The following is a 56,712-nucleotide window of genomic DNA, read 5'->3' on the forward strand; positions in this document are numbered from 1 at the left end:
GCCCGTGGGCCCGAACGGCGCGGGTGAGGGCGCCGAGGGCGCCGAGTTCCTCCTCGCGGAGGACCTGCTCGCCGGGTACGCGAAGGACCTCGGCTACGAGGACGCGGCCGCCGCACGCGAGGCCGTGCGCCTCCGCGTCACGGGCGAGGAGCTGCGCGATGTGACCTTCGAGCGCCTGTGGGACTACTTCGCCGACACCGAGAAGTGGGGCACCGGAAACGCCTGGCGCATCCTCGTCGACGAGTACGTCACCACCGGCGATGGCACCGGCATCGTGCACCAGGCGCCCGCCTACGGTGAGGACGACAAGCGCCTGAATGACGCCGCCGGCATCCCGACCATCGTGTCGCTGGGCGACGACGGCCGCTTCCTCGACATGGTGCCCGATGTCGCGGGCGAGCTGTGGCTCGACGCCAACACGCCCCTCGTGCGGCTCCTCCGCCAGAACGGGCGCCTGCTGCGCCTGCAGTCGTACGAGCACTCGTACCCGCACTGCTGGCGCTGCCGGAACCCCCTCATCTACAAGGCGGTCTCGAGCTGGTTCATCCGCGTCACCGACGTGAAGGACCGTCTCGTCGAGCTCAACGAGCAGATCACCTGGGCGCCCGAGAACGTCAAGCACGGCCAGTTCGGCAAGTGGGTCGAGGGCGCGCGCGACTGGTCGATCAGCCGCAACCGCTTCTGGGGATCGCCGATCCCGGTGTGGAAGTCGGATGACCCGAACCACCCGCGCGTGGACGCCTACGGTTCGCTCGAAGAGCTCGAGCGCGACTTCGGCACGCTGCCCCGCAACGAGCAGGGCGAGGTCGACCTCCACCGCCCGTACATCGACGAGCTCACGCGCCCGAACCCCGACGACCCCACCGGGCAGAGCACGATGCGCCGCATCGAGGACGTGTTCGACGTCTGGTTCGACTCCGGCTCGATGCCGTTCGCACAGGTGCACTACCCGTTCGAGAACAAGGACTGGTTCGAGACGCACTCGCCGGCGGACTTCATCGTCGAGTACATCGGCCAGACCCGTGGCTGGTTCTACGTCATGCACGTGCTCTCCGGCGCGCTGTTCGACCGGCCGGCGTTCACGGGCGTCTCATGCCACGGCATCGTGCTCGGCAGCGACGGCCAGAAGATGTCGAAGTCGCTGCGCAACTACCCCGACGTGTCCGAGGTGCTCGAGCGCGACGGCTCCGACGCGATGCGCTGGTTCCTCATGTCGTCGAGCGTGCTGCGCGGCGGCAACCTCATCGTCACGGAGGAGGGCATCCGCTCGGGCGTGCGGGAGTTCCTCCTGCCCCTGTGGAACTCGTGGTACTTCTTCGCCACCTACGCGAACGCGGCGGGCGGTCCGGATGGCCGGGGTTACGAGGCCACGTGGCGCACGGATTCGACGGATGTGCTCGACCGCTACATCCTCGCGCTCACGGGCGACCTCGTGCGCGATGTCGCCGCCGACCTCGACGACCTCGACTCCACCACGGCCGCCGCGCGCCTGCGCGACTTCGCCGAAGTGCTGACGAACTGGTACATCCGCCGCTCGCGCGACCGCTTCTGGCAGGGCGTCGACGACGACCCGCGCAGCCGCGAGGCGTTCGACACCCTCTACACGGTGCTTGAGACGCTCGCGCGCGTCGCGGCGCCGCTCATCCCGCTCGTGGCGGAGCGGGTGTGGCAGGGCCTCACCGGCGGCCGCAGCGTGCACCTGGAGGACTGGCCCGACGCCGCCGCGTTCGCCGGCGCCGCCGACATCCGCGCCGCCATGGACGCCGTCCGCGAGGCGTCGAGCGTCGCGAACGCGCTGCGGAAGAAGGAGGGGCTCCGCGTGCGCCTGCCGCTGGCGAAGCTCACGGTGGTCACGGGCGGGGCGGAAGGCCTCGCGCAGTTCGACGACATCCTGCGGGAGGAGCTCAACGTCAAGTCCGTCGAGCTCGTCGAGCTCGGCGACGACACCGCCGCTCAGTACGGCATCTCGCACCGCCTCACCGTGAACGCCCGCGCGGCCGGTCCGCGCCTCGGCAAGCAGGTGCAGCAGGTCATCAAGGCGTCGAAGTCCGGCGACTGGTCCGAGCAGGATGGCGTCGTCACCGCGGGCGGAATCGCGCTCGAGGCGGGGGAGTACGAGCTCGCGCTCGACACCTCCGGGCGCCCGGAGGGCGAGGCCATCGCGACCCTGCCGTCGGGTGGCTTCGTGCTGCTGGAGACGACGACCACCCCGGAGCTCGAGGCCGAGGGGCTCGCCCGCGACATCGTGCGCGCCGTGCAGGACACGCGGAAGGCCGCCGGCTTCGAGGTCAGCGACCGCATCCGCCTGCAGCTCGCGTTCGCGTCCGACGCGGACGCCGAAGCGGTCCGCCTCGCCTGGGACGTCGCCGACGTCGCGGGGGAGACCCTGGCCGTCGAGCACAGCGTGACCGATGCGACCGACGAGGCGGAGCACACCGCGCAGGTGCCGGCCGGCACCTACGCCAACGCCGGCGACTTCACCGTCGCCGTCTCTCGAGTGGGGAGCGCCGCATGAGCGCGCAGGACACCGCCCGCGCCGATGCCGTCTACGACGCGCTGCTCGCGCGCGCCGGGGAGCAGTGGGTGCAGCCGCGCGTGGAGCGCACGGCGCGCATCCTCGAGCTGCTCGACGACCCGCAGCGCACGTTCCGGGTGGTGCACATCACGGGCACCAACGGCAAGACGTCGACCGCGCGCATCATCGAGAGCCTCGTGCGCGCGCACGGACTGCGGACGGGGCTCTTCACGAGCCCGCACCTCACGCGATTCACCGAGCGGATCCTCATCGACGGCGAGCCCATCGCCGACGCCGCCGTCGCCGACGCCTGGGACGAGATCGAGCCGTTCGTCGCCCTCGTCGACGCCGAGCTCGAGGCGAAGGGCGACGCGCCGCTGACGTTCTTCGAGCTGCTCACCGTGCTCGCGTTCGTCGCCTGCGCCGACGCGCCGGTCGACGTGCTCGTCCTCGAGGTGGGGATGGGCGGCGCCTGGGACTCGACGAACACCGCGGATGGCGATGTGGCGGTTCTCACGCCGATCGACATCGACCACGTGAACCGCCTCGGCTCCACCGTCGCCGAGATCGCGGAGGTCAAGGCCGGCATCATCAAGGACGGCGCGGTCGTCGTCTCCGCCGCCCAGCAGCCGGAGGCCGCGGCGGTCATCCGTCGCGCGGCAGCCGCCCGCGGTGCGACCGTCGTCACCGAGGGCGAGGAGTTCGCGCTCGTCGACGACCGACTCGCGGTGGGCGGCCAGCTCATAACCGTGAAGGGGCTCGCGGCGTCGTACACGGAGGAGTACCTGCCGCTCTACGGCCGCCACCAGGGTCAGAACGCCGCGGTCGCGATCGCCGCCGTCGAGGCGCTGATCGGCGCGGGATCGCAGGCCATCGCGCCCGAGATCATCACCGAGGGCCTCCAGCAGGCGACCTCGCCCGGGCGCCTGCAGCTCGTCGGCATCGAGCCGACCGTGCTCGTCGACGCCGCCCACAACCCGCACGGCGCGCGAGCGCTGGCGAGCGCCCTCACGGAGTCGTTCGACTTCGCCGAGTGGGGCATCGTCCTCGGCGTGCTCGACGACAAGGACGCCGCCGGCATCATCGCCGCGCTCGCCCCGGTCGCCGCGCACGTCTTCGCCACCGCGCCCTCGTCCGAGCGTGCCGGCGACGTCGAGCGCCTGGCCGACATCGTCGAGGCCGCCGGGTTGCGCGTGACCGTCCATCCGGGCGTCTACGACGCGACGGAGGCCGCGCGGGCCTGGGCGCAGCAGGGGGAGAAGCGCGCGGTCGCGATCGCGGGCTCCGTCGTGCTGGCGGGCGAGGCCATCCTGCTCGCACAGGAGGAGGAGTGGAAGCCGGTGACGGGCGAATGAGCGACGCGCAGCCGCGGCAGCCGCGCTACCGCACCCTCCCCGAGAAGGTCGGCTCGATCGTCCTCGCGTTCGAGGCGATCGTGGTGTTCCTCGCCGGCCTGTCGATCTTCGGTCTCAAGGCGCTGCCGGATGGCGTCCCGCAGTGGTGGGGCATCGTCGCGGGGGCCGTGATGGCCGTGCTCATGATCCTCACGAGCGGCCTGCTGCGGCACCGCTGGGGCCTCGCCCTCGGCTGGGTGCTGCAGATCATCACCGCCCTCGGCGCGTTCTTCGTCCCGGCCATCCTGTTCGTCACGCTCGTCTTCGGCGGCATGTGGGTGTATGCGACCATCGGAGGGGCGCGGATCGAACGGCGCATCTCCGCGCAGCGCGCCGCGGCGGCCGCGGAGACCGACTGACCGGACCATCCGTCCCTCCCCGTCCTGACAGAAAGGCACCCCCATGGCCACCGAAGAGACCCTCGTCCTCGTCAAGCCCGACGGCGTCGCCCGCGGCCTCACCGGCGCGATCCTCGCCCGCATCGAGGCGAAGGGCTACTCGCTCGTCGACCTCAAGCTCGTCGAGCCCAGCCGCGACCTGCTCGCCCGCCACTACGCCGAGCACGAGGGCAAGCCCTTCTACGAGCCCCTCCTGGAGTTCATGCTCTCCGGCCCGGTCGTCGCCATCCGCGTCGCCGGCAACCGCGTGATCGAGGGCTTCCGCTCGCTCGCCGGCACCACCGACCCGACGACCGCCGCGCCCGGCACCATCCGCGGCGACCTCGGTCGCGACTGGGGCGTCGCCGTGCAGCAGAACCTCGTGCACGGCTCCGACAGCCCGGAGTCCGCAGCGCGTGAGCTCGAGATCTGGTTCTAAGACTCAGCGAGCGAAGCGAGTCCAAACGCAGTGAGCCGCCCTCGGGAACTGTTCCCGGGGCGGCTCTCCGCATGTGACGGGGGTGTCAGAAGAGCATTCCCAGCACGTCCAGGCGCAGCTGCGCGAGCACCGCGATGATCGCGTAGCTGACCACTGCGAACACCGGCAGCCAGCCCATCAGGGTGTCGGCCGCGCGGCGCGCCCCGGCGGGCAGGGGGATGGCTCCGATCCGGATGGCGTGGAGCAGCACGGCGTAGAACGACGGGATGGTCACCGACCACGTCACCATGCACCAGGGGCAGAGCGTTCCGATGATGAAGATGCTCTGGAAGATGAGCCAGCACACGAAGGCGAACCCGAACGCCATCCCGAGGGTGAACAGCGCCCAGAACCAGCGGGCGAAGCGCGCGCCGGCGAGCACGGCCATCCCGACCACGATCGGGGCGATCCAGGCGCCGAGGCCGATGATCGGGTTGGGGAAGCCGAAGACGGCGCCCTGCCACGAGTCGAGGTTCTTCGCGCACTGCACGAGCGGGTTGAAGTCGCAGCCGAGCGCCGCGCCCGGATTCTGCAGGAGGTGGAACTTCTCCACCGTGAGCGAGAACGCCGCCCACCATCCGACGACGCCCGCGAGGACGAGCCAGATGGCCAGAGCGGTGGGGCGCGTGCGAGTCTCGGGCATGCCCGGATTATCGCATCGCGGCCTGAGTCGACCGCCGCGCCCGACGTCGCCGGGACCCCGAGCGTCACCTGGGTGCGGGTGAACGGCCGGTAGTGAGATAATGGTCGCGACGTGAACCCCGGCACGACCGGGGAGGCGTCGGACGATGAAGACTTCGGGGCGACGACTGCCCCGCGCGACCAGAGCGATGTGCCGGTCGCATGCCGATGGAGTTCGCGGCCGCGCAACGCGGGGCCGCACGAGATTCTCGGGCGGATTTCCGCCCCGCAGGGAGAACGCCAGCGATGGCTGAAGTGAACAACGACACAGACGGAACCTTCGACGTGAACGGAGGCGCCGCAGACGCCCCCGAGCCCACGGTCGACCAGACGAGCGAGACGCCCGTGGAGGGTGCCGAGGCGGCTGCCCAGGAGCAGCCCGCCGAGCAGGCGATCGAGGAGCAGCCCGCCGAGGAGGCGCCCGCCGAGCAGGCTGCTGACGAGCATCCCGCCGACGAGCAGCTGACGGATGGTGGTGCGTCTGCCCCCGAGCAGGTCGCGGATGGCGCTGCCTCGGCTCCCGAGGAGCAGCCCGCCGAGCAGGCGCCCGCCGAGGACGCCTCTCCGGACCAGCAGCAGCAGGTCGCTCAGGAGACTCCCGCGGCGGAGCAGCCCGCCGCTCCGGAGTCGGGCACCGAGGATGCTCCCGCGGCTGAGGAGCCCGCAGCGGCGGAGACCCCCGCCGAGGAGGCTGCTCCCGCCGAGCAGCAGCCCGCGACGGAGCAGGCTCAGCCCGAGCCCGAGCCCGAGCCGGTGACCGCCGTGAGCCTCGGCCTGCTGCCCGCCGAGTTCGTCTCGCGCGTGACGACCGACCTGCACTTCTACGCGCCGCAGGTCGCGCCGCTGCCCGCCCTTCCCGAGCCGGAGCCGGAGGACTCCTCCAACGGGCGCTCTTCGTCTTCGCGCCGGCGTCGCCGTCGCGGCGGACCCGAGGAGCCCGCGGAGCCCGTGGAGGAGCCGCGTCGTCGCCAGCGCGTCGTCGAGGTCATCACCGAGCCGCAGCGCATCAAGGGCTCTACGCGCCTGGAGGCGAAGAAGCAGCGTCGTCGCGACGGCCGTGAGGCCGGACGCCGTCGCCCCGTCGTCACCGAGGCGGAGTTCCTCGCGCGCCGCGAGGCCGTCGACCGTCAGATGATCGTGCGTTCGAAGAACGGCCGCATCCAGCTCGCCGTCCTCGAGGACAACGTGCTCGTCGAGCACTACGTCGCCCGCAACCAGGACGCGTCGCTCATCGGCAACGTGTACCTCGGCCGCGTGCAGAACGTGCTCCCCAGCATGGAGGCCGCGTTCGTCGACATCGGTCGTGGGCGCAACGCCGTGCTGTACTCCGGCGAGGTCGACTGGGACGCCGTGGAGACCGGCAACCAGCCTCGCCGCATCGAGCTCGCGCTCAAGCAGGGCGACCGCGTCCTCGTGCAGGTCACGAAGGACCCGGTCGGCCACAAGGGCGCGCGTCTGACGAGCCAGATCTCGCTCCCCGGCCGCTACCTCGTGTACGTGCCCGGCGGCGCCATGAACGGCATCTCGCGGAAGCTCCCCGACACCGAGCGCGCGCGCCTGAAGAAGATCCTCAAGGAGGTGCTCCCCGAGTCGTCGGGCGTCATCGTGCGCACCGCGGCCGAGGGTGCCACCGAGGACCAGCTGACGCGCGATGTGAACCGCCTCACCTCGCAGTGGGCGCACATCAACGAGCTCGTCCAGAAGGGCAGCGCTCCCGCGCTTCTGCACAGCGAGCCCGACCTGCTGGTGAAGATCATCCGCGACGTCTTCAACGAGGACTTCACGAAGCTCCTCATCCAGGGCGCCGAGGCGCAGCGCACGATCGTCGACTACCTCACGGGCGTCGCGCCCGACCTGCTCGACCGCGTCGAGCACTACGAGGGTGAGGGTGACCCCTTCGACGACTTCCGGATCACCGAGCAGATCGAGAAGGCGCTCGACCGCAAGGTCTGGCTGCCGTCCGGCGGCTCGCTCGTGATCGACCGCACCGAGGCGATGACCGTCGTCGACGTCAACACGGGCAAGTTCGTCGGCTCGGGCGGCAACCTCGAGGAGACGGTCACGAAGAACAACCTCGAGGCCGCCGAGGAGATCGTCCGTCAGCTGCGGCTGCGCGACATCGGCGGGATCATCGTCGTCGACTTCATCGACATGGTGCTCGAGTCGAACCGCGATCTCGTCCTCCGACGGCTCATCGAATGCCTGAGCCGCGACCGGACCAAGCACCAGGTCGCCGAGGTCACCTCGCTCGGCCTCGTGCAGATGACGCGCAAGAAGCTCGGGCTCGGCCTGCTCGAGACCTTCAGCGAGCCCTGCGAGGTTTGCGCCGGCCGCGGTGTCGTCGTCCACCACGACCCGGTGGTCAAGCACCGCTCGAGCGGCAGCGGCTCCACCGGATCCAACGGCTCGAACGGCGGCTCCAGCGGCCGTCGCTCGCGCGGCGGACAGGCGCCCGCCAGCTCGCCGGTGGCGCAGCAGGCGTCGACGGCCGCGCACGTCATCACGGATGGCGTGAAGTCGGCTCTCGCGCAGATCGCCGCGTCGACGATCGCGAAACCCGAGCACGCCGAGCACGACGAGCACGCTCCCGCGGAGAGCACGTCGGAGCTGCCCTCGCTGGGCATCGAGCTGCCCGAGGGCCCGCGCGGGGGAGCGCAGAGCGAGGAGCGGGAGCGTCCGCGCCGGCCGCGCAAGAAGCGTCAGGTCGAGAAGCCCGCGTCGGTCGCCCCCGCGTCGGAGGCCGCGCAGCTGCTCGACTCCGTGCTGGAGGCTCTTCCCGAGCCGAAGGCGCCGGGTCAGGGCCGCGCGCGTCGCCGCGTGACGACGGCGGCGCTCCTCGGCACCGCCGTGGACGTCAAGCGCAACCCCGAAGGGGAGTGAGCGGGCGCGCTCGAGACCTCAGCGTCGGTCTCGAGCGCGCACCCGCAGTCCCGAGGCGATCAGTGCGCGCGTGAGCTCATGCGCCGATACCGCCACCGCTCCGGCGGCGACGAGGCGCGGCAGCGCGTCCTCGGGGACGTCGTAGTGGTCGAGGTCGAAGGCTCGGCGGGGGATGGCGTTGGCCGAGGCGAACGCATGCAGCTCCGCCAGGCTCTCGTCGCTCACCAGGTGGGCCCAGAGGCGTCCGTGTGCGGGCCAGAGGGCCTGATCGACGAGAACGGTCATGACCGTCCAGCCTACGGACATCCGCCCTCAACGCGCCGATTCCGCCGCTTTTGGCGGACCGGCCTCGATGGGGTAAAGTATTCCTTTGGTGCGTCCCCTGTCGCGCGCTCTCCCACTGGCGGCGCGACGAAAGTCTTGCCCGAGACGCACCTCGCACACCCCGTGCGATACGCAAGCGAAGTCTTCCCGTGAGATTCGGAAGCCGCACGGCTTCCCCAATGAAACAGGTATGAACGTGGTCTACGCAGTTGTTCGCGCCGGTGGTCGGCAGGAGAAGGTCGAGGTCGGGACCATCGTGACTCTCGACCGGCTCAAGGCTGCCGAGGGTGAGACGATCGAGCTGCCCGCCGTCCTCTTCGTCGACGGCGACGCCGTGACGACCGACGCCGCCAAGCTGGCCGAGGTCAAGGTCACCGCCGAGGTCCTCAACGACCTCCGCGGCCCGAAGATCGTCATCCAGAAGTACAAGAACAAGACCGGCTACAAGAAGCGCCAGGGCCACCGTCAGGACCTCACGCGCGTCAAGATCACCGGCATCAAGTAAGCGGAAGAGGCTCCAGAGATGGCACATAAGAAGGGCGCAAGCTCCACCCGCAACGGCCGCGACTCGAACGCGCAGCGCCTCGGCGTCAAGCGCTTCGGCGGCCAGACCGTCAACGCCGGCGAGATCCTCGTCCGTCAGCGCGGAACGCACTTCCACCCGGGCGCCAACGTCGGCCGCGGTGGCGACGACACGCTGTTCGCCCTCGCTTCGGGCGCCGTGGAGTTCGGCACCAAGGGCGGCCGCAAGGTCGTCAACATCGTCGCGGGCGAGTAATCACCGCAGACGCATATGCATCTGGACGGGGCGGGCTTCGGCCCGCCCCGTCTTCTTTATCCCCGGGTCGCACCGGGATCTCCGAGAGGCTGGAACCGACATGGTCACGTTCGTCGATGAGGTGACGCTGCACCTGCGCGCGGGCAAGGGCGGGAACGGCTGCGTGTCGGTGCACCGCGAGAAGTTCAAGCCGCTGGGCGGTCCGGATGGCGGCAACGGCGGTGACGGCGGCGACATCGTGCTCGTCGCCGATCCGCAGACCACCACGCTGCTGAGCTACCACCACTCGCCCCACCGCTCGGCCGGCAACGGCGGGTTCGGGATGGGCGACCACCGCTCCGGCGCGCAGGGCGAGGACCTCGAGCTGGCGGTGCCCGTCGGCACCGTCGTGAAGGCGCCCGACGGCGAGGTGCTCGTCGACCTCATCGAGCCCGGCATGCGCTTCATCGCCGCGCCCGGCGGCCGCGGCGGCCTCGGAAACGCCGCTCTCGCCTCGCCCAAGCGCAAGGCTCCCGGCTTCGCGCTGCTCGGCACGCCCGGCTGGGAGGGCGACGTCGTCCTCGAGCTGAAGACCGTCGCCGACGTCGCGCTGGTCGGGTTCCCGTCGGCCGGCAAGTCCAGCCTCATCGCGGCGATCTCCGCCGCGCGCCCGAAGATCGCCGACTACCCGTTCACCACGCTGCACCCGAACCTCGGCGTCGTGCAGGCCGGCGACATCCGCTACACCGTCGCCGACGTCCCCGGCCTCATCGAGGGGGCGAGCGAGGGGCGCGGCCTCGGACTCGAGTTCCTCCGCCACGTCGAGCGCTGCACCGCGCTCGTCCACGTACTCGACTGCGCCACCCTCGAGCCCGGCCGCGACCCGCTCAGCGACCTCGAGACCATCCGTCACGAGCTCGAGAACTACCCGGTGGCGGATGGCCAGGTGCCGCTCCTCGAGCGCCCCCAGATCGTCGTGCTCAACAAGGTGGACGTTCCCGAGGCCCACGAGCTCGCGGAGTTCGTGCGTCCGGACCTCGAGGCGCTCGGCTACCGCGTCTTCGAGATCTCGACCGTGGCGCGCCGCGGTCTCCGCGAACTCACCTTCGCGCTCGGCGAGATCATCGACGAGCACCGCAGGAACGCTCCCGCTGAGCCGCCGCGCGAGCGGGTCGTCATCCGCCCCAAGGGCGCGGAGAAGGACTTCACCGTGCGGGTCGACGGCGGGACGTACGGCAACGTCTACCACGTGCTCGGCGAGAAGCCGCTGCGCTGGGTGCAGCAGACGGACTTCCAGAACGAGGAGGCCGTGGGCTTCCTCGCCGACCGCCTCGAGAAGTTGGGCGTCGAGAACGAGCTGTTCCGTCTCGGCGCGGTCGCGGGCTCGACGGTCGTCATCGGCGAGGACGGCATCGTCTTCGACTGGGAGCCCACGATCGCCTCGGCCGCCGAGCTCGTGCAGGCCCCCCGCGGTCTCGACGCGCGTCTCGACCCGAACCACCGCCGTACGACGTCGGAGCGCCGCGAGAAGTACTACGCCCGTCAGGACGCCCGCACCGCCGAGCGCGCCTTCGAGGAGGAGCGCCGCCTGGCCCGCCGAGACGAGGACGACGCGGAATGACCCTGCGGGACCGGAGCGAGCTGCCCGCCGCGCGGCGGATCGTCGTCAAGGTCGGCTCGTCGTCGATCAGCGGCGAGGCCGCCTGGCGGATCCCCGTGCTCGTCGAGGCCCTCGCGGCCGCGCACGCGCGCGGCGTCGAGGTGCTGCTGGTGTCGTCGGGCGCGATCGCGACGGGGATGCCGTTCCTGGATCTCGAGTCGCGCCCGCACGACCTCGCCACGCAGCAGGCGGCCGCGGCGGTCGGTCAGAACGTCCTCGTGTACCGCTATCAGGAGGCGCTGACGCCCTTCAAGATCGTCGCAGGCCAGGTGCTCCTCACCGCGCACGACATGGAGGATCCCACGCACCGCAGCAATGCGCGACGCGCGATCGAGCGCCTGCTCGGACTCGGCATCCTGCCGATCGTCAACGAGAACGACACCGTCGCCACGCACGAGATCCGCTTCGGCGACAACGACCGCCTCGCGGCGCTCGTCGCGCGCCTCGTCGGCGCCGACGCGCTGGTGCTCCTCAGCGACATCACGGCGCTCTACACGCGTCCGCCGGGGGAGCCCGGCGCCGAGCCGATCGCCGTGATCGAGGCCGACGACGACCTGTCGTCGTACGCCTTCGGGTCGAAGGTCGTCAACAGCGTCGGCACCGGCGGTGCGGCGACGAAGGCCTCGGCCGCGCGGCTGGCCTCCTCGGCGGGCATCGGCGTGCTCGTCACGAGCGCCGATCAGGTCGCCGAGGCGCTCTCGGGAGCCGCCATCGGAACCTGGTTCGCGCCATCCGATCGCCGCCCGGCGCTGACGGGACCGCTCGCTACACTGGGCGGATGACCACAGACGCCCTTCTCGCCTCAGACACCGCGGTGGACGCCCCCGAGGATCGCCTGCGCCGCGCGAAGGTGGCGTCGCGCTCCGTCGCACGGCTGACCAGCGACGAGAAGCGCGCCGCGCTGCACGCAATCGCGGACGCGCTCGTGGTGCATCGCGAGCGCATCGTCGCCGCGAACGCCGACGATCTGCGCCGCGGTGAGGAGCAGGGGATCGGGGCGTCGCTGCTCGACCGCCTGCGTCTGGACGCCGGCCGCATCGAGGCGCTCGCCTCCGCCGTGCGGCAGGTCGCGGCCCTGCCCGACCCGGTCGGGCAGCTCGTGCGCGGCCAGCGGATGTACAACGGCGTCATGCTCGAGCAGCGCCGCGTGCCGTTCGGCGTCGTGGGGGTCATCTATGAGGCGCGTCCGAACGTCACCGTCGACATCGCCGCGCTCGCCCTGCAGTCGGGCAACGCCGTCGTCCTCCGCGGCGGCAGTGCTGCGCGCTCGTCGAACACCGTGCTCGTGGACGTCATGCGCGGCGCGCTCGAAGCGCAGGGGGTCGCTCCCGACGCCGTGCAGACCGTCGACGACTTCGGGCGCGACGGCGCGCGTGCGCTCATGCGCGGTCGCGGCCTCGTCGACGTGCTCGTGCCGCGGGGGAGCGCGAACCTCATCGAGACGGTCGTCACGGAGTCGATCGTGCCCGTCATCGAGACCGGCGCCGGCAATGTGCACGTGGTGCTCGACGAGAGCGCGCCGGACGACTGGGCGCGCGACATCGTCGTGAACGCCAAGGTGCAGCGGCCGTCGGTGTGCAACGCCGCCGAGACCGTGCTCGTCGTGCGCTCGGCCGCCGAGCGCCTCGTGCCGGCCGTCGTCGCGGCCCTTCAACACGAGGGGGTGACCGTGCACGGCGACGACGCCGTCGCGTCGCTGGCATCGGATGTCGTCCCCGCGACCGAGGAGGACTGGGAGACCGAGTACCTCAGCCTCGACATCGCCATGCGCGTCGTCGACACTCTCGACGACGCGATCGCGCACATCCGCCGCTACAGCACCGGTCACACCGAGTCGATCGTGACCGCCGATGCGCGCAACGCCGAGCGCTTCCTTGACGAGGTCGATTCCGCTGCCGTGTTCGCGAACGCCTCCACGCGCTTCACGGATGGCTCGGAGTTCGGCTTCGGCGCGGAGGTGGGCATCTCCACGCAGAAGCTGCACGCCCGCGGGCCGATGGGTCTTCCCGAGCTGACCAGCACCAAATGGATCGGGCGTGGCTCCGGTCAGGTGCGCGGCTGACGGTAAGCTGGAACGGTTCGCCCGCCCCGAGAACGGAAGCTCAAATGGACCTCGCCACCGCGATCTCGACCCTCGCCGCTGAATCCGAGCACGGCAACGTCGCTCTGGAGACGTTCCCCTACGGCCTCCTGGCATTCGGGGTCTTCGGCGTGCTCGCGCTCATCATGGCGTCGTACCGCAACGTGGCCAACCGCCACGTGGGTGCCGACGGCCACGCGTCGAGCCAGGCAGACGGCGCAGGCCACTAGGTCTCGGACGGTGACGACCTCGACGCGCGCTCCGCGGATCGGCGTGATGGGCGGGACATTCGACCCCATCCATCACGGCCACCTGGTGGCGGCGAGCGAGGTCGCGACCTCGTTCGATCTCGACGAGGTCGTCTTCGTGCCCACGGGACAGCCGTGGCAGAAGGAGAAGGTCTCCGCCGCGCAGGCGCGCTACGAGATGACGGTCATCGCCACCGCCTCGAACCCACGCTTCACGGTCAGCCGGGTGGACATCGATCGCGGCGGGCTGACCTACACGGTCGACACCCTGCGCGACCTGCAGGCGGAACGGCCGGACGCGGAGCTGTTCTTCATCTCCGGCGCGGACGCCGTGGCGCAGATTCTCAGCTGGCGGGACCATCATGAACTGTGGGAGCTGGCCCACTTCGTCGCCGTCTCGCGTCCCGGTCACGTGCTGAGCACGGACGGACTGCCGGGAGGTGTCGTGAGCAGCCTCGAGATCCCCGCGCTGGCGATCTCCTCCACCGATTGCCGCGACCGCGTGAGCCGCGATCTTCCCGTCTGGTACCTCGTGCCGGATGGCGTGGTGCAGTACATCGCGAAGCATCATCTGTATCGGAGCAAGTCATGAGCACATCAGACGGTCGTCCGCTCACACGACGTCAGCTGCGTGAGCTGCGCCAGACCGGACAGCACCCGATCATCCCCGCCGAGGACGTCGCCGCGTCCGCAGAGGAGGACGACGAGAGCGAGCATGAGGTCGTCGCGCCCGACGCACCGGAGCGCGACGACGAGGTGAGCGAGCTCGTGGAGAGCGAGGCCGACGAGCCAGCAGCCGCGTCGGAGGAGCCGACGGGGGAGGTCGTCGAGGACCCGGTCGCCGCGGAGACGACCGATCCGCACTCGGCCGACCCCGGCCATCCGCGCCTCACCCGTCGTCAGCTGCGCGAGCAGGAGCGGCTGCGCACCGACGCGCTCGCGACCATCCCGGCAGTCGACGGCGACGACGACGAGCCGATCGAGGCGACCATCGTCACCGACGAGGTGCCGCAGGCCGCCGAGCCGATCGAGGCGCAGGACGCGCCGGAGGCGCCCGTCGAAGCGGAGGAGTCGCCGGCGCTCGTGCGCGAGGCGGAGGCTCCTCGCGCCACCCTGCGACCGGGCTTCGGCGAGAACATCGCGATCGACGAGGTCACGCATTCGCCGGCGTCGTTCGACGAGCTCCTCACGCACCCGCACGAGACGAGCGGGTCGGCATCGGCGCCGAGCACCCTCATCCTCGATGAGATCCCGGCGACCGCCGCGCTCAGCGCGCCGATCACCGCCACCGGCGAGCTGCTCATCACGAGCTCGCACAAGCTGCCCGAGGGCTTCGGCTCCAGCGGGGCAGCTCGGGGCACGACCGACGGCCGCGAGGTCGACGCCGTGCTTCTCGACGGGGAGCTCCCGCTCTCGTCGTCGCCGACGCCGATCGCCGCCAGCAGTGCGGTGTCGACGTCCAAGAGCCCGGGAGAGGTCATCCGGCCTCCCGTTCCCGAGAAGAATCAGAAGCTCGTGCTGACGCTCGGCATCACCGCTGCGGGCCTCGGCATCGTCGTGGTCGGTGCGGTCGTCATCGCATGGACCACAGGAGTATTCGGATAATGGCAACACAGTCGTCCATCGACATGCTGCAGATCGCCGCGGCCGCGGCCGATGGCAAGGGCGCAGAGGACCAGGTGGCGCTCGACGTCTCCGAGCCGCTGCCGCTCGTGGACATCTTCCTCATGGCGACGGGGCGCAGCGAGCGCAACGTCGCCGCGATCGCCGACGCGATCGAGGAGAAGCTCCTCGAGGCCGGGCACAAGTGCCTGCGCCGTGAAGGACGCACGGAGGCGCGCTGGATCCTCCTCGACTTCGGCGATCTCGTCGCGCACGTCTTCCACCAGGAGGAGCGCTCGTTCTACGCGCTCGAGCGTCTGTGGAAGGACTGCCCGGTCGTTCCCATCGACCTGCCCGCGACGCGCCCGGCGGACTGAGCGGATTTCACCGCTCCGACACCGTCGTGTAAGCTAAAGGAGTTGTCCGGGGCTTCTACCCGGACAACATCTGGGCCTGTGGCGCAGCTGGTAGCGCACCTGCATGGCATGCAGGGGGTCAGGGGTTCGAGTCCCCTCAGGTCCACCATCAGAACCCCCGCTTCGGCGGGGGTTTTCTCGTTTCGGGGCATGCTGGGCTGAGGTTTAGCGAGAGCGAGATCGCGCCGGCCGCGCGTCGGTCGCATCTCACCTCAAGCACGGTCCGCGAACGCAGTGGCGTTGCGGACTCAGCGCTGAGGATCCGTGCGCACTCAGGGAACTCATCGTGCGCGGTTCCGTGTCGGCCAGCCAACCCCTCGTGCGAGTCGATCCGATCGACTCCGCCGTGTCGGCTATTCTCAGGGCTGAGAGGCCCCGGGGCGACATCTCATCACGTCACGTCATGCATTGAGACTTGAGGCCGAGGGTGGGGACCTATGACCGCGTCGCGTGCCGAGGAGAGCCGAGCGTTCAGAGACACTCTGCCGTCGATAACTGCTGTCGTGCTCAAGGGCATCGCTTTGCTGATCGGTGCGGTACTCATCGTCGCGGGCACGGGAGTCGTGTCGGCGTTCGCATCTTGGCGCTTGGCACCGCTGTCCGCGAGCGTCGGCGACGACGCCGCGGCCGGAATCGCCAATGGCATGGATCGCTTGGCGATGGTCTCGGTCGACGTCGGGACGACGGTGGACGTGCAGCTCGACCTTGAGGTCGACAGCGACGACCCCGTTCTCGAGGATTCCGCGCAACGCGCGCTGCTCGAAAGCCCGTTCCTGATCTTGAGCGCGACGGGCAACGTCGAACTCGACAGCGCGGGCGGGTTCGTGGATCTCCGTCCGACCGCGATCACAACCACAACGACCTCTGACTCCGCGGTGCTGTCGCTGCGCCTTGTCTCCGATGAACTCGACCCGGCGACCGGTCCGTACATCCTGCGCTACACCGCACCCTTCTCCTCCGAGGCTCACGTCGTGCTTCACACCAGCGATGAGTGGCTCGTCACGAGCGCACTGCCACGCACCCTCATCGAAGAGCAGACGGACTCCTCGGCGACGAGCGTCCGACTCCCATCTAATTCCATCGATCAAGAGGTCCAGTTCGGATTCAGCGCCAGCTCTGTTCTGGCCGGGGACTGGCGCCAGGCGTCGGGCACCGGTCACTCCGTGGATGCGACCGGAGCGGCGGCACTGTTCTGGACGTTCTTCGCCTGGGCAGGTTTCTACCTGTGGCTCTTGCGGGACAGGAGAGGGCGCTCCGCCATTCGCGGATACGTCCCGACCGCTTGGAAAGACCTCGGTCCGCTGATCGGCGCGCTGGCGTTGTTCAGCCTCGCCCGGCTTCTCGGAGAAGTCGGCAACTGGCTCGCCAGCTGGCAGCGCTCTGTGCCGACGGATCGAGTGCCCACCGATGCTGAGGAGCTCATGCTGCTCCTCGGCCGGGGAGCCCCGCCTGTGGCGATTTTCACGCTTGCTTTCGCATGGGCTTGGAGCCTCATCTTTCGACGGCGCCAAGCTCGGGTTGCCTCACGCTGGTGGGCGATCGGCATCGCTCTGGCCTGCGCAGCCACCACAGCGACGATCCTTCTCGTGCTCCTGGCGACGCCGCTCGAGTGGGATATCGGCAGCTCGACATCGTCCCCGTCCTTGAGCCGCGCGGTTTTCGTGGCGGCCGTCGGGTCGCTCGTTATCGGCGCTGGCCTCGTGATCAAGACGATGTCTGGCAGGTACGCAGTCACCGGCGCTTTCGCGACCGTGGTCTTGGGGATGGCCTTCGCAGGGCTCTCCTCGGTGTATCGGATTGAGTGGGTCGGTGTGGCGACCCACGTGCTCGTGGTATTCGTCGTGGTGTTCGCACTTTGCGCGCTGGTCAACGCCGTGGCGTGCAGCATCGGCAGCGCCGACCGCGTCGTTCGCTTGTGGTCGATGCTGGCGACCGCCGCGATCGTCGCGGTCACCACCGGGCCACGAGTCTTCGCTGCCTATGATTCGGTCGGTCTGTCCGAGGCGAGCTCGCTGCTGTATCTCTTTGTCGACCCGATCCTGATCGCCCTCTCGACGCTCCTCGTAGTCGGCGTGACGCGCGTGCGTCCGGAGCTTCCCGCCTGGACGTACCGTGCGTTGTTCTTCATTGCCGCGGTGTTCTTCTTCCGATTCTCGACCTTTGCGGCGATCCCGCTCTCGCTCGTCATCGGTTGTGTGCTGCTGCGAACGGTACTCCTGCGCCGCGACGCCACGAGCCGTTGGTTCCTCCGCAGTGAGCCCGCTCTCGCCTCGTCGGTTCGGGATTTCATCCGAGACGTCGGCAGGCGGAGGATGGACCGCGACTTCGCGGATGGGCTGCGCAAGAAGGTCGCCAAGGGCGACGTACCCAGCGACGACCTCGACAAGACGAAAGAAGCTATCGCTCGCGTCCACTACGAACCGGTCGCCATGAACTCTGCTGCGATGAACGCCGGCGGCATCCCGGGCGGAGCCCTGCGTCGAGCCGCGTTTGGCGCCGCCGTAGCAACCGTGGCCGGCGCACCGTTCGCGCTCGACTCGATCAGCTACATCCTGGGTGTAGCTGACGACGCCAACGGGCCGTTCGTTCTGGTCGCCCTCCTCGGGGCGCTTCTGGGGCTGCGTTTTCCCCTCTACGGCTTCGCATTCGGGTTCCTTTTCCCTGCTCTGCGCGGAAACCGCGGCCTGACCAAAGCCCTCGTCGCCGCGATGGTCCTGGTCATCACCGAAGCCATCGTGCTGCTCATTCCGTTCGCGTGGGATGCGAGCCTGCAGAGCACCCTGCTGCTGCGCGTGGTGCAGTTGCTCACGGTGTTCTTAGCGCTCGGATTCGCGTTCGACCTTCGATCTCTCAAGTCCGCAGGCCTGGGCCTCGATCGCGTGGGCGACGTGTACAGCGTGAACCGATTGGTCGTATGGAGCTCGGGACTGCTCGTCGCGGCCGCTGCTGCGTTCGCCACTTCATTGCTCGACACCGCGGCGGGAAGCCTCCTCGCACTCATCACGGGTCGCTAGTGCCCGTATGTTGTCGGCGGCGCTCGAAAAGTGAACACTCAACGATCGGATAGTGATCACTTGAAAGGAATGTGCTCTGATTCGCGGGCTCGTTGCGGAGCGCGTGTCGAAGGCGGCGATCGCGAAGCGGCTGGCGGTGTCGCGAACGACGGTCTAAGCGGCACCGAAGACCAGGAGGGCCTTACCCTCCAGGGTCGGGTCCGCGACCACCGAGTGCTTGATTCTCCTCTTGCCGACGTCGCATCGGCCGTTATATCGACAGTATTGGGACTGATATCAGACCGGGATGGTCCGCGCGTCCTTAAGGTCACTCTCGAGCTCGGCCGATACCCCAGGCATGTGCTGAAGCACGACGTTCAGCGACATGACGGCCGCTTCCGGCGCTGACGCGTCCAGAGGCAGACCGGGAAATAGCGTTGTGGCACGTCCGAAACCGCCTGCCACTTGGTTGCATCCTTAGCCACCTCGCCGACCGGCGAGTCCATGGTGACTTCAGCTGCGGGGCGATCCGTACCGGGAGTAGCCGGGTTCGAGGCGCGGCAACCCTCCGACCACGCGACGATGCCAGTCGGCGACGGCGCCGAGCGCGTGATGGTCGAGCGATGTCATGCCGTTGGCGTTTACGGTACCGTCCGGAAGAACGGAGTCCCAGCGCTCCCATATCGTGGTCGCCCATCGTTACGGAGTAGAGGAAGGACAAGCCCGCCTCCTCGAGGACGAGGGAGTGCGCGGTGTCGCTATGGTCGGTGCTACTCAGCGCCTCGGCGACCAGCCGGGTTCCGGCGAAGCCCGTGGAGATCCGGTATCCGCGCTTGGCGACGATGTCCGCGAGCCGATCGCCTGCCTTCCGCAACTGCTCGTCGAAGAGGGTTCCGAAGGCGTTCGCGAGGACGTACGCCGTCGCGGATGCATTGACGAGCCTGCCCAATGCCGTGATGTACTCGCGGCGGAAGGCGGCCAGCACGCGCGCGGCGAGAGCGGAGAAGTCGGCGGCATCCTCCTCCTGTCCCAGCAGCTCGGCGGTGGCCGCCATCTCGCGGGTGGTCTTGCATAGGAAAGCGGTCGCGACCAGATGCGGATGAGTCTTCGCGGCGGCGAGGTTGCTTGCCGGGGCGTCAGGGTCCAGCCAGTCGCCGAGCTGGAAGCCGCTGCTCCACAGCCCAGCGTCATCGAGGAGGTCCGACACCCGGCGGATGAGGGAAGTCATGGAGCCGTCGCTGTCGCGGAGGATGGCGAGATCCCCGTACTCCTGGTACGGCGTCCAGGAGAGGCTGACCGCGACATCGTTCCAGAGCGCTGTCGGGGACGATGGCTGGGACAGGGCGTCCGGCACCACTCAGGCGACAAAGCCCTTCTTGGCCTGCTCCGCGGCGAGGTCCTGCAGCGACGACGTGAGCACGCCGCACGTCATACAGGTAGGCGGCGGGGGCCGGATGCGTTGATGTCGCCGGTCCATCCGAGCCGTTCGTCGCGCTGAGGGCAGTCGGTCGCGACTCCCACGAAGTTGTCGCGCATCGACCAGACGACGTTCGCGTGCAGCTGCGTCAGACGCGGGTGCGAGGTCTCGAACCAGCCTGTGCGGACCATGACTGCTGGGGGCGTGCAGCAATCATCACTGGTGACGATGATGCAGGGCTTCCGCGGATCAGGACGGTCACGGGATCGTGATGACGAGGACCTCGGCCGTCGCCGTCGCCGGGTTGGTGAAGCGGGGATCGGGGAGGACCATGTGCTGGTGCACCGTCCCGAGCGAGAGCAGCTGAGGGCGGAACTGCGGCACGTCGCCGCAGAACGTGAATCGGCAGCCGGGTGCCGCGATGCGCACGATCTCGTCGCGTGCGGCATCCGCCGATCCGTTCATCGAGAAGGGGCTGTCGCGCAGGCAGATGTTCGCGACCGAGTGATCCGCGATGGTCGAGGTGAGCGGACGGGGCGGACCGAGCACCGCGCCCGTGGTGAAGTCCTCGAATCCCAGATAGTCGGTCTCGTGCTCACCGGAGATGTTGATGCGTCGTCCCGGCAGCGGGTTCACCGGAGTGCCGAAGTGGTTCACTCGCCCGCCCGAACCGGGCGCGGAGAAGCCGGATGTCGGACAGAGCGAATGGTCGTGCGGTGCGCCGAGCACGGTCGACGACACGAACTCGTCCATGGCGGAGGACTGGTTCTCGAAGACCTCCATCTCCTCGTCGAGCGCCTGGATCGTGCGCTTGCCGACGATGCGGTTCGGGGTGACCTCTCCGGGCGCCAGGATGCCGCGCGCATCCTTGAAATCGAACACCGCCTGCGCGGTCGCCGCGCCGAACTTGCCGTCGATGACGAGGAACATCTGGCCATCGCTCAGCAGGCTCAGCGCGATCTGGATGCAGGCCACGTGCGAGCCGTCCGCGCCTTGGAAGATGTGCGCGGCGTCGTCGACGAGACACGCGTCCAAGCGCGTGTCGGGGGGATCGGTGAAGAGACGGGATGCGAGTCCCATGGGAATCATCCTCCTTGCCGGCTGTCGTCGGCTCTCGTGGGTTTCGAAAGGGCGGGCATGGTCAATCGACCCGCACGGCCGCGCGCGGTCGGCCGAACGGATCCACGAGGACGACGGCGGCGGCCGCGCCCGCGGGATCGACCGAGAACGACGGCGCCTCGCCGGTGACGGAGCGGTGGGGAGGCGACTCCAGGAGGGCTCCGGACGGGTCGGCGAGATACACCACCGCCGTGAACGGGCTGCTGCCCGCGGCGACGAGGGGGAGGCCTGTTACCGTGACGGCGATCCCCGTCGCGTCCGGCGCCGAGGTGACGGCGGGCTCCGGGCCGTCGACGTCGACCGGGATCGGCGCCGACAGCGGACCCCATGGGGAGAGCACCGCATCCGGCTGTGGAGCGGCGCTCGAGAGGTCGGGGTCGACGACGACGTCGGCACCCGGCACGGTCGTGCGCTCGGGGGCGAAGCGGACGGAGGCGGCGAGTCGCACCCGAGCCCACGTCGGGACCGGGAACCGAGCGGTGGCCGTGTGCGATCCGTCCGGCTGCGCGATGAGTGAGATGGTGGTGATCTCGGGCCAGTAGTGCGGATCGGTGTCGTCGATCGCCTCGACGATCCGTGCCTCGATCGCCCCCGGCATCCGGCTGGACATCGAGGAGGGGACGCCGGACACCGTCACGGTCACCGCCACCTCCCGTGCGTCTCCGTCCGCGATCACCTCGGCGGTGAGGCGCGGCAGGGGAGGGACGTCGGCGGTCGGGACGGCGAGGTACGTGGGCGCGACAGCCGCGATGTCGGCCTCGACGCCCTCGGCCTTCTTCCCGTACGCGTCGACGACGCCGGTGACGGGCACGGCCCGGACGAGCACGAGGTCCGTCGTGGCGCTCGGGACGGCGAGCACTCCGGTAGCGACCCCGCCGACGACCTCGGCGGTCGCCGCGAGCGTGAATCCCGTGCGCGGTGGGCGGGCGGTCACGGCCAGGATCGCGGCGGCCCGGTCCGGTCGCGGATCGGAGCGGAAGCCGCTGGGCGGCAGACCGACGGCCGCGCGGACCACCTGCTCCGGGGCGGTGTAGAAGCGGTAGAACGCCGCTCCGGGCGTCGCGCGCACGCTGAGCCGGACCGCGACGTCCGGGGCAGGACCCGGCCGTCCCGTCATCACGAGCCGCGGCGACACGGAGGGCACCGGGAGGGCGCGCGCGTCGGCCGCATGGACGACCGCGGTCGGGTTCGGCGCCACCGACGACGTGCCCGCGCCATCCGTCACCCACGCCTCGATGTGCACGATGCGCTCCTCACCGGGGACGGTGGGCGGCGCCGGATGGTCGTGCGTCACCGCGGCGTGGCCTGTGGTCACCTCCGGCGTCGCGAGGGGGATGTCCGTGCCGTCGACCCGCAGATGCACGGCGCCGAGCGGAAGGGCTCCCGGCGCCGTCGTCGGGGAGACGACCACCTCGATGTGGATGGTCCCCGGCGAGGCGGGCTGGGTGCCGGCCGCCGGGAGGCGGGCGAAGGTCGCCCGCAGCACGGGAGGAACCGGCGGGGCCGGGAGGGGCGGCTCCGCGACGACGCGTCCCGGCTCACCCCATCGCCCGATCCAGTCGCCGAGCTGCACCTCCCACTCCACGGCCCGCGCGTCGGCCGGCGTCGCGACGGGCACACGTCCGCGGAGCACGGCGTCCGTCATCGGCGGCAGGCCGATGGCCGTCGGCTGCGGCCATCCCGCGAGGAGCGGACGCGCGACGTCCTCGGACGCGCGGTCGTGCATCGTGACGCGCTCGGGGTCGCCGGGCTCCGAGGCGATCTGCACGAACGAGACCGGACCGAACGGCGCGGCCCCGCGCAGCGCGACCGTCTGCTCCCAGGCGTCGGTGCGCTGCGGCGCGGCGCCGACGGGCTCGGCCAGGGTCCACGTCGCCGGGCCCGATCGCACGGGGGAGGGGGCAGGAGGGAGCGCAGGAGAGCCGTCGACGCTGAGCGGCATCGGCAGCTGGACGAGGTCGACGACCCAGCGCGGCCGCAGCAGCCGGTTCCCGCGTCCGCCGCCGAACGGGTCGAACGGGTCGGATCGGTGCGGGCGGAACTCCGCTGGCCTCGGGATGTCCGCGGCCCGCGCGCGCAGCGCCTCCAGCGCGCCGGGCGCCTGCGACTCGTAGACCTCCTCCAGACCGGGAGCGCGATGCACGAACACGGGCGCACGGAGGACGATCATGGGGACGAGCGCGACGGCCATCGCCAGTCCGCGTTCCCATCCGCGCGGGATGTCGGTGAACAGGCCCTGACGCGCGAGCCAGCGGGCGACGCCCGGGTCGGCCGCAGCCACGCCGAGCGCCGAGGCGACGGGGTAGCGCAGTGCCTGCGCACCGCCGACCTCCTGCACGACCTCGCCGCGGCGTCCCGCCAGGATGGCCTCGCCCGCCACCCGGAGCCATCGCCGGATCGCGTCCGCCTCGTCGACCAGCTGAGCGACGCGGGCGACCTCGTCGTCGGCCGTGTACTCGGGCCACGGCTGGCGCGGCGCGTAGGGCACCGGCCGGTCGGGGGCGGCGCGCAGCACCCGATCCCTCGCCGATTCGAACGCGACGTTCAGCGGGGCGTATGCGCCGCCCATCGCGTCCGCGGCGTCCGGGTCCAGCGCGGCGATGTCCAGCACGTCGCCGGTCCAGTCCCGCTCGCGCGGGACGGAGCTCGCCCACATCTCGATGACGGTTCCGCGGCCGGTCACCCGGACCCGGGTGATGTCGCTCGCGGCCACGACGCACATGCCCTGGTCGGGGTCCAGGTCGCGGGCCGTGATCTCGATGTACTCGCCGTTCGGGGCGGTCCGCTCGGCGACGACGGCGATGCGCAGGCGGCCGTCGGCCTGGACTCCGAACCACCCGGTCATCTGATCGGGCGCGCTGTCGACGGTGAGAAGCAGATCGTGGTCCTCGTCGACGTCCCAGGGGCCCGTCGTGTCGCGATCCGATCGGACGTCCCGCGACTCGGTGCCGTCGATGGGGGAGTCGCAGACGACGACGGGGCCGGCGGGGAGGACGCCGGCGGGCGGGATGATGCGCCAGTGCACGCCCTCCGGCACGCGGTCGTCACTCGGAACCGGTCGGCCGTGTCGGATGAGGGCCGCCTCGGCGTACCCCTCGTCATGAACGGCGAGGTAGCTGCTCACGGCCGGCTCCTTCCCACGATCGCCGACGACGCGAACGCCGGCGCGACGGGCACGGTGATCCGCATCCAGAACCCGCTTCCCCGATCCGTCACCCGCAGGCGCAGGGCGCGCGGGGCGGTGGGCGCGATCGGGGTCGCCAAGAGCCAGAGTGCGCGGGTGCCGGTGCGGTCGCGGCGGCGGATCGGAAGCGGCACGGCGACGGAGTCCGTGCGGAAGTACACGGCCTCCTGAACGTCCATGCGCGCGCCGGCCTGTCGGACGAGCGGCTCGGACGCCTCCAGCAGCAGGCCGCTGACGGCCCAGGCGCCGTCGGGGAGCCTCGCCCACAGGAGGCTGCTCCGGCCGCGCGAGGGCGCGCCGCCGGAATCGGGCTCGGGAACGCGCAGCGGCGGGAGATCGAGCGCCGAGATGGCGGCCTCGAGCTCGTCGTCGTCTGTGCTGAGGCCCGCGGCGAGTGCGGGCGCGGGCGTCACCGGCAGATGCCCGGATGCCGAGGCCGCCGCGATCGCCTTCGTGCTGGTCGAGCGGGTGAATCCAAGCGAGGCGACCAGTTCCGCGGGCCCGGCGAATGCGCTCGTGACGAAGGTGATCCCGCGCAGCTGCGCGCTCGCCGAGGTCGCCCGCTTCCCCTTCGGCGGCAGCGCGACCGAGAGGTCGTACGGCGTGCTCGGCTGCAGCGCCGCCGGCCACACCGCCTCCGCCTCTCGAGGAGGAAGGGGACAGGCGGAGGCTGCGCTCGCCGCGGCGACCGGGTCGGCGAACGGGGGCGCGAGCGCGCCGTAGAGCCCGATGATCTCCGGGCGACGGTAGAGCGGGGGCCCAGGGCGATCGGTCGGCTTGAGGAGCAGCCCGAGATCGCGACCGTACGTGCTGGCCAGCGCGCGCACGTGCGGAGCGCGGAATCGGGCGGATGGCCGATCCCGCGTGAAGACGAACCGCTCGTGGTCGGCGACCGAGTAGCCGACGAGGTAGCGATCGAGGTACTCCACCTTGAAGGTGTCGACCGCGAACGACGCGAGCGGGCCGCCGCCGATCGAGCTCTTCCAGACGGTGATCGGGGCGGCGCCGGCGGGCGGCACGGGTGCGGTGCGGAAGAACCAGGTGGCGGTGCGGGCGGTGCCGTCCTCGCGGTCGGGCGGTGCGCCGGAACCGTCGTCCGTGAGCCGTGTCCACGCGAGGGCGACCGACAGTCGATAGCGGGTGCCGGGCGCGAGGACGGTCCTCAGCGCGCTCACGTCCTTGCCGGGCGTCGCCTCCGTCGCGTCTGCGCCCGCGCTGGCGTTCCGGCCGTCCTCGGCGGCGGCCGCCGCCGCAGCGTCCGCGGAGCTGCAGGCATACAGGCCGATGACGTCCACGGAGGCCGCCCAGGTGAGGGTCCACGACACCGCGGTGACGCGTCGGCGCGAGGGCAGCTCCAGAATGACGACGGCATCCGCCTCGGTCGCGTCGCCAGCAGGGGACGGCTCCACGCGGATGCCGGCGACCGCCTCGGTGCCGCCGTCCTCCGTATGGACCGACGCGCGGAGGCTCCGGCGCAGCCGCTCGATCCCGCGGGGCGCCTCCTGTCCGAGGAGCTGCACGGCCAGGACGAGGTCGCCGGCGTCGGCCGGCTCGTCGAGCAGGATCCGGTACGTCGTCTCGCCGCCCTCGTACGGCAGGGCGACCCACCTCGGGGAGCGCGTGCGGAAGGCGCCGACGAAGGACTCGTCCTCGCCCGCTCCGCCCGCCGGCACGGACACCGGCATCTCCTCGGCGTATCCGATCGGCCCCTCCGACCAATCCACGCTCGACTGACCCCAGGTGGTCTCCCGCGTCGGCGCCTCGATGCGGAAGCCGACGCCATGCGCGAACGACGAGAAGGGGGAGAAGGCCGCGAGGCCCCCACGCCGCGCGACGTGCCACGACCCCGACGCGGGCGATCGGCGTGCGTCGACGCCGTAGGTCCACGCCCAGCCCGCGGAGAACGTGAGACCGCAGAGGCCGACCGCGCCGCGGACGGCGTCCTCCACCGCCGCGCGCTCGCCCGCGTGGACGAACGACAGCCATCGTGCGCGGGTGAGCAGGGCCAGCTGGCGTGCGGACGAGATCGCGGCTGCGTCGGCGGGGAGGCCGAGAGCGGGCTGCCAGGCGGACCGCGTCAGATCGACGGCGGCGCCCGCGAGGTCGCCGTCGGCGTCCACAGGTTCGAGCGTCACCGCGGTGAGGCGCCACTCGAAGGTCGTCGTGCCGGCACCGCTCCTGCCTCCGTTGGTCGCGCCGTTCTCTCCGGGCACGCCGGCCTCGGGAATCGGCGCGATCGGGAAGGTCAGAAGTGGAGTCGTGTCCGTCCACACCGTGGGGGCTGCGGACCAGCTTGCGGGGGCCGCCGGACCGGCCGGCGCAGGCGCTGCTCCTTCCGCCCCGAGGTTCGGCACGAGCGGGCGCGCGTCGGGGAGCACATGACCGAGGCCGTCGGCGAGGTCGATGCGCGGCCAGGGCCAGTCGTCGGCCCCCGGCTCGATCGGAGCGGCGGCCGCCGGGTCGACGGCGCCGAGCTCGATGCATCCCTCGAGCGTCGTGAACCACAGGTCCACCTCCGCGCAGACCCGCAGGTGGAAGTCGAGGCGGCTGTCCGGCCCGATCTGCACCTGCAGCAGCGCGTCGACCCCGAGCGTGAACGGGCCGATGCCGACCTCGCCCGACAGTCGGCCATCCGCCCACACCATGACCGGCCGCGTGCCGATCGCGGCGATGAGGCTCGTGGAGACGCTCGCCCACAGCACGCCGCGCACGCCGAAGGTCTTCGAGAAGCCCGCACCGAGCGCGATCGCGAAGCCCTGCGGAGAGATGCTCTGCCCCGCCACGCTCGGGATGCCCTCGCCGCTGACCATGAGGAACGCCCATCCGGTCGTCTCGAGCGGGCCGAGACCCGGGAACACACGCGCCTGCAGGGGGCCCGGAGGGCGCGAGGGATGCGCGCCGATCCCCTCGTCGCTGCCCGCGCGCAGATACCACGCGCTCGCATCGCCGAAGGCGTATCGGGCGGCGATGGGCAGGCGCACGTCCACGACGAACGGCACCGTGTACCGGCCCTCGACGCCGACGAGCAGCTCGCTGCTCGTCGCGGACACGCCGCCGAGGAGCGACAGGCCGGTGCCCGGCGCCACGTCGGCTCCGCCGGCCTCGAGAGCGGCCATGGTCTGCCGCGCCGCCCGGAACAGCTGCGCGTTGACGCCGAGGCGCAGCGCGAAGTCGGGCACGGTGACGCCGAGCACGCCGAGGGCGTTGAAGGTCAGCCCGCCGTCGGGCACGGTCCCGATCACGACGCCGGCGCCGATCGTCACCTGACCCTCCGCGACGTCCAGTCCATTCCACGGCTTCCAGGCGCGCAGCTTCTTCAGGGGATCGGCGGTCTGGCCCGGTTCGGGAGTGAGCGGTGTCATCGCGGCGTTCGCGCCGAACGAGGCGGCGATCGAGTACACGCCGAGTCCGGTGGGGCCGAGCGGGATCGCGGCGGGCAGGTCGAGGCCCATCCCGAACGCGTACTGCGTGACGCCGCCCGCCTTTCTCAATCCGAAGACGAGGAAGCCGCCGACGTTCAGCGGCACGAGCGTCCCCCAGAGGGAGACCGCGATCCCGTCGTTGCCGACGTCCCCGCCGAGCTCGAATCTCCCGCCGCCGACGACGACGCCCGGAAGGTCGAGCCGCGCGTCGAAGCCGCGGACGCCGAAGGTCGGCGACCCGCCATCCCAGGTGCCGCGCACGGTCGCGCCGGAGATCTTCACGGGGCCGAGGTCCATGGCGAACCGCAGGTCGACCTCCACCCAGGTCGATCCGCTACCCGATCGCGTCCCCACGATCTGCAGGATGTCCTTGGGAATCGCCGGCGTCGTGATCTGCCAGCCGCCCGGATCGACGACGTCGCAGCGCGCCGTGCGGAAGTCGATGTCCAGCGCGCTCGCGGCGTCCGCGCCGCCGGTCAGCGCGTCGAGGTCAATTGTGGCGGCGATGCCCCGCCATCGCACGCGCATCGGACGGTCGGCATCCATCGAGATCTCCGCGATCCCGAGGTCCATCGTGGTGAACCGGATCCCGCCGGAGATGTCGAGGGAGACCGCGAGAACTCCGGACGCGGGCGCTGCCTGCAGGGTGACGCTGTCGAGCGCGTAGTCGCCGCGGGTCGCCACCGCGCCGCCGAGTGCGGACGCGGCGCCGTAGAGGGCGGCGAGCGAGGCCGGGGCCATCGCCCCCAGCTGCGCGGCGATCGCCGGGCCCAGGACGAACGTGATGCCGAGCGCGATCTCGCCCGGTGAGGTGCCGCCGCCCGACACCAGGCCATCGGGCTGATCGGACTGCGCCGTGACGGCGATGGTCACCTCGTCGGGTGCCGCCGGAGGTCGCGTGAGGACGGCGCGGACGGTCACCGCGCCCCGGATGGTGGGGCCGGATGCTCCGAGAGGATGGGCGCCCGCCGGCAGCGTCAGGGCGACGTCGGCGACGGTCGGGACGAGGTCGGACAGCGCGAAGACATCGGGGAGATCGAAGGTCAGCGTGGCGGACACGCGCGGGTCCGGCTGCGAGAGCGTCACGGTGAGGCTCTGCGCGCCGGGCGCTCCGCTGAGCGCCGTCGTCAGCGCGAGACCGCCGAGCAGCGGCACGGCGGCCGGCAGGACGAGGGTCATCTCGGCGAGATCGACGACGTTCTCCACGATCGCGAAGGAGGCCGGAAGAGTCAGACCGAACCCCGCGGGAAGCAGAACGCTTCGGGCGGATGGCGTGACGGCGACGTTCTCGAGGGACACCCGGCTCCCGGTCGAAGACAGATGTACGGCCAGCGCGCCGTCGAGATTCACGACGAGGGGCGCGCCGGTCGTCGTGAAGACCTCGCGGGCGGTCGCTCCCGCGCCCTGGCGCATCACCGTCGCCGTCGCCAGCCCGGGAACAGGCGCGTCGACCCCGGCGACGGCGAGTGTGAGCTTCGCGCCGTCTCCGCCCTCCTCGGCGAGCGTCCAGTCGAGCGCGGTGCCGGCGGGCAACGAGGCGCCGAGAGCGACAGGCAGCGCCGAGCCGATCGTGAGCGCACCTGCGGCGGGCAGCGGCCCGACCGGCCCGGGCACCGGATCGAGGCGCTCCAGCAGCGTCGCCACCGACGCGGGGATCACGACGCCCTCGAGCACGCCGAAGTCCTTGAGCAACGAGAACATGGCCATCTCGGCGTCCTCAGGAAGGTGCGAAGTGCGGTGAAGAGGGGAGCTGCCGGACGGCTGCTCCGAGGACACGCCGGTCGTCGTGCACGACACGTCTTCCCGGCGCCTGCGGGCTGTCCGAGGCTCCCCGACGGTGTCTCGGATGGCGCTCATGATGCGCCTCTCGGAGCAGCTCCGCAAGGGCTTCGTCAGCGGCCGACGGTCGTCACGACGGCATCCGAGGTCCTGTCGCGATCGACCCGTCTCGCAGCATGGCGCGTCGCCGGATCGCGCGGACGGAGTGCGCGGCGCGCGGCAGGCGCCGTCCGGCATACTGCACGCCGCCGCCCAGCCGCAGGAACACCGCCGCCCACGTGGCGATGCCGCGTTCGAGAAGCCACGCCGGCACCCAGAGCAGTGTCGCCGCGGGGAAGACCGCGCGCCCGCCGTCACGACGACGACCGCGCTCTGCGACGACCATCAGCACCACGGCCATCCCGAGCAGCGCTCGAGGGCGCCTGAACAGGAGGATCAGGACGGGCAGGATGGCCGCCTCCAGCGCGAGACGCCAGGGCTGCGCGAAGCTGTCGTAAGCCTGCCGGACCCGCTGCGAGAGGAAATGGCGCGCGGATGGCGGGCGCCGCAGGACGAGGATGTCCGGACGGTCTCTCACGCGACCGCCCGCCGCGCGCACCGTGCGCTCGAGCTCGAGGTTCTCGAAGAGCACGTCGGCGTCGTACCCGCCCGTCGCTTCCAGAATCGAGCGGCGCACGCCGTAGGTGCCGGGGTAGTCCCATCCCAGGCCGCGGTTGATCAGGGTGCGCGCGGTGTCCCAGCGCGCGTGCCAGGGAAGCGGCGCGAAGTGGTTCTGCGGTCTGACGAGGTCTGCGGTGGCGAGGCCGCCCACGACAGCGGCCAGCGACTCGCGCTCGTACCGCACGTCGTCGTCCGCGATCACGATCGCCTCGTGCCTGGCCATCCCGATGCCGGTGAGGACGCCGCGCACCTTGCCGTTGGCTCCGTCGGCCACCGTGACCGGGACGTGACGCACGAGCCCGCGCCAGGCCCTGGCATGAGCCGCGAAGTGCCCGGCGTCCGAGCCGTCGACGACGGTGACATCGACCCACGCGCGCAGCCGTCGGAGATAGCTCGTCAGCTCCTCGAGGCCCTCGTCGGAGCTCCAGCGCAGCGGCAGGATGTACTCGGCCGCGATCGGGGCGGCGACGTGCGCTGCCCCCGCGGCATCAGTCATCCGTGCGGAAGCCGGCGGCCTTGTGCGTGCCGTCGCAGAAGGGCTTGATCGTCGAGAGCCCGCAGCGGCAGAGGGCGACCGTGCGGCGGCTCCGGGGGATCGGCTCCCCGTCCGCGGTCACGAGATCGACGTCGCCGCGCAGCAGCAGCGGCCCATCCGGATACGGCGTGAGCGTGGGGCGGGGCTCAGGCATCAGCGCCGGCCTTCCGCAGCGACGCCGTCCCATGCGTCCAGGCGTCGAGGATGTGCTGACCCACCCAGCCGTCGACGGCGAGGCATGCGGCGGCGCCGAACATGATGTCGGGCAGCAGGTCGGGGCGGTCCTCCGCCAGGCCGCCGGCGAGGTCGCGACCGGCGATCTGCTCGTGGACGGCATCGGCTTCCACGTGCTCGTCGAAGTAGTCCGTGACGTCCTCGCCGAAACCGAGGCGGCGGAGCCCGTCGCCGTACATGCGGCTCGGGATGGAGGAGGTCATCTCGAAGGCGGCGAGGTGGCCGACGATCGCGCCGACGAGGCGGCGGTTGAGTCCGAACATCGACATCATGTTGTGCGAGGCGAGGGTGATCGCCGGCACGTCGTCGACGTAGACGCCGTAGGTCGCGTCGAGACCTGCGCCGCGCATGGCCGCGGCGAAGATCGCCGCGTGCACGCGGTCGGGCCGCCCGCCGCCGTACTCATCCGCCTGGATCTCGACGAGGGCGGCCTTGGGACGACCGTGCAGGCGCGGGATGGCCCAGGAGTGCGGATCCGCTTCCCGCAGCGTGTAGACCGAGCGCTGGATGAAGAACTCGCGCGCCTGCTCGAGCGTCGCCTTCTTCGCCAGGTACCGCGACAGGCTGGGCCCGGAGTCTGCGCCGGTGAGCGCGAACAGCGATCGGGAGACCGCATCCGCGGTCGGATCGGGAAGATCGGGCGTCGCCACGGCCATCCGCAGATCGCGTTCGAAGCGCTCCTCGAGGATCCGACGCGTCGCGATGAGGTTCGGATCCCATTCGAGCTCGGGATCGAACGCGTCGAGCGAGCCGTAGGACGAGGCGTAGAGGGCGAACAGCGTCAGCTGCACGTCATCGTCGTGAAAGACGTCGCCGACCTCGGCGACCGCACGGCGAGCGATCTCGACGTGGTCCGCACCCTCGCCTTCCGGGGAGCCGGTGAGCCGACGCAGCACGGCGTCGCTCAGGGGTCCGCGGGCGGCGAAGGGGATCCGGCCGGTGTCACGGCCTTCGATGGTCTGCGACACGAGGGTCTCCGATTGCATGCCCACAGTCTCCGACGAAGGAGCGGCTGTCCGCCATCCCTCGACCGTTCGAGCCCCGGCCTCTAGACTCCGCGGCGTTCGGCGGATGTCCGCGCCGTCGGGCTATGCACGCAGCAGGAGCTTCCCGATGACGGCGCCCGAGGCCATCCGCCGGTGCGCCTCGGGCGCGTCCGCCAGCGGAAGCACCGCGTCGACGACCGGCCGCACGCGGCCGTCGAGGACGAGCGGCCACACGTTCTCGCGCACCGCCGCGACGATCGCGGCCTTCTCGGCGAGCGGGCGCGCGCGCAGCGTGGTGCCGCTGATCGTCGCGCGCTTGCGCATGAGCAGACCGAAGGGGAGCGGCGCCGAGGGTCCGCTCGACGACGCGATCACGGCGAGATGCCCGTTGGGGGCGAGCGCGGTGAGGTTGCGCTCGAGGTAGTCGGCGCCGACGACGTCGAGTATGGCGTCCACGCCCACGCCATCCGTCTCCTCGTCGACGCGTGCGACGAAGTCCTCCGCGCGGTAGTCGATGACGACATCGGCTCCGAGCTCGCGCGCGGCCGCTGTCTTGCGCTCGCCGCCCGCGGTCGCGATCACGCGGGCGCCTAGCGCCTTCGCCCAGAGGACCGCGTGCGAGCCCATGCCGCCGGTGCCGCCGTGGACGAGGAGCGTCTGACCGGGACGCAGCCCGGCGATGAGGCCGAGGTTCGAGTACACCGTGCACGCGGCCTCGGGCAGCGCGGCGGCCCCGACGAGGTCGAGGTCGTCGGGCACGGGGAGGAGCTGAGACGCGGGAGCCACTGCGAGCGTGGCGTAACCGCCCCCGGCGAGGAGCGCGGCGACCCGGTCGCCGACCTTCCACTCCGTGACGCCGTCGCCGAGAGCGCGGATGACGCCGGAGACCTCGAGCCCGGGGAGCTCCGAGGTGCCGGGAGGCGGCGGGTAGTGGCCCTGACGCTGCAGGAGGTCGGCGTTGTTCACGCCCGCGGCCGCCACCTCGATGAGCACCTCGCCCCGCCCGGCGACCGGGTCGGGCAGGTCGGTGAGGGTGAGGACGTCCTCGTCGCCGGGGTGATCGATCGTGATGGCGCGCATGCGATCGACGCTACACCGGGGGTTCGAGGGCGCGGCCAGAGCAGCCCGCTCGCGCCAGCACGACCATCCGCTGACGATTCGTCAAGGGCTCGTGCGGGCGGGTCATCGCTCGCATCATCGGATCATGGCAGCACATGAGGAACAGCCCGGATTCGACGCCGAGCAGGACGACGAGGAGATCGTGGAGGAGGTCGTCGAGGACGTGCGGGATGAGATCCGGCACGGTCAGGTGACCGACGACGTCAGCCACGTGCTGGACGAGCGTCTGCATGAGGTCGGCGTCGACCTGCGCCCCGAGCGCGTCGACGACCTCGCCGAGGACATCGAGAACGACGTCTCGATCTAGACGGGTCGGCAGGCCGGTCTCGTGACTCGCCAGTGCAGGCGACGCGCTTTCGGCCGACGAACTGTGTCGCCCGCACTGGCGAACCGGAGCTAGGCGGCGACGTCCGCACGCCCCGCGACGCTCAGGAGCACGGCGCGGTACTGCTCGATCATGCGCGCTCGGGACAGAGTCGGACGTGCCGCGAGCGCGGCCTCGCGCCAGAATGGCCGGGCTGCGAGGACGCTGCTCCACGCGGCGGCGATCTGGTCGGCTGATCGCGACGTCACGATGCCGAAGCCGGCGACCCTGCGTGCGGCGTCGCCGACGTCCGTCGTGACGGGAGTCGCCCCGCTCGCCGCGCCCTCGAGCAGGCACAGCGGAGAGGCCTCGCCGTACGCGCTGGTGAGGGCGACCAGATCGGCGATCCGGTAGAGCGACGGCATGTCGTTGCGAAGGCCCAGCGCGTGCACCCGGTCCTCCGGCACATCGGCGGCAGCGAGCATCGACGCGAAGGCCGGATTCTCGCGCGTCATGCCGGCGCCGCACAGGACGTAGTGCGCGTCGGATCGTGTGGCGGCGTGGCGAGCGGCGGCGCTCAGGAAGAGCCCGGGGTCCTTCATGGCGTCGAAGCGCGCGGCGAGCAGGACGACCGGAGCGTGCACCGGGATGCCCAGCGCGCGCCGCGTGGCAGCGAGCTCATCCGCTTCGCCGGGGGCGAACCGGTCGGTGTCGATGCCGTTCGGCACGACGAAGCGATCGAGGCCGAGGGGCAGGTGACCGGCGTACGCGTGGTCGGTGGCGTCGGCGCAGGAGAGGGCCGCTGTGACGATCCCCTGCTGCGCCGCCTCCGTGAGCCAGACGAGCGCCGGGCCCGAGTGCTTCGGGTCTGAACGATGCAGGCAGGTGACGACGGGGACCGGCGGCAGCAGCCCGTGATCGCGCAGCGCGAGCAGCAGGCCGAGCGGCTGCTCCTTCAGCGAGAGCACCACATCGGCGCGAGAGATCGCCTCGGCCGCGCGGTGCAGATCCAGCTCCGTGAACGACGACGGATGGCCGGGGTCGCCGCCCGCCGTCCGCTCCAGTGCCGAGACCTCGACTCCTGCCGCCACCAGCCGCGCATGCCGCGCGTCGTCGCGCAGGTGCTGCACGGTTCCCTCCCGGTGGGCGCGGGATGACAGTGACAGCACGGTGTGCGCCTGGTCGATGCCGTCGTGCAGACCGGCGAGGACATCGGTGTGCAGGATGCGAGCGCCGCCCGCGAAGAAGCCCTCGTAGAGGGAGAGCACGCGAAGGGTCATCGGGCGCCTTTCGGGATCGAGAGCGGATGGCGGAGGCGCCGTCCGTTCATGTTCTGCGCGAGCATGCGGGATGTCAGTGGACGCGAGACGAGCGGATGGTGAACGTCTGGTTTCGTGTGCCTCTCGCGTGGGTGGCAGATGATCGCGAATCGCAGCGACGTTAGTAATTCGCTTTACTAGCGGACCACGCCCGAGCCCGGGTGGTCCCCGTTCTGTTCCGTCGGAAGCGCGTCTTTGAGTGCGGGTGGCAGAAGAAATAGCAGCGAAACCTATTGCCTTTTTTCTCGAAGAGAAGTACGATGAGGGCATGTCGAAGGTGACAGGCCCGCTCATCGAGGTCCTCGGCGCTCTGCGAAGCGCGGTGGCAGACCTCGATGTGGTCGGCTTGGCGCCAGACGACATGGCGGAGCTCACCGACGTGCTCGCGTCCATCCGGCGGGTTGCCGAGGCGGGATTCGCTCCTGTCGCGGGGGAGATCAGTCGACAGTCGCGGCGCGAGCTGGGGAAGGACTCCTACTCCCGCAAGCGCGGCTTCACCTCCCCCGCTGCGTTGATCTCCGCGGCAACGGGGTCGAGCACCGCGGACGCCGCCCGGATGATGAAGGTCGGAGAGGCGACCGCGCCCCGGCGGAACCTCGTGGGGGAGGAGCTGCCCGCAAAGCACCCCCATGTCGCGCAGGCGGTCAAGGCGGGGGTGCTGAGCGTGACCGCGGCGGAGGGGATCGTGAGTCTGCTTGACCGGGTCGCGATCCGCGCCGGCGATGCCGCATGCGAGGAGATGGAGGCGATCCTCGCCGCACGGGCGCCCGGGCTGACCAGTGACGAGCTGCGTCGGATGCTGCTGGACGCGGAGGCCCGGCTCGATCCGGATGGGAAGGAACCGCGCGAGCACGAGCGGCGGGACCGGCGGATGCTGGCGTTCCGCACCGAGCGCGACGGATCGGTGTCCCTCACCGGTCGCTTCGATCCGGAGACCGCCGCCCCGATCGTGACCGCGATCGACGGCATCGTCACCCGCATCATGCGTCGGAACGAGCACCAGGACGACCCGGCGAAGAAGGACGGCCGCACCCGCATGCAGATGCAGGCGGACATCCTCGCCGACCTCGCGCGCCACGCGCTCGGATGCCGAGCGGTTCCCACCAGGCCGATCACGACGATGGTCGTCCGGATGGATTACGACACCTTCCGCGCCGCCCTCGACGAGAACGCCGAGGCCGCAGGGGCGGCGGGGACGGCGCGGATCGACGGGATCGAGCAGCCGATCACCGCTCGGGCGGTGAGGCGGATGGCCGTGGATGCGCAGATCATCCCCTGCGTCCTCGGCGGAAACAGCGAAGTCCTCGATCTCGGACGTGAGGAGCGCCTGTTCACCAAGAAGCAGAAGCTCGCCCTCGCCGAACGAGACGGCGGATGCGCGTTCTGCGGAGCGCCTCCAGGACATACCATCGTGCACCACATCGACTGGTGGTCTCGCGGCGGCCGCACCGACCTCGACAACGGGATCCTCCTGTGCGTGGCGTGCCACCATCGCATCCACGATGACGGGTGGGAGATCCGCATCGACGGAGTCGGCAGGAACGCGGTGCCCTGGTTCATCCCACCGCCCTGGCTGGACCACACCCGCACACCCCGCCGCGGCGGCCCCACCCGCTACCGACTCGTCGCGTGAACGACCCGTGGAACCCATGCCGCTCGACGTCCGAGAGTGCAAGACTGAGCCGATGCAGCTGCCCGTCATGCCGCCCGTCGCCCCGATGCTCGCGAAGGCGGTCTCCGAGATCCCCGATCTCGGGCACACCGAGCCGAAGTGGGACGGGTTCCGCACCATCGTCTTCCGCGACGGTGACGAGGTCGTGCTGGGCAGCCGCAACGAGCGTCCGATGACGCGCTACTTCCCCGAACTCATCGAGGCCATCAAGGCGACCACCCCGCCCCGCTGCGTCATCGACGGCGAGATCATCGTCGCATCGGACGGGCAGCTGGATTTCGAGGCGCTGCAGCAGCGCATCCACCCCGCCGCGAGTCGCGTGAAGCTCCTCGCCGAGCAGACGCCCGCGTCCTTCGTCGGCTTCGACCTCCTCGCCGAGGGCGACGTCGACCTCATGCCGCGTCCCTTCCGCGAGCGGCGCGAACGCCTCATCGCGGCGTTCGGCAGCGGCTCCGATCAGGTCTTCCTCACGCCGGCGACGAGTGACCTGGCGGAGGCGCGCGAGTGGTTCCACGCCTTCGAAGGGGCAGGGCTCGACGGCGTCGTCGCCAAGCGCCTCGACGATCCGTACCAGCCCAACAAGCGCGCGATGTTCAAGATCAAGCACGAGCGGACCGCCGACTGCGTCGTCGCGGGATTCCGCTGGCACAAGACCGGTGACATCGTCGGCTCGCTCCTCCTCGGGCTCTACGACGATGCCGGGCGACTGCAGCACGTCGGCGTCACCGCGTCGTTCTCCATGGCCCGCCGGCGCGAGCTGCTCGACGAGCTCGCGCCGTACCGCCAGGACGAGTCGGCCGAGCATCCGTGGGGTGGGGGCGCCGACAACGGCGACCAGCTTCCGGGCGCCGGCAGCCGCTGGAACGCGGCGAAGGACCTCTCCTTCGTGCCGCTGCGTCCTGAGCTCGTCGTCGAGGTCGCCTACGACCACATGGAGGGCGACCGGTTCCGGCACATCCCGAGCTTCCGCCGCTGGCGCCCCGACCGCGACCCGCGCTCGTGCACCTTCGCCCAGCTCGAGCAGCCTCGCACCGCGATGCTGTCGGACGTCCTCGGTCGCGGCTGACGGCGGCTACTCGCCGAACGCCGCTTCGAAGTCGCGCGGCGCGCATCCCCGCGGCTGTGTGGGGCGAGGGCCGGGGTCGCCCAGCGGCGGCGTCGGCACGGTGACCGCCTCGCCGGGCTGCAGCAGCAGCTCCTCGCCGAAGTGCCACACCGTCAGCGGGGTGCTGTCCACCGCTCGATACGTCGTCGCCTCCGGCCGGATGTCGAGCCGCAGCATGTGCCCCTGCACGCGGATCCCGAAGCTCACCCGCGTCAGCTGCTCGGGAAGCCGCGGCGCGAAGCGCAGCCCGCGTTCGCTCTCGCGCATGCCGCCGAGACCGGCGGTGATGGCCATCCAGATACCCGCGAGCGAGGCCATGTGCAGCCCCTCCTCGGTGTTGCCGTGGAGGTCGTCGAGATCGATCGTGGCGACCTCCGCGAGATAGTCCGCGGCCAGGTCGAGATGCCCGACCTCGGCGGCGATCACCGACTGCGCCGCCGCCGAGAGCGACGAGTCGCGCACCGTGAGCGCCTCGTAGTAGGCGAACGCGCGCGCCTTCTGATCGGGAGTGAACGCCTCGTGCGCGAAGAGCAGCGCCAGCACGAGATCCGCCTGCTTCACGACCTGCTTCCGGTACAGATCGAAGTACGGGAAGTGGTCCTGCAGCGGGTACTGGTCGTCGCCCGTCGCCTCGAAGTCCCAGCGGGCGCGCTCGGTGAAGCCCGCCGAATGCGGGTGCACCTCGCGCCGTTCGTCGAACGGGATGGCCATGGCCGCGGCCACCGCGGACCATCCGCCGATCTCCTCGTCGGTCACGCCGAGCGCCTCGGCGACATCGGCATGGCGCCGCGCCGCGTCGGCCGCGCCCACGAGGTTCTGCCGCGCCATGAGGTTCGTGAAGACGTTGTCGTCGACGATCGCGGAGTACTCGTCCGGCCCGGTGACGCCGTCGAGGTGGAAGCCGCCGTCGGCATCCCACCGCCCGAGCGAGACCCACAGCCGCGCGGTCTCGACGAGGATCTCGAGGCCCGCCTCGCGCTCGAACCGCTCGTCGCCGGTCGCGCGCACGTAGTGCATCGCCGCGGCGGCGATGTCGGCGTTGAGGTGGAACGCGATCGTGCTGGCCGGCCAGTATCCCGACGACTCCGTGCCGTCGATCGTGCGCCAGGGGAACGCCGCGCCGGCGAGGTGCAGCTGTCGCGCGCGGGCTCGCGCGTGGTCGAGGGTCGCGTGCCGCCAGCGCAGCGCCTGCTCCGCCGCCTCCGGTGCGGTGGAGGTCAGCACGGGCAGGACGAAGCCCTCGAAGTCCCAGAACGTGTGCCCCTCGTAGCCCGCGCCGGTGAGGCCCTTGCCCGGCACCGAGCGTCCTTCGAGGCGCGCCGCGGACTGGAAGACGTGGAACAGCGCGAACCGCACGGCCTGCTGCAGGCGCGGCGCGCCCTCCACCTCGACGTCCGCGCACGTCCAGTAGTCGTCCAGACGCGACCGCTGCCCGGAGATCAGCCCCTGCCATCCGTCGCGCACGGCGTCGCCGACCGCCGCCTCCGCGCGATCGCGGAGCCCCGACGCCGACAGCCCGTGCTGGAATTCGTGCCCCACGAACTTGACAACCTCGAGGCGCTCGCCCGCAGCGAGTTCGGCGGCGATGGTCGTCCGGGCGAGGTCGGCGGATGTCGCGGTGTCGGTCGTCGGCGTGCGCTCGCCGGCCGCCGCGATGACGTGGTCCATGCTCACCGCGACGCCGAGGTCGCTCTCGCGGGTGCGGTGGACGAGGGTCGCTCCGGTGCCGAGCACGAAGCGGTCGGCCTCCTCGAGCGGCTTGTGCAGCGCCTCCTGCACGCGCGGGTCCGGATGGGGCTCCGGCATTGGCTCGTTGGCGACCAGCTCGGACTGCAGGGTGACCGTCACCGGGGCGTCGACCGCCGCCACCTCGTACCGGATGGCCGCGACGGCGCGGTGCGTGAGCGACACCAGGCGGGTGGATCTGACGCGCACCGTGCGGCCGGCGGGGGATGTCCACTCGACCTCGCGACGGAGGGTTCCGTCGCGGAAGTCGAGCCGCTGCTCGTGCGACGCGGTCCGGCCGGCGCGCACGTCGAACGGCTCGTCGTCGACGAAGAGCCGGATGATCTGGCCGTTCGGCACGTTGATCACGCTCTGCCCGCGGTCCGGATACCCGTACCCGTCCTCCGCATACGGCATCGGATGGTGCTCGAACACGCCGTTGAGGTAGCTGCCGGCGATGCCGTGCGGCTCTCCCTCGTCGAGGTTGCCGCGCCATCCGACGTGTCCGTTCGACAGTGCGAACACGGACTCCCGGTGGGCGAGCTGAGCGGGGTCCACACCGGCGAGGCCGATGCTCCAGGGCGCGGTGTCGAAAGCGAGAGGCCGAGTCACCCCCTCACCGTCTCACACGCCGGCGCGCAGAGCCTCGAGATCGGGGTGGCCTCCCAGCCGCTGCACGGTCGCCGCCGCGCAGTCGGCCGCGAGCTGCCCGGTGCGCTGCGGCGACTCGCCGTGGCGCACACCGGTGACGAGCCCCGCGACGAAGGCGTCGCCCGCGCCGGTCGCGTCGACGATCTCCGTCTCGCCGTGCGGGTGGAACTCCTCCCCGCCCGGCCACGCGACGAGATCCCCCTCGCCCGCCACCGACAGCGCGACGAGCGTCGTCCGCCCGTCGAGCAGTCGACCGGCAGCGCGCGAGGCGTCCTCGCGGGTGCGGATGGGCGTGCCCGTCAGCAGCTCGGCCTCGTGGGCGTCGGCCCGCACGACGTCCGCCAGCGCCAGCAGCTCGTCGCGCTCGCGCCCGCTGACCGCGCCGTCGAGCACGATGCGCGCCTGCGACGCCATCCGCGCCGCCGCGAGCAGGGCCGTCGCCGGCTGCTGCAGCTGGAGCACGACGACGTGCGCCCGCTCCAGCGCGTCGGATGCCCGTTCCACGTCGTCGACGGTCAGCAGCGACTCCGCGGGTGCGTCCTCGAGCAGTCGTCGCTCCCCGTCCGCCGTCACGACGTCGACCATGAGCGCCGTGCGCCCACGCCGTGTCACGTGCGCCACGTCGAGTCCGGCTGCCACGGCCTCCCGGTGCACGACGTCGCCTGCCGCGTCCGCTCCGAGCACGGCGAGGAGCGTCGGCCGCACATCGGGGTTCAGCTGGCGGATGCCGATCGCCATGCTCGCGCCCTTGCCGCCGAGGCGCTCGATCCGCTCCGCGACCGGCGCGCTCCCGCCCGCGTCGGGGAGGCCATCCACCCGCAGCACGAGGTCGCGGCCCGCCTGCCCGACGACGACGATGCTCGGTCGGATGGCCTGGGGGTGCGCGCCTGCGGACATGCTCCGACCCTACCGACGACGAAGGGGGCCCGGCCGTGCGGCCGGACCCCCTCCGTCGGCTCCCGCGTCAGGGCATCACGAGGACGGCCTTGACCGTCGTGCCCGACTGCGTGTCGGCGATGGCCTGCTCGATCTCGTCGAAGGGGTAGGTCGTGATGAGCTCGTCGAACGGGAACCGACCGGCCTGGTGCAGGGCGATCAGCTCGGGGATGAAGCTCTGCGGGATCGCGTCGCCCTCGATGGCGCCGACGATCGTCTTCCCCGACGCTGCGACGAGCCCGAGGTCGAGCGTGGAGCCCGGCCGCGGCACGCCCACGAGGGCGATCTTCGCTCCGAAGGCCGTGGCCTGGAGGAGCTGCGAGATGACCGGAGCGACACCCGTGGTGTCCACCGCGTACAGCGCGCCGCCGCCGGTGATCTCGAGGATGCGGGCGACCGTGTCCTCCTCCTTGCCGTTGATGAGGTGCGTCGCGCCGAGACGCTCGGCGAAGGCGAGCCGCTCCGGCAGCACGTCGACCGCGATGATCGTCGTCGCGCCCGCGACCTTGGCGCCCATGATCGCCGACAGGCCGACGGCGCCGGTTCCCGCCACGACGACGGTCGCGCCGGCCGGCACGTCGAGGGAGTTGAGCACGGTGCCGGCGCCGGTCTGGATGCCGCAGCCGAGCGGTCCCGCCAGCTCCACGGGCGTTCCCTCCGGCAGCTTCACGACGTTCTTCGCCGCTGCGATCGCGTGCGTCGCGAAGGACGACTGACCGAAGAAGCTGCCGTGCACGACGGCACCCTCGCCATCCGTCATCGTCGTGGTGCCGTCCTCCCGGACGCCGCCGAAGTTCAGCGGCATGAACTGCAGGCAGTACGCCTCGCGACCGGCGAGGCAATTGCGGCAGTGCCCGCACGCCGCGAAGGAGAGGCCGACGGCGTCGCCCACAGCGAAGCCGGTCACGGCGGCGCCGACCTGCTCGATGATGCCGGCGCCCTCATGGCCGAGCACGAACGGGAACGCGCCCGGGATGTCCCCGTGCTGCACCGCGAGGTCGGTGTGGCACAGGCCCGTGGCGACGATCTTGACGAGCACCTCGTCCGGGTTGAGGTCGGCGAGCGTGAGCTCCTCGAAGCGGAACGGCTCGTCGACCCCGTGGAGCACGGCGGCGCGGATGGATGTGGTCATCGATCTTCCTTTCACGCGAATACAACTCTGCAACTACGCTACGCTTGTAGCGCAGACGACGCGCCGGTCACAGCCCGCGCAGCATCTCCCGCCGCTGCGCCTGCTCGACGGGGTCGGGCACCGGCAGCGACGCGATGAGCCGCCGCGTGTACGGGTCGCGGGGCGCGCCCAGCACCTCGGCGGTCGGCCCCTGCTCGACGATGTCGCCGCGATGCAGCACCGCGACGCGATGCGCGAGCAGGTCGACCACGGCGAGGTCGTGCGTGATGAACAGCGCCGCGAATCCGAAGCGCTCCTGCAGCTCGGTGAAGAGCTCCAGCACGCGCGCCTGCACCGAGACGTCCAGCGCGCTCGTGGGCTCGTCGGCGATGAGCAGCCGCGGCTTGAGGGCCAGCGCGCGGGCGAGGCTCGCCCGCTGGCGCTGCCCGCCGCTCAGCTCGTGCGGGTAGCGGTCGCCGAACGCCTTCGGCAGCTGCACCGCCTCGAGCAGCTCGTCCACCCGATCGCGGGCGTCGTTCGCGTCGCGCGCCACGCGGTGCACGACGAGCGGCTCCGCGATGCACTGCGCGATCGTGAGCAGCGGATTGAAGCTCGACGCCGGGTCCTGGAAGACGAATCCGAGCTCGCGCCGCCGCGCGCGGAAGTCGCGCTCGCGCAGCCCGTTCATCTCCACGTCGAGCACCCGCAGCGACCCGCCGGTGACGGGCGCGAGGCCCGCGATGGCACGGCCGATGGTGGTCTTCCCCGACCCGCTCTCGCCGACGAGGCCGAGGACCTCACCGGGCCGGATCTCGAAGTCCACGCCGTTGACCGCGCGGAACGCCTTGCGTCCGAGCCGACCGGCGTACTCGATCTCGAGCCCCTGCGCGCGCACGAGCGGCTCGGCGTCGGTCGCTCCCGTGAACGCGCGATCGGCGATCTCCAGCCGCGGCACGGCGGCGAGCAGGCTCTGCGTGTACTCGTGTCGCGGTGACGAGAACAGCTCGCCGACGGGAGCGGACTCCACGAGCTCGCCGCGGTACATCACGGCGACCCGGTCGGCGAGGTCGGCGACCACGCCCATGTTGTGCGTGATGAGCACGATCGCCGTGCCGAACTCGTCGCGGCACCGGCGGAGGAGATCGAGGATCTCCGCCTGCACGGTGACGTCGAGCGCGGTCGTCGGCTCGTCGGCGATGATCACCGACGGGTCGAGCGCGAGCGCGTGCGCGATGACGATGCGCTGCTTCTGCCCGCCGGAGAACTGGTGCGGGTAGTCGTCGACGCGCTTCTCGGGGTCGGGGATGCCGACCCGGCGCAGGATGTCGATGGCGCGCTCGCGGGCATCCTTCCGCGACACGTCGCCGTGCGCCCGCAGGCCCTCGGCGATCTGCCATCCCACGGTGTAGACGGGGTTGAGCGCCGTGGACGGCTCCTGGAAGATCATCGCCGCCTCGGTCCCGCGCAGCTGCCGCAGCCGCGATCCCGACAGGCCGACGACGTCGGTGCCCGAGAGCACGACCGCTCCCGCGAGCCGCGCGGTCTCCGGCAGCAGGCCGAGGATGGTCCGAGCCGTGACGGTCTTGCCGCTGCCGGACTCGCCGACGATCGCCAGCACCTCCCCGGCGCGCACGTCGAGATCGATGCCGCGCACCGCGTCGACGTCGCCGCCGTCGGTGGCGAAGGTGACGCGCAGGTCGCGGATCTCGACCGCGAGATCTTCGGTGCTCACAGGGCTTCTCCCAGTTCCTCGCGGGCGGTGACGGTGGTCGCGGCGGTCGCATCGGCGGGGGTCTGCGCGGCGGCCCGACGGCGCGCACGCAGGCGCGGGTCGGCGAGGTCGTTCAGGCTCTCGCCGACGAGGGTGATGCCGAGCACGACGAGCACGATGGCGGCGCCGGGGAAGATCGACGTCCACCAGATGCCGCTCGTGACATCCGCGATCGACCGGTTGAGGTCGTAGCCCCACTCGGCCGCCGCCGTCGGCTCGATGCCGAACCCGAGGAAGCCGAGCCCCGCCAGGGTGAGGATGGCCTCGGAGCTGTTGAGCGTGAAGACGAGCGGCAGCGTGCGGGTGGCGTTGCGCAGCACGTGCCGGATCATGATCCGCCACGTGGAGGCGCCGAGGACCTTCGCCGACTCCACGTAGGCCTCCGCCTTGATCCGCACCGTCTCCGCGCGGATCACCCGGAAGTACTGCGGGATGAACACGACGGTGATCGAGATCGCCGCCGCGAACACGCCGCCGAACAGGCTCGACTGCCCGCCGGAGATGACGATCGCCGTGACGATGGCGAGCAGCAGCGTGGGGAAGGCGTAGATGGCGTCGCAGATGACGACGAGCACGCGGTCGAGCCAGCCGCCGAGGTAGCCGGAGACGACGCCGAGGAGGATCCCGACGAAGATCGACAGCACGACGGAGACGACGATGACCATGAGCGCGGTGCGGCTGCCCCAGATCACGCGCGAGAGCACGTCGAAGCCGCCGACGGTGGTGCCGAGCAGGTGCTCGCCGTTCGGCGCCTGCTGAGCCCCGAACGAGCCGTCGTCGTCGGCCAGCTGCGCGAACCCGTAGGGCGCGAGGAGCGGTGCGAACAGCGCGGTGAGCAGGAAGATCGCGCAGATGACGAGGCCGGCGGCGAGCATGCCGCGCTGCAGGCCGACGGACTGCCGGTACTGGTGGACGATCGGGAGGCGCGCCCAGAGCGAGGTGCGTGCCATGTCAGTACCTCACCCTCGGGTCGATGAGCGCCGCGATGATGTCGACGACGAAGTTCGTGAGCGCCACGATGACCGCCAGGAGCGCCACGATGCCCTGGACGGCGACGAAGTCGCGGGCCTTGAGGAACTCGGTGAGCTGGAAGCCCAGCCCCGGCCACTCGAAGGTCGTCTCGGTGAGCACGGCGCCGCCGAGCAGCAGTGCGATCTGCAGGCCGATGACGGTGATGATCGGGATGAGCGCCGGCTTGTACGCGTGCTTGCGGACGAGCCGGAACTCGCTCACACCGCGCGAGCGCGCGGCGTCGACGTACGGCATCGCGAGCGTGCCGATGACGTTCGTCCGCACGAGCCGGAGGAACACGCCGGCGGTGAGCAGACCGAGCGCGAGACCCGGGAGCACGGCGTGCGACAGCACATCGGTCAGGTACGCCGGGTTGCCGGTGCGGATGGCGTCGATCGTGTAGATGCCCGTCGCGCCGTCGAGCCGGCCGAGTGCGATCTCCACGCGGGGCGAGGCGCGACCCGAGCTCGGCAGCACGCCGAGCCAGACCGAGAACACGAGCTTCAGCACGAGGCCCGCGAAGAACACCGGCGTCGCGTAGCAGAGGATGGCGAAGACGCGCAGGACCGCGTCTCCCCAGCGGTCGCGGACGGCGGCGGCGAGCATGCCGAGCGGGATGCCGACGATGAACGCGACGATGAGGGCGTAGATCGCGAGCTCGAGCGTGGCCCCGCCGTAGCGCAGCAGCACGTCGACGACGGCCTGGTTGTCGAGCGTGCGGCCGAAGTCGAAGGTGGCGATCTGGCCCAGGTACTCGACGTACTGGACGAAGAGCGGGCGGTCGTAGCCGGCCGCCTCGATGCGCTCCTGGAGCTGCGCGGGCGGAAGCTGCCCGGCCAGGGCGGCGCTGATGGGGTCGCCGGTCGTCCGCATGAGCAGGAAGACGGTGGTGACCAGGATGAACACGGTCGGGAAGATGAGCAGGAACCGGACGAGCAGATAGCGCCACAGCGTGCTCCCGCCGCGGGCGCGGCGGGAGGTCACGGGAGTGGCGGGCTCGGCCGGGGCGATCAGGGTGTCAGCCACGGAGGATCCTCGGGTGATGGGGAAGGGGCGGCCCCGGTCGGGGGCCGCCCCTTCGCTCAGCGCGTGATGGGCGCGAAGCGCAGCTTGAAGGACGCGTCGAGCAGGATGCCGTCGACGTCGGACGCACTGACGGCCGTCTGCGCTCCCTGCAGGTACGGCACGGTCGGCAGATCCTCGGCGACGCGCGCCTGGATGTCCTCGATGAGCGCGGTGCGCTCGTCGACGTCGGGCGTCACGGCCTGCTGGAGGATCATGTCGTTGACCTCCTGGTCGGCGTAGTGGTTCACCAGGAAGTTGTCGATGAGGAAGAAGGGTGTGAGGTAGTTGTCGGCGTCCGAGTAGTCCGGGAACCAGCCCAGCTGGTACGACGGGTACACGTCGCTGACGCGGTCCTCCGAGTAGCGCGTCCACTCCGTCGAGGCGAGCGTGATGTCGAACAGGCCGTCGGCCTCGAGCTGCTTCTCGATGAGCGCGTACTCGTCGCCCGAGTTCGGGCCGTAGTGGTCGGGGCTGTACTGGATGCTCAGCGAGACGGGCGTCTCGACGCCCGCGTCGGCGAGCACCTGCTCGGCCTTCGCGGCATCGGGCGCGCCGGCGCCGTCGCCGTACAGGTCCTTCAGCACCTCGGTGGCGCCGGCGAAGCCCTCGGGCACGAAGGAGTAGAGCGGCGAGTACGTGCCGCTGTACACCTGCTCGCTCAGCTCGTCGCGGTCGATGAGCGACGCGACGGCCTGGCGGACGGCGGTGGCCTTCGCCTCGTCGGCCTCGTCGGTCTTGGCGCCGAACGGCTGCGTGTCGAAGTTGAACACGAGGTAGCGGATCTCGCCGCCGGGGCCGTCGTGCACCGTCAGCTCGTCCTGACCGGAGAGGTCCTCCACGTCGGTGGGCGACAGGCTGCGGTAGGCCACGTCGACGTCGCCCTCCTGCACCGCGAGCTTCAGGTTCGACGATTCGGCGTAGTAGTTGAGGATGATGCCGTCGTTTGCGGCCGCGTCGATGAGGCCCTGGTACGACTCGTTGGGCGTGAACTCGATGAGCTCGTTGAACGAGTACGAGGTGATCGAGTACGGCCCGGCGAACGCGTTGGCGTCGACGATCTCGTCGTCCGTGGTCAGTGCGTCGGCCGCGAGGACGTCCTCGTCGACGATGGCGCCGGGGAAGCTCGTCAGGATGTACGGGAAGACCTGATCGTTCTCGCTCTTGAGGTGGAACACGACCGTCGTGTCGTCCGGCGTCTCGATGGAGTCGAGGTTGTAGAGCAGCGACCACGCGCCGTTCGGGTCCTGGATGGCCAGCTGGCGATCGAAGGAGAACTTCACGTCGCTCGAGGTGAGCGGGTTGCCGTTGGCGAACGTCAGCCCCTCCGGAAGCGTCACCGTGTACTCCGTGGGCGAGGTGAACTCGGCGGTCTCGGCGAGGTCGGGCACGACCTCGGTGCTGCCGGGAGCGGTGTTGACGAGGTACGGGAACACCTGCGTCTGGACCGCGAGCGACCCGTTGTCGTACGAGCCGGCGGGGTCGAGCGTGGTGACCTTGTCGGTGGTGCCGACGAGGATCACGTTGTCTCCGGAGCCCGACCCGCCGCCATCCGCGCTGCCGCCGTCGTCGGATCCGCCGCCGCCGCAGCCGGCGAGAGCCAGGATGGCCGCGGCCGGGAGCGCCGCGATGGCGACGCGCGAGCGCGCGCTGCCGCTGTGAGGGTATGCCATGTGCGTGCCTTCTTCTTCGGTGATGAGGAACACTCGTCGGCGGCGACGCCGACGGTCATCTGGGAATCCTCGCACAATGCGGAGCATTCCCCGGTCACCGCCGCTCACACGGCTCGGGCGTCAGTCCCTCGGCAGCAGCACCCAGAACCGCGCGCCGCCGAGCGGGGACTCCTCGACCCCGATCTGACCCCCGTGCGCGGCCACGAGGCGGCGGCAGGTGGCGAGGCCGATGCCGCTCCCCGCGGCCGCCTCGTCGGCGCCCCGCTCGAACAGGCGGAAGACGCGCTCGCGCTCGGCGACCGGGATGCCGGGGCCGTCATCGTCCACCGTGATGCGCCATCCCGAGGGCAGCGCGTGCGCGCGCACCTCGATGCGCGGCCGTTCGCGCACGGCGCCCGCGAACTTGCGGGCGTTGACGACGAGGTTCTGCAGGAGCGGACGCAGCAGCGCGGGGTCGGCCCGGACGGCCACGTCGGCGGCGAGGGTGATCGCGGAGGCGTCGTCGGGGCCGGAGAGATCGTCGACCACCTCGCGGGCGAGACGGCCGAGATCCACGTCCTCGAGGTGCGGCTTCGCGCCGCCCGCGCGGGCGAAAGCGAGGACGTCGGCGATCATGTCGCCCATCCGGTCCGCCGCGGCGCCCGCTCGCGCCATGAGCGACGCCGCGCGCATGGCCCCCGCCGCCTCGGCGTCGTCCGCCGCGATCTCGAGGAAGCCGGTCAGCGCGGTGAGCGGGCTGCGGAGGTCGTGGCTGATCTGACCCGCGAAGTGGCTCAGCTGCTCGTTCGTGGCGCGGAGGGCGCGGGTCATGCGGCGCAGCTCGAGCACGTCGATCACCTGCCGCGCGAGGAGGTCGAGGGTCTGCGCCCGGTCCGGGGTGAGCGAGCCCGTGCTCTCGTCGAACACGCACAGCGTCCCCACGACCACGCCGGAGGGCGACACCAGCGGGCTCGACGCGTAGAAGCGCACCCGGGCGATCTCGCCCGTCACGAACGGGTTGTCGGCGAACCGCTCGTCCTCGCGCGCGTCGGCGACGAAGACGGGAACGGGGTCGGCGCTGCGGACGATCACCGCGCACATCGAGTCCTCGCGGGAGCAGACGGCGGGCTCGAACCCGACCGCGGCGACCTGGTGCTGCTGGCGGTCGTCGATGATGTTGACGACCGCGGTCGAGACCCCGCAGAGCACGGCCGCGATGCGGACGATCCCCTCGAGATCGGGCTCGGGAGGGCCGTCGACGACGTCGTACGCCGCGATCATCTCCCGTCGAGCGGCGTCCTGCGCGGTGATCATGCGCGCGCCTCGACCCGCTGCGGGAGCGAGGTGATGGCGACCCCCGCGAGCACGACGGCGATGGAGACGAACGTCATCGCGTTCACCTCGGCGTGGGCGGAGTGGAACGTCAGATCGATCACGAGCGAGCCGAGGAGGTTGCCGAAGAGCGACATGAGGCTCAGCAGCAGCACGCCGAGCCGCGCCACGGTCACGGTCGTCACCCCGATGAACACCGCGCCCAGGGCGCCGCCGAGCAGCATCCAGGAGTCCGCGGGCAGGTCCGGCAGCGCCGCGACGCGCACGCCCGCGACGAGCAGGCCGATCGAGCAGAGCACGAGGAACGCGGAGCCGGTGAGGAAGTTCATGAGGTTCGCGGCGATGGCCGACCCGGCCCTCATGCGGAGCCGTCCGTTGAACGCCTGCTGGAAGGCGGTGAGCACGCCCGCGACGATCGGCAGGATCGGCGCCCAGAGCGGGATGCCCTGGCTCAGCACGCCGACGGCCGACAGCGAGACGCCGACGAGGACGACGAGCGTGCCGATGATCCGCCAGCGGGTCGGCGGCTTCCGGCCGCCGGGCGGGAGCGCGGTGCTGTCCACGACGAGCGCGCCGGCGAGCTGACCGGCGATGTACGCCATCGTGAAGACCGCGACGCCCATGAGGGGGATGGTGAACGCCTGCGAGACGACGACCGCCGCGCCGGCGAGCCCGCCGAGCGTCATCCACCACGGGAACTCCCCGGTGCGCACCAGCCGCCACGCGCGCACCGCGCCGGAGCGCGCGGAGGGGGCGACCAGCGTGATGACGACGAGGATGGCCAACCCGACGAGGAACGACACCGTCGCCGCGAACAGGCCGTGCCCGAGCACGCCGCCGAGCGCTCCGTTCGCGGTGCCCTGCACGGCCATCCCGATGCCGGCGCCGACCGTGGCCAATGCGCTGAGAACGAAGCCGGCGGTCGAGACACGGGGGATGGCGGGGGCGGAGCTGGTCATCGGGCGCGCGTGGTCCTTCGGATGGGGAAGCAGGGGGACCGGACGAGCCTAGTCCGCAAGCCCCTGCCCCCGGCCCGTGCGCGGCAATAGCGTGGTCAGCGCCCGATCGAAGGAGGCCCATGTCGGAACCCTGGATCCGCTTCTGGATCGTCCTCGGCGTCAGCGTCGCGGCGGCGCTCGCCCTCACCGTCCTGGCGGCGGTCGCCATCCGCCTCGCCGCCCGGCGTCGCTCGTGGCCGCAGGCGCTCGTGCAGCGCTCCCGGGCATCGTTCCGGGCGACCATGCTCGTCGTCGCCCTGTGGGTCGCGCTCGCGAACGCACTGCCGGTCGACGGGGATGTGAGCGGCCCCGTCGACCGCATCATGACCATCCTGCTCATCGCCGCCACCGGCTGGCTCCTGGCCACCCTCGTGCTGTTCGCGAGCGACCTCGCGCTCGGCCGCTATCGCATCGACGTGCCCGACAACCGCCTCGCGCGCAAGGTGCGCACGCAGACCCTCATCGTGCGGCGCCTCGCGATCGCGATCATCGTCGTCGTCGCCATCGGCGCGGCGCTGCTGACCTTCCCCGCCGTCCGCGCGGTCGGCGCGAGCGTGCTGGCGTCGGCGGGCATCGCATCGATCGTGGCGGGCCTCGCCGCGCAGTCGGTGCTGGCGAACATGTTCGCCGGGATCCAGCTCGTCTTCAGCGACGCGCTGCGCGTGGACGACGTCGTCGTGGTCGAGGGCGAGTGGGGGCGCGTGGGGGAGATCACCCTCAGCTACGTCGTGCTCGACCTGTGGGACGATCGGCGGCTGGTCCTGCCGTGCACGTACTTCACCACGACGCCGTTCCAGAACTGGACGCGGCAGGGCTCCGAGCTCCTCGGCTCGGTGGAGCTGGACCTCGATTGGCGCGTGTCGCCCGCGCGCATGCGCGCGCACCTCGACGCCGTGCTCGCCACGACGCCGCTGTGGGATGGCCGTGCCGGCGTCCTGCAGGTGACCGAGGCGACGGGCGGCTTCGTGCGGGTGCGCATCCTCGTCACCGCGAAAGACGCCCCGACGCTGTTCGACCTCCGCTGCGTCGTGCGCGAGGCCATGGTGGCGTGGGTGCAGCGGAATGCCCCCGACGCGCTGCCCGTGCAGCGGGTGGTGCTCGCAGACCCGGCGGAGGGGCGGCCCGAGGAGCCCACGCCCACGGGCGAGGTCGGCCTGTTCACCGGCAGCGCCGCCGCTGAGGCGCGCGCGAGCAGCTTCACCCAGGCCATCCCCGTCATCTCGTCCGACCGCGCCGACCCCGATCGGCCCGGCTGATCCGCGCCGGGAACGACGAAGCGCCGCCCCGGTGGGGCGGCGCTTTCGTCGTGGGGCGTGCTCAGGCGGCGGCGGGGATCTCCGTCACCAGGTCGCGGATGGCGACGGTGAGCGTGGGGCGCGTGCCGAGCGAGACGGCGTCGGCCATGTGCGACCCGGAGAACAGCTCCCAGCCGGAGCCCTTCACGCAGACGTAGCCCTTGATCTCGTCGGCCAGGGCGACCTGGTACGAGGTGAGGCTCACGGGGATGATGGTGGCCTCCGGCGCACGACCCAGGCTCGGGTGACCCGTGCGCATGGGCGATGCGGTGCGGGTGGTGGCGACCTTCGGGCTTGCCTCTGCGATCAGCGACATCTGTCCTCCGTTCTGAGCTGCCGCGGTCTGCGGCGATAGAGAATTTCTATCGACCGCGGCCGCGTCCCTCCAAGATGGCTCGAAAGGGTTGACAGATCCGCGATCCTGACGGAGAATGCGCGCTCAGCGCCAGTCGCGACGCTGCGGGTTGCTCACCTCGGGGAGCCTCCGCTCGCCGGCCGGAGCCGCCCAGCGCACCGCGTTCGCGAGCACCCGACGCACCTGCGGATGGAAGTACACCGGGTACTCCTGGTCGCCGGGACTGAAGTAGAAGATGTGGCCGCGGCCGCGCGTGAAGGTGACCCCCGAGCGGAAAACCTCGCCGCCCGCGAAGGAGCTGATGAAGACCTGGTCGTCGGGGTTCGGGATGTCGAAGTGCTCGCCGTACATCTCCTGCCGGTCGATGACGATCGGGCTCTCGACGCCCTCGGCGATCGGATGGCCGGGGGCGGTCGTCCAGACCAGCTCGCGTTCGCCGTCGTTCCGCCAGGCGAGCGAGCAGGTCGTGCCCAGCAGGCGCGTGAAGATCTTCGAGAAGTGCCCCGAGTGCAGCACGATGAGGCCCATGCCGGCGAGGACCTGCTCCTGCACGCGGCGCACCGCGTCGTCGGACACCCGATCATGCGCGATGTGCCCCCACCACAGGAGGACGTCGGTCGCTCGCAGCGCCTCCTCCGTCAGACCGTGCTCGGGGTCGGCGAGGGTGGCGGTGCGCACCTCGACGTCGTCGCCGAGCAGGTCGCGCAGGCCTGCGGCGATCGTCCCGTGGATCCCGTCGGGATAGATCTCGCGGATCTCCTCCTGCGTGGTCTCGTGGACGTTCTCGTTCCAGACGAGTGCGCGGATGGTCATGGGCGTCCTCCGATGATCTCGAGTTCCGGGCCGAGGGCGACCTCCCGGCCGGCCGCGGCTGATGCGTAGCAGGCGTCCACGATGCGGGCGCGGCTGAGACCGATGGATCCGTCGTGCGTGGGCCAGGACGAGGGGTCGGCGACGTGGGAGAGGAACGTCTCGACCACGGCCGCGTGGCCGCGACCGGGAGGTGCGACGACGGGCGTGTCGAGGCTCATCTCGCCGTCGCCCGTGTAGATCGTCAGCTCGCCCGAGGGCGCGTAGTCGACCACCGACAGGTCCGCGCCGCCGTCGGTGCCGTACAGGGTGATCCCGAACTGGTCGGGCGTGGAGCGGTGGGAGGCCCAGCTCGTCTCCAGCACGATGGAGCCGCCGCCCTCCAGCCGCAGGAGCGCGGTGGCGAGGTCCTCGACTTCATAGGCGCTTCCGGTGCCGTGCTTGACCGCCCCCGACCCGCCGAGCCCGCGCGGGCCGAGCTCCGAGTGGGTCACGGCGGACACGGCGGTGACCCTGGGCTCGCCCATGAGGTGCAGCGTCCAGTCGAGCACGTGCACGCCGAGATCGACGAGCGGGCCGCCGCCCGACATCTCCGCGTTCGTGAACCAGCTGCCGAGTGCGGGGATCCCCGCGCGTCGCAGCCAGATGGCCCGTGCGTGGTACGGGCGGCCGATGGTGCCGTCCTCGACCGCGGCGCGGATGGCCTCGATGTCGCCGCGGCGCCGATGGTTGAAGGTGATCTCGAGGATGCGGCCGGCCGCGCGCGCGGCGTCGACCATGGCCTGGCCCTCCGCGCCGGTGCGGGCGATCGGCTTCTCGCACAGCACGTGCGCACCCGTGCCGAGCGCCGCGATCGTGATGGGGGCGTGGAGGAACGTCGGCACCGCCACGCTCACCACATCGAGGTCGCCGTGCGCGATCATCTCCTCCCAGTCCGCGTAGGTGCGGGAGACGCCGTAGGTCGCGGCGAGCTCCGCGCGGATCGCCTCCTCCTTGCCGGCGATGGCGACGAGCTCGACGTCGGCTGCAGCGGCGTAGGCCGCCATGTGCTGCTGGCCGGCCCAGCCGATGCCGACGACTCCCGCTCGCAGCGGACGGCCGGGGGAGGGGGAGGGCAGGGTCACGGTTCCTCTTTCGTCGGATGCGGCGCTCTCCCTGGCAGTCAACCAGGTGCATCCGGCCAGGTCGAGAGGCGATTTCCGGCTTCCCGTGGCGCGGCGGGGGTGGTGGGATGGCGGCATGAGGATCCTCCTGCTGGGCGGCACCGGGTGGCTGGGCCGCGAATTCGCCCGCGCCGCGCTCGCCCGCGGGCACGACGTCACCTGCGCGTGCCGGGGCGACGCGCTGCCGGTCGGGGTGCGTCACGTCGCGGTCGACCGCGACGACGACGCGGGGCTGCGCGTCGTGAGCGGCGAGCACTGGGACGCGGTCGTCGACGTCGGGCGGGAGCCCGTGCACGTCCGACGCGCCGTCCGCGATCTCGATGCCGCCCGCTACCTCCTGGTGTCCACGGTGAGCGTCTACGCGGGCTCCGACGACGAGGCCACCGTGCCGGCGCTCGGCGCCGACCGCATCGCCGATGTCGCGGACTACGGACCGGCCAAGGTCGCGTGCGAGGCCGCGGTGCTCAGCGGGTTCGGCGCCGCTCGCTCGCTCGTCGTCCGGCCGGGGCTTATCGGCGGGCCGGGCGACGGCTCGGGCCGGACGAGCTACTGGCCCTGGCGCTTCGCCCACCCGGCGGCGGAGGGCGTCGTGCTCGTGCCCGACGCGCCCGAGCAGCCGACATCGGTCATCGACGTGCGCGACCTCGCCGCCTGGCTCGTGCACGCACTCGGGGAGGAGCTCGCCGGCGTATACGACGCGGTCGGCCCGGTCGTCCCGCTCGGCGAGCACCTGGAGACCGCCCGCGCGGTCGCCGGCGGCTCGGCCGCGATGCTGCCTGCTCCCGCCGCATGGCTGCAGGAGCAGGGGGTGGACGAGTGGATGGGCCCGCGGTCGCTGCCGCTGTGGATCGCCGACCGGTCCTCCTGGCCCATGCTCGCCCGCTCGGGCACTCGCGCGACGGAGCGCGGTCTCGCGCTCCGTCCGCTCGTCGAGACGCTCCGCGACGTGCTCGCCTGGCGCGAAGGCGGCGGCGAGGCGGGAGCGGCGGGTCTCGTCGATGCCGACGAGCGCGCGCTCATCGCGCTGCTGCGCGGCTGATCCGGCCGAAGGCCGCCCGCGCAACCCCTTCCGCGGCCGTCTCCGGGCGACCTAGCGTGGGGGGACGATACCGACGAGAAGGGCGGACGCATGACGGAACGACATGTGGAGACGATCTCGAAGCGCGGGCAGTGGGTGAGCCGCGTTCCGGGGGAGAGCGAGCACTCGCGGAGCTACGCCAGCCAGGACGAGGCGGTGGCGGCGGGCAGAGCGCTCGCCGAGGAGCTCGGCATCCCGCATCGGGTGCACGACACCGAGGCGACCGGCGTCGTCACCGACGAGCAGAGCGACGCCGAGGCCGACGCGGCGCGGGACGAGCTGCTGCCCGACACCACCGACGAGCAGGACCGCCCGCTGGACAACCCCTCGGGCTGACCCCGACGAGAGGACCGGAAGATGAGCGACGAGCCGGACGATGCGGCCATGGCCGACGCCGAGGAGTACAACCGGATCGCGAAAGAGCACGGGATCGCCGATCCCGGCGGGATCCCGGAGCAGACCGTCGACGAAGAGGAGCCGAAGGCGGACCTGCCCCTCGACGACATCGCGGACGACGCCGTCGAGGAGCTCGGCCCCGCGCAGTAGCTCCCGGAGCAGGAGGGCGTCAGAGGGCGCGGAGCCGCTCCAGCAGCGGCTCCGCGACCTCGGCGAGGAAGCGCTCCTGCTGCTCGTCGCCCACCTGCACGATCGCCACATCGGTGAAGCCCGCGTCGACGAACGGACGCGCGCTCTCCGCGAGCGCGTCGAGGTCGGGTCCGCACGCGATGGACTGGGCCACGTCCTCCGGCCGGACATAGGCGCTCGCCGCCTGGAATCCCGCGGGCGTCGGCAGGTCGGCGTTCACCGCCCAGCCCCCCGCGAACCAGCGGAACTGGTCATGCGCGCGCGCCACGGCCCGCTCCCGGTCGGGATCCCACGAGATCGGGATCTGCCCGATCTTGCGCGACGGCGCGTCGCCCTCGCGCGCGCCGTCCCACGCCTGCAGGAGTCCAGGGTCCGGCTCCGTGGTGATGAGGTGGTCGCCCAGGGGAGCGAACTCGGCGATGGAGCTCGGTCCCGACACTGCGACGCCGATGGGGACCCCGCCGTCGGGGCAGTCCCAGATGCGCGCGGAGTCGACCCGGAAGTACTCGCCCTCATAGGTGATGAGATCCCCGGTGTGCAGCGCCCGGATGATCTCGATCGCCTCCACCAGCATGTCCTGACGCGCGTGCACGGCCGGCCATCCCTCGCCCACGACGTGCTCGTTGAGGTTCTCGCCCGAGCCCAGCCCCAGGAGGAAGCGCCCCTCGGAGAGCTCCTGCAGCGTCGCGGCCTTCTGCGCCACGACGGCGGGGTGATAGCGCATGGTCGGGCACGTGACGTAGGTCATGAGCTCCACGCGCGAGGTGGCCTGCGCGACGGCGCCGAGCACAGTCCACGCATACGGCGCGTGCCCCTGGCTCGTGAGCCACGGCGAGTAGTGGTCGCTGCTCGCGAGGTAGTCGAAGCCCGCGTCCTCCGCGGCCTGGGCGTATCGCACGAGCTCGCGCGGTCCGCTCTGCTCGGTCATCAGCGTGTATCCGAAGCGCGTCATATCCCTCTCCCTGCTCTGGTGGTCTCCCCGCACGCTAGACGCCGGAAGGCGGCGCGAACAGGGGGTTGCCACGCGCCCTGGTGCCGGGCAACGTTGCCGCCATGACGAACGACATCTCCGCCAGCACCCATCCGCCCGTCGTCCGCCGCGCCATCGTCACGGGCGCCGACTCCGGCATCGGCCGCGCCACCGCGGTCGCGCTCGCCGCGGCCGGCATGGACGTCGGCATCACCTGGTTCCAGGACGAGGACGGCGCGGCGGCGACCGCCGAGGAGGTGCGCGCTCACGGCTCGCGCGCCGTCGTCGCGCGCCTCGACGTCAGCGACATCCCGGCCTGCGGCGACGTCGTCGACCGGATGGCCGACGAGCTCGGCAGTCTGGACGTGTTCGTCAACAACGCGGGAGCGGGATCCCAGACGCCGTTCCTCGACCTGCGCCTCGATCAGTGGCGCCAGGTGCTCGACATCGACCTCACCGGCGCCTTCATCTGCCTGCAGCGCGCGGCGCGGCGGATGGTCGCGGCCGGCCAGGGCGGACGCCTCATCGCCGTGACGAGCGTGCACGCGCACCAGCCGATGGTGGGCTCCAGCGTCTACGACGCGGCCAAGCACGGCCTCGGCGGACTCATGAAGAGCATCGCGCTGGAGCTGGGGAGCACGGGCATCACGGCCGTGAGCGTGGCGCCCGGCGAGATCGCCACCGCCATGACCGGCAACGAGGACGTCGACCCGCACACCGTGGACCGGCCGGGCATCCCCCTCGGACGCCCCGGGGACGCCCGCGAGGTCGCCGCGCTCATCGCGTTCCTCGCCTCGCCCGAGGCGAGCTACATCACCGGCACCTCGATCGCGGTCGACGGCGGCATGCTGCAGATGGGCCCGCAGGCCGGTGCGGCTGTCACATCGCACGGCTGGCGCACGGTCTGACCGACAGGAAGCGGCGGGGACGGCTCGGCCGTCCCCGCC

At 71.3% G+C, this 56,712-nt stretch carries 48 protein-coding genes and 1 tRNA gene (1 of these 49 running past the window's edge); 24 read left to right on the forward strand and 25 right to left on the reverse strand.

Annotated features, from left to right (window positions below):
- The 4 genes in view from ileS to ndk are tightly spaced (at most 43 nt apart) and all read left to right on the forward strand, a layout consistent with a single transcriptional unit that may run on beyond the window.
- Window positions 1-2,515 carry the 3' portion of an isoleucine--tRNA ligase gene (gene ileS / locus D7D94_RS02575; protein WP_156241078.1) on the forward strand. 815 nt of this gene lie to the left of the window's left edge, so 2,515 of the gene's 3,330 nt are visible here — the last part of the coding sequence; the start codon falls outside the window, past its left edge; the stop codon is at window positions 2,513-2,515.
- Entirely contained in the window at window positions 2,512-3,870 is a 1,359-nt protein-coding gene (locus D7D94_RS02580) for a bifunctional folylpolyglutamate synthase/dihydrofolate synthase (RefSeq protein WP_156241079.1), read from the forward strand. Before ileS ends, D7D94_RS02580 begins: the two co-directional genes overlap by 4 nt.
- Complete coding sequence (locus D7D94_RS02585; protein WP_156241080.1) at window positions 3,867-4,268, forward strand: DUF4233 domain-containing protein; 402 nt, start codon at window positions 3,867-3,869, stop codon at window positions 4,266-4,268. Before D7D94_RS02580 ends, D7D94_RS02585 begins: the two co-directional genes overlap by 4 nt.
- Window positions 4,269-4,311: 43 nt before the next feature.
- Window positions 4,312-4,725: a nucleoside-diphosphate kinase gene (ndk, locus tag D7D94_RS02590; protein ID WP_156241081.1), complete on the forward strand. Its 414-nt coding sequence runs from the start codon at window positions 4,312-4,314 to the stop codon at window positions 4,723-4,725.
- A gap of 85 nt (window positions 4,726-4,810) precedes the next feature.
- Here the strand turns inward: ndk and D7D94_RS02595 are convergent, their stop codons facing one another.
- Entirely contained in the window at window positions 4,811-5,407 is a 597-nt protein-coding gene (locus D7D94_RS02595; RefSeq protein WP_156241082.1) for a vitamin K epoxide reductase family protein, read from the reverse strand.
- 284 nt (window positions 5,408-5,691) lie between these two features.
- Here D7D94_RS02595 and D7D94_RS02600 point away from each other — a divergent pair, with 284 nt between their 5' ends.
- Window positions 5,692-8,325, forward strand: coding sequence for an Rne/Rng family ribonuclease (locus D7D94_RS02600; protein ID WP_246171851.1), 2,634 nt, complete (start codon window positions 5,692-5,694; stop codon window positions 8,323-8,325).
- 18 nt (window positions 8,326-8,343) lie between these two features.
- On the opposite strand, the gene D7D94_RS02605 is transcribed toward D7D94_RS02600, so the two are convergent.
- Entirely contained in the window at window positions 8,344-8,610 is a 267-nt protein-coding gene (locus D7D94_RS02605) for a DUF4031 domain-containing protein (protein ID WP_156241083.1), read from the reverse strand.
- A 235-nt stretch (window positions 8,611-8,845) separates the two neighbouring features.
- Here D7D94_RS02605 and rplU point away from each other — a divergent pair, with 235 nt between their 5' ends.
- The 11 genes from rplU to D7D94_RS02660 all read left to right on the forward strand — a co-directional run bounded on the left by rplU (window position 8,846) and on the right by D7D94_RS02660 (window position 18,426).
- On the forward strand, window positions 8,846-9,154 hold the full coding sequence (rplU, locus tag D7D94_RS02610; RefSeq protein ID WP_156243281.1) for a 50S ribosomal protein L21: 309 nt from the start codon (window positions 8,846-8,848) through the stop codon (window positions 9,152-9,154).
- Between the two features lie 18 nt (window positions 9,155-9,172).
- Window positions 9,173-9,427: a 50S ribosomal protein L27 gene (gene rpmA / locus D7D94_RS02615; protein WP_156241084.1), complete on the forward strand. Its 255-nt coding sequence runs from the start codon at window positions 9,173-9,175 to the stop codon at window positions 9,425-9,427.
- Between the two features lie 100 nt (window positions 9,428-9,527).
- Window positions 9,528-11,027, forward strand: coding sequence for a GTPase ObgE (gene obgE / locus D7D94_RS02620; RefSeq protein ID WP_156241085.1), 1,500 nt, complete (start codon window positions 9,528-9,530; stop codon window positions 11,025-11,027).
- Entirely contained in the window at window positions 11,024-11,848 is an 825-nt protein-coding gene (proB, locus tag D7D94_RS02625) for a glutamate 5-kinase (protein ID WP_156241086.1), read from the forward strand. The genes obgE and proB overlap by 4 nt, the downstream gene beginning before the upstream one ends.
- Window positions 11,845-13,128, forward strand: coding sequence for a glutamate-5-semialdehyde dehydrogenase (locus D7D94_RS02630; RefSeq protein ID WP_156241087.1), 1,284 nt, complete (start codon window positions 11,845-11,847; stop codon window positions 13,126-13,128). Before proB ends, D7D94_RS02630 begins: the two co-directional genes overlap by 4 nt.
- 44 nt (window positions 13,129-13,172) lie before the next feature.
- Complete coding sequence (locus D7D94_RS14325; protein WP_156241088.1) at window positions 13,173-13,376, forward strand: hypothetical protein; 204 nt, start codon at window positions 13,173-13,175, stop codon at window positions 13,374-13,376.
- 10 nt (window positions 13,377-13,386) lie between these two features.
- The gene (gene nadD, locus D7D94_RS02640) at window positions 13,387-13,986 is read left to right on the forward strand and encodes a nicotinate-nucleotide adenylyltransferase (RefSeq protein ID WP_281349338.1); all 600 of its coding nucleotides are present in this window, start codon (window positions 13,387-13,389) and stop codon (window positions 13,984-13,986) included.
- Window positions 13,983-14,999, forward strand: coding sequence for a hypothetical protein (locus D7D94_RS02645; RefSeq protein ID WP_156241089.1), 1,017 nt, complete (start codon window positions 13,983-13,985; stop codon window positions 14,997-14,999). Before nadD ends, D7D94_RS02645 begins: the two co-directional genes overlap by 4 nt.
- Complete coding sequence (gene rsfS / locus D7D94_RS02650) at window positions 14,999-15,373, forward strand: ribosome silencing factor (RefSeq protein WP_425486977.1); 375 nt, start codon at window positions 14,999-15,001, stop codon at window positions 15,371-15,373. Before D7D94_RS02645 ends, rsfS begins: the two co-directional genes overlap by 1 nt.
- A gap of 72 nt (window positions 15,374-15,445) precedes the next feature.
- Window positions 15,446-15,521 (forward strand) — tRNA-Ala (locus tag D7D94_RS02655).
- Window positions 15,522-15,849: 328 nt separating this feature from the next.
- Window positions 15,850-18,426, forward strand: a complete 2,577-nt coding sequence (locus D7D94_RS02660; RefSeq protein ID WP_156241090.1) for a hypothetical protein — start codon at window positions 15,850-15,852, stop codon at window positions 18,424-18,426.
- 307 nt (window positions 18,427-18,733) lie between these two features.
- On the opposite strand, the gene D7D94_RS14555 is transcribed toward D7D94_RS02660, so the two are convergent.
- From D7D94_RS14555 to D7D94_RS02700, 9 genes are all read right to left on the reverse strand, one after another.
- On the reverse strand, window positions 18,734-19,759 hold the full coding sequence (locus tag D7D94_RS14555; protein WP_425486978.1) for an alpha-L-rhamnosidase-related protein: 1,026 nt from the start codon (window positions 19,757-19,759) through the stop codon (window positions 18,734-18,736).
- Window positions 19,760-19,833: 74 nt separating this feature from the next.
- Entirely contained in the window at window positions 19,834-20,013 is a 180-nt protein-coding gene (locus tag D7D94_RS14515) for an alpha-L-rhamnosidase-related protein (protein ID WP_281349339.1), read from the reverse strand.
- 67 nt (window positions 20,014-20,080) lie between these two features.
- A complete protein-coding gene (locus tag D7D94_RS14415) occupies window positions 20,081-20,902 on the reverse strand; it encodes a peptidoglycan-binding domain-containing protein (RefSeq protein WP_156241091.1) in 822 nt (273 codons plus the stop codon).
- Window positions 20,903-20,963: 61 nt separating this feature from the next.
- A complete protein-coding gene (locus tag D7D94_RS02675; RefSeq protein WP_156241092.1) occupies window positions 20,964-24,065 on the reverse strand; it encodes a hypothetical protein in 3,102 nt (1,033 codons plus the stop codon).
- Window positions 24,062-29,254, reverse strand: a complete 5,193-nt coding sequence (locus D7D94_RS02680) for a hypothetical protein (protein WP_156241093.1) — start codon at window positions 29,252-29,254, stop codon at window positions 24,062-24,064. Before D7D94_RS02680 ends, D7D94_RS02675 begins: the two co-directional genes overlap by 4 nt.
- Before the next feature lie 202 nt (window positions 29,255-29,456).
- A complete protein-coding gene (locus D7D94_RS02685; protein ID WP_156241094.1) occupies window positions 29,457-30,482 on the reverse strand; it encodes a glycosyltransferase family 2 protein in 1,026 nt (341 codons plus the stop codon).
- The gene (locus D7D94_RS02690) at window positions 30,475-30,675 is read right to left on the reverse strand and encodes a CDGSH iron-sulfur domain-containing protein (protein WP_156241095.1); all 201 of its coding nucleotides are present in this window, start codon (window positions 30,673-30,675) and stop codon (window positions 30,475-30,477) included. The genes D7D94_RS02685 and D7D94_RS02690 overlap by 8 nt, the downstream gene beginning before the upstream one ends.
- Complete coding sequence (locus D7D94_RS02695; protein WP_156241096.1) at window positions 30,668-31,741, reverse strand: iron-containing redox enzyme family protein; 1,074 nt, start codon at window positions 31,739-31,741, stop codon at window positions 30,668-30,670. Before D7D94_RS02695 ends, D7D94_RS02690 begins: the two co-directional genes overlap by 8 nt.
- A 102-nt stretch (window positions 31,742-31,843) precedes the next feature.
- A complete protein-coding gene (locus tag D7D94_RS02700) occupies window positions 31,844-32,821 on the reverse strand; it encodes an NAD(P)H-quinone oxidoreductase (RefSeq protein ID WP_156241097.1) in 978 nt (325 codons plus the stop codon).
- A 124-nt stretch (window positions 32,822-32,945) separates the two neighbouring features.
- Between D7D94_RS02700 and D7D94_RS02705 the strand changes: the two genes are divergently transcribed.
- A complete protein-coding gene (locus D7D94_RS02705) occupies window positions 32,946-33,167 on the forward strand; it encodes a hypothetical protein (RefSeq protein WP_156241098.1) in 222 nt (73 codons plus the stop codon).
- Window positions 33,168-33,256: 89 nt separating this feature from the next.
- On the opposite strand, the gene D7D94_RS02710 is transcribed toward D7D94_RS02705, so the two are convergent.
- Window positions 33,257-34,444: a glycosyltransferase gene (locus tag D7D94_RS02710; protein WP_156241099.1), complete on the reverse strand. Its 1,188-nt coding sequence runs from the start codon at window positions 34,442-34,444 to the stop codon at window positions 33,257-33,259.
- A 307-nt stretch (window positions 34,445-34,751) separates the two neighbouring features.
- On the opposite strand from D7D94_RS02710, the gene D7D94_RS02715 reads away from it, so the two are divergent.
- Both D7D94_RS02715 and D7D94_RS02720 read left to right on the forward strand, forming a co-directional pair.
- Window positions 34,752-36,116, forward strand: a complete 1,365-nt coding sequence (locus D7D94_RS02715; protein ID WP_156241100.1) for an HNH endonuclease — start codon at window positions 34,752-34,754, stop codon at window positions 36,114-36,116.
- A gap of 52 nt (window positions 36,117-36,168) precedes the next feature.
- Complete coding sequence (locus D7D94_RS02720; protein WP_156241101.1) at window positions 36,169-37,221, forward strand: ATP-dependent DNA ligase; 1,053 nt, start codon at window positions 36,169-36,171, stop codon at window positions 37,219-37,221.
- 6 nt (window positions 37,222-37,227) lie between these two features.
- On the opposite strand, the gene D7D94_RS02725 is transcribed toward D7D94_RS02720, so the two are convergent.
- The 9 genes from D7D94_RS02725 to D7D94_RS02765 all read right to left on the reverse strand — a co-directional run bounded on the left by D7D94_RS02725 (window position 37,228) and on the right by D7D94_RS02765 (window position 49,470).
- Window positions 37,228-39,597, reverse strand: a complete 2,370-nt coding sequence (locus D7D94_RS02725) for a glycoside hydrolase family 65 protein (protein WP_156241102.1) — start codon at window positions 39,595-39,597, stop codon at window positions 37,228-37,230.
- A gap of 12 nt (window positions 39,598-39,609) precedes the next feature.
- Complete coding sequence (locus D7D94_RS02730; RefSeq protein WP_156241103.1) at window positions 39,610-40,533, reverse strand: PfkB family carbohydrate kinase; 924 nt, start codon at window positions 40,531-40,533, stop codon at window positions 39,610-39,612.
- A gap of 67 nt (window positions 40,534-40,600) precedes the next feature.
- Window positions 40,601-41,704 carry an NAD(P)-dependent alcohol dehydrogenase gene (locus D7D94_RS02735; RefSeq protein ID WP_156241104.1) on the reverse strand — a complete coding sequence of 368 codons (1,104 nt, stop codon included), beginning with the start codon at window positions 41,702-41,704 and terminating at the stop codon, window positions 40,601-40,603.
- A 67-nt stretch (window positions 41,705-41,771) separates the two neighbouring features.
- Entirely contained in the window at window positions 41,772-43,415 is a 1,644-nt protein-coding gene (locus tag D7D94_RS02740) for an ABC transporter ATP-binding protein (RefSeq protein WP_156241105.1), read from the reverse strand.
- Complete coding sequence (locus D7D94_RS02745) at window positions 43,412-44,404, reverse strand: ABC transporter permease (RefSeq protein ID WP_156241106.1); 993 nt, start codon at window positions 44,402-44,404, stop codon at window positions 43,412-43,414. The genes D7D94_RS02740 and D7D94_RS02745 overlap by 4 nt, the downstream gene beginning before the upstream one ends.
- Before the next feature lies 1 nt (window position 44,405).
- Window positions 44,406-45,491, reverse strand: a complete 1,086-nt coding sequence (locus tag D7D94_RS02750) for an ABC transporter permease (protein ID WP_216648679.1) — start codon at window positions 45,489-45,491, stop codon at window positions 44,406-44,408.
- Between the two features lie 56 nt (window positions 45,492-45,547).
- Window positions 45,548-47,200, reverse strand: a complete 1,653-nt coding sequence (locus D7D94_RS02755) for an ABC transporter substrate-binding protein (protein WP_156241107.1) — start codon at window positions 47,198-47,200, stop codon at window positions 45,548-45,550.
- A gap of 120 nt (window positions 47,201-47,320) precedes the next feature.
- The gene (locus D7D94_RS02760; protein WP_156241108.1) at window positions 47,321-48,493 is read right to left on the reverse strand and encodes a sensor histidine kinase; all 1,173 of its coding nucleotides are present in this window, start codon (window positions 48,491-48,493) and stop codon (window positions 47,321-47,323) included.
- On the reverse strand, window positions 48,490-49,470 hold the full coding sequence (locus tag D7D94_RS02765) for a DMT family transporter (RefSeq protein WP_156241109.1): 981 nt from the start codon (window positions 49,468-49,470) through the stop codon (window positions 48,490-48,492). The genes D7D94_RS02760 and D7D94_RS02765 overlap by 4 nt, the downstream gene beginning before the upstream one ends.
- Window positions 49,471-49,589: 119 nt before the next feature.
- On the opposite strand from D7D94_RS02765, the gene D7D94_RS02770 reads away from it, so the two are divergent.
- A complete protein-coding gene (locus D7D94_RS02770) occupies window positions 49,590-50,765 on the forward strand; it encodes a mechanosensitive ion channel family protein (RefSeq protein ID WP_156241110.1) in 1,176 nt (391 codons plus the stop codon).
- Between the two features lie 61 nt (window positions 50,766-50,826).
- Here the strand turns inward: D7D94_RS02770 and D7D94_RS02775 are convergent, their stop codons facing one another.
- The 3 genes from D7D94_RS02775 to D7D94_RS02785 all read right to left on the reverse strand — a co-directional run bounded on the left by D7D94_RS02775 (window position 50,827) and on the right by D7D94_RS02785 (window position 53,093).
- Window positions 50,827-51,120, reverse strand: a complete 294-nt coding sequence (locus D7D94_RS02775) for a hypothetical protein (RefSeq protein WP_156241111.1) — start codon at window positions 51,118-51,120, stop codon at window positions 50,827-50,829.
- 123 nt (window positions 51,121-51,243) lie between these two features.
- On the reverse strand, window positions 51,244-51,972 hold the full coding sequence (locus tag D7D94_RS02780; protein WP_156241112.1) for a ThuA domain-containing protein: 729 nt from the start codon (window positions 51,970-51,972) through the stop codon (window positions 51,244-51,246).
- Window positions 51,969-53,093: a Gfo/Idh/MocA family protein gene (locus D7D94_RS02785; RefSeq protein ID WP_281349340.1), complete on the reverse strand. Its 1,125-nt coding sequence runs from the start codon at window positions 53,091-53,093 to the stop codon at window positions 51,969-51,971. The genes D7D94_RS02780 and D7D94_RS02785 overlap by 4 nt, the downstream gene beginning before the upstream one ends.
- Before the next feature lie 115 nt (window positions 53,094-53,208).
- Between D7D94_RS02785 and D7D94_RS02790 the strand changes: the two genes are divergently transcribed.
- The 3 genes from D7D94_RS02790 (at window position 53,209) to D7D94_RS02800 (ending at window position 54,756) form a co-directional block, all read left to right on the forward strand.
- Window positions 53,209-54,171 (forward strand): NAD-dependent epimerase/dehydratase family protein, encoded by a 963-nt coding sequence (locus D7D94_RS02790; RefSeq protein WP_156241114.1) that lies wholly within the window; start codon window positions 53,209-53,211, stop codon window positions 54,169-54,171.
- A gap of 90 nt (window positions 54,172-54,261) precedes the next feature.
- Complete coding sequence (locus tag D7D94_RS02795) at window positions 54,262-54,546, forward strand: DUF2188 domain-containing protein (RefSeq protein WP_156241115.1); 285 nt, start codon at window positions 54,262-54,264, stop codon at window positions 54,544-54,546.
- A gap of 21 nt (window positions 54,547-54,567) precedes the next feature.
- A complete protein-coding gene (locus D7D94_RS02800) occupies window positions 54,568-54,756 on the forward strand; it encodes a hypothetical protein (protein WP_156241116.1) in 189 nt (62 codons plus the stop codon).
- 19 nt (window positions 54,757-54,775) lie between these two features.
- On the opposite strand, the gene D7D94_RS02805 is transcribed toward D7D94_RS02800, so the two are convergent.
- Window positions 54,776-55,747, reverse strand: coding sequence for a TIGR03557 family F420-dependent LLM class oxidoreductase (locus D7D94_RS02805; protein WP_156241117.1), 972 nt, complete (start codon window positions 55,745-55,747; stop codon window positions 54,776-54,778).
- Between the two features lie 101 nt (window positions 55,748-55,848).
- Between D7D94_RS02805 and D7D94_RS02810 the strand changes: the two genes are divergently transcribed.
- On the forward strand, window positions 55,849-56,673 hold the full coding sequence (locus D7D94_RS02810) for an SDR family oxidoreductase (protein ID WP_156241118.1): 825 nt from the start codon (window positions 55,849-55,851) through the stop codon (window positions 56,671-56,673).
- Window positions 56,674-56,712 lie beyond the last annotated feature (39 nt).

Source organism: Microbacterium oryzae, assembly GCF_009735645.1.
Lineage (GTDB): Bacteria > Actinomycetota > Actinomycetes > Actinomycetales > Microbacteriaceae > Microbacterium > Microbacterium oryzae.

Bases quoted from the DNA above. Each gene is read 5' to 3' on its own strand.
- D7D94_RS02760 (WP_156241108.1), bottom strand. From the start codon at position 48,493: ATGATCACCGCGCAGGACGCCGCTCGACGGGAGATGATCGCGGCGTAC.
- D7D94_RS02710 (WP_156241099.1), bottom strand. From the start codon at position 34,444: ATGACCCTTCGCGTGCTCTCCCTCTACGAGGGCTTCTTCGCGGGCGGC.
- D7D94_RS02735 (WP_156241104.1), bottom strand. From the start codon at position 41,704: ATGACCACATCCATCCGCGCCGCCGTGCTCCACGGGGTCGACGAGCCG.
- rpmA (WP_156241084.1), top strand. From the start codon at position 9,173: ATGGCACATAAGAAGGGCGCAAGCTCCACCCGCAACGGCCGCGACTCG.
- D7D94_RS14515 (WP_281349339.1), bottom strand. From the start codon at position 20,013: ATGGTCCGCACAGGCTGGTTCGAGACCTCGCACCCGCGTCTGACGCAG.
- D7D94_RS02605 (WP_156241083.1), bottom strand. From the start codon at position 8,610: ATGACCGTTCTCGTCGATCAGGCCCTCTGGCCCGCACACGGACGCCTC.
- D7D94_RS02715 (WP_156241100.1), top strand. From the start codon at position 34,752: ATGTCGAAGGTGACAGGCCCGCTCATCGAGGTCCTCGGCGCTCTGCGA.
- ndk (WP_156241081.1), top strand. From the start codon at position 4,312: ATGGCCACCGAAGAGACCCTCGTCCTCGTCAAGCCCGACGGCGTCGCC.
- D7D94_RS02805 (WP_156241117.1), bottom strand. From the start codon at position 55,747: ATGACGCGCTTCGGATACACGCTGATGACCGAGCAGAGCGGACCGCGC.
- D7D94_RS02790 (WP_156241114.1), top strand. From the start codon at position 53,209: ATGAGGATCCTCCTGCTGGGCGGCACCGGGTGGCTGGGCCGCGAATTC.
- D7D94_RS02595 (WP_156241082.1), bottom strand. From the start codon at position 5,407: ATGCCCGAGACTCGCACGCGCCCCACCGCTCTGGCCATCTGGCTCGTC.
- D7D94_RS02765 (WP_156241109.1), bottom strand. From the start codon at position 49,470: ATGACCAGCTCCGCCCCCGCCATCCCCCGTGTCTCGACCGCCGGCTTC.
- D7D94_RS02810 (WP_156241118.1), top strand. From the start codon at position 55,849: ATGACGAACGACATCTCCGCCAGCACCCATCCGCCCGTCGTCCGCCGC.
- D7D94_RS02755 (WP_156241107.1), bottom strand. From the start codon at position 47,200: ATGGCATACCCTCACAGCGGCAGCGCGCGCTCGCGCGTCGCCATCGCG.
- D7D94_RS14415 (WP_156241091.1), bottom strand. From the start codon at position 20,902: ATGGGACTCGCATCCCGTCTCTTCACCGATCCCCCCGACACGCGCTTG.
- D7D94_RS02730 (WP_156241103.1), bottom strand. From the start codon at position 40,533: ATGTCCGCAGGCGCGCACCCCCAGGCCATCCGACCGAGCATCGTCGTC.
- D7D94_RS02580 (WP_156241079.1), top strand. From the start codon at position 2,512: ATGAGCGCGCAGGACACCGCCCGCGCCGATGCCGTCTACGACGCGCTG.
- proB (WP_156241086.1), top strand. From the start codon at position 11,024: ATGACCCTGCGGGACCGGAGCGAGCTGCCCGCCGCGCGGCGGATCGTC.
- D7D94_RS02780 (WP_156241112.1), bottom strand. From the start codon at position 51,972: ATGACCATCCGCGCACTCGTCTGGAACGAGAACGTCCACGAGACCACG.
- D7D94_RS02700 (WP_156241097.1), bottom strand. From the start codon at position 32,821: ATGCGCGCCATCACGATCGATCACCCCGGCGACGAGGACGTCCTCACC.
- D7D94_RS02645 (WP_156241089.1), top strand. From the start codon at position 13,983: ATGAGCACATCAGACGGTCGTCCGCTCACACGACGTCAGCTGCGTGAG.
- D7D94_RS02720 (WP_156241101.1), top strand. From the start codon at position 36,169: ATGCAGCTGCCCGTCATGCCGCCCGTCGCCCCGATGCTCGCGAAGGCG.
- D7D94_RS02660 (WP_156241090.1), top strand. From the start codon at position 15,850: ATGACCGCGTCGCGTGCCGAGGAGAGCCGAGCGTTCAGAGACACTCTG.
- D7D94_RS02630 (WP_156241087.1), top strand. From the start codon at position 11,845: ATGACCACAGACGCCCTTCTCGCCTCAGACACCGCGGTGGACGCCCCC.
- D7D94_RS02775 (WP_156241111.1), bottom strand. From the start codon at position 51,120: ATGTCGCTGATCGCAGAGGCAAGCCCGAAGGTCGCCACCACCCGCACC.
- D7D94_RS02695 (WP_156241096.1), bottom strand. From the start codon at position 31,741: ATGCAATCGGAGACCCTCGTGTCGCAGACCATCGAAGGCCGTGACACC.
- D7D94_RS02705 (WP_156241098.1), top strand. From the start codon at position 32,946: ATGGCAGCACATGAGGAACAGCCCGGATTCGACGCCGAGCAGGACGAC.
- D7D94_RS02795 (WP_156241115.1), top strand. From the start codon at position 54,262: ATGACGGAACGACATGTGGAGACGATCTCGAAGCGCGGGCAGTGGGTG.
- D7D94_RS02680 (WP_156241093.1), bottom strand. From the start codon at position 29,254: ATGGCCATGTTCTCGTTGCTCAAGGACTTCGGCGTGCTCGAGGGCGTC.
- obgE (WP_156241085.1), top strand. From the start codon at position 9,528: ATGGTCACGTTCGTCGATGAGGTGACGCTGCACCTGCGCGCGGGCAAG.
- D7D94_RS02600 (WP_246171851.1), top strand. From the start codon at position 5,692: ATGGCTGAAGTGAACAACGACACAGACGGAACCTTCGACGTGAACGGA.
- D7D94_RS02685 (WP_156241094.1), bottom strand. From the start codon at position 30,482: ATGACTGATGCCGCGGGGGCAGCGCACGTCGCCGCCCCGATCGCGGCC.
- D7D94_RS02585 (WP_156241080.1), top strand. From the start codon at position 3,867: ATGAGCGACGCGCAGCCGCGGCAGCCGCGCTACCGCACCCTCCCCGAG.
- rsfS (WP_425486977.1), top strand. From the start codon at position 14,999: ATGGCAACACAGTCGTCCATCGACATGCTGCAGATCGCCGCGGCCGCG.
- D7D94_RS02745 (WP_156241106.1), bottom strand. From the start codon at position 44,404: ATGGCACGCACCTCGCTCTGGGCGCGCCTCCCGATCGTCCACCAGTAC.
- D7D94_RS14325 (WP_156241088.1), top strand. From the start codon at position 13,173: ATGGACCTCGCCACCGCGATCTCGACCCTCGCCGCTGAATCCGAGCAC.
- D7D94_RS02800 (WP_156241116.1), top strand. From the start codon at position 54,568: ATGAGCGACGAGCCGGACGATGCGGCCATGGCCGACGCCGAGGAGTAC.
- D7D94_RS02690 (WP_156241095.1), bottom strand. From the start codon at position 30,675: ATGCCTGAGCCCCGCCCCACGCTCACGCCGTATCCGGATGGGCCGCTG.
- D7D94_RS02770 (WP_156241110.1), top strand. From the start codon at position 49,590: ATGTCGGAACCCTGGATCCGCTTCTGGATCGTCCTCGGCGTCAGCGTC.